39 protein-coding genes and 3 pseudogenes (1 of these 42 cut by a window edge) are annotated in these 53128 nt (G+C 72.5%); 17 read left to right on the top strand and 25 right to left on the bottom strand.

Features of this window, described 5'->3' with window-relative positions:
- Nucleotides 1-227: 227 nt before the first annotated feature.
- The 3 genes from ACIRD3_RS19040 (at nt 228) to ACIRD3_RS19030 (ending at nt 3937) form a co-directional block, all read left to right on the top strand.
- Nucleotides 228-1682: an MFS transporter gene (locus ACIRD3_RS19040; protein ID WP_402217699.1), complete on the top strand. Its 1455-nt coding sequence runs from the start codon at nt 228-230 to the stop codon at nt 1680-1682.
- Nucleotides 1679-2638: a GNAT family N-acetyltransferase gene (locus tag ACIRD3_RS19035; protein WP_402217697.1), complete on the top strand. Its 960-nt coding sequence runs from the start codon at nt 1679-1681 to the stop codon at nt 2636-2638. The genes ACIRD3_RS19040 and ACIRD3_RS19035 overlap by 4 nt, the downstream gene beginning before the upstream one ends.
- 153 nt (nt 2639-2791) lie before the next feature.
- Nucleotides 2792-3937, top strand: coding sequence for an NADH:flavin oxidoreductase (locus ACIRD3_RS19030; RefSeq protein ID WP_402217694.1), 1146 nt, complete (start codon nt 2792-2794; stop codon nt 3935-3937).
- A 121-nt stretch (nt 3938-4058) separates the two neighbouring features.
- On the opposite strand, the gene ACIRD3_RS19025 is transcribed toward ACIRD3_RS19030, so the two are convergent.
- Nucleotides 4059-4616 carry a TetR family transcriptional regulator gene (locus ACIRD3_RS19025; RefSeq protein WP_402217691.1) on the bottom strand — a complete coding sequence of 186 codons (558 nt, stop codon included), beginning with the start codon at nt 4614-4616 and terminating at the stop codon, nt 4059-4061.
- 195 nt (nt 4617-4811) lie between these two features.
- Between ACIRD3_RS19025 and ACIRD3_RS19020 the strand changes: the two genes are divergently transcribed.
- Nucleotides 4812-7598 (top strand): AAA family ATPase, encoded by a 2787-nt coding sequence (locus tag ACIRD3_RS19020; RefSeq protein ID WP_402217727.1) that lies wholly within the window; start codon nt 4812-4814, stop codon nt 7596-7598.
- Between the two features lie 49 nt (nt 7599-7647).
- On the opposite strand, the gene ACIRD3_RS19015 is transcribed toward ACIRD3_RS19020, so the two are convergent.
- Nucleotides 7648-9042 carry a family 16 glycosylhydrolase gene (locus ACIRD3_RS19015; RefSeq protein WP_402217688.1) on the bottom strand — a complete coding sequence of 465 codons (1395 nt, stop codon included), beginning with the start codon at nt 9040-9042 and terminating at the stop codon, nt 7648-7650.
- A 415-nt stretch (nt 9043-9457) separates the two neighbouring features.
- Nucleotides 9458-11116 carry a beta-1,3-glucanase family protein gene (locus ACIRD3_RS19010; protein WP_402217686.1) on the bottom strand — a complete coding sequence of 553 codons (1659 nt, stop codon included), beginning with the start codon at nt 11114-11116 and terminating at the stop codon, nt 9458-9460.
- Nucleotides 11117-11572: 456 nt separating this feature from the next.
- On the opposite strand from ACIRD3_RS19010, the gene ACIRD3_RS19005 reads away from it, so the two are divergent.
- The 4 genes from ACIRD3_RS19005 (at nt 11573) to ACIRD3_RS18990 (ending at nt 16974) form a co-directional block, all read left to right on the top strand.
- On the top strand, nt 11573-12964 hold the full coding sequence (locus ACIRD3_RS19005; RefSeq protein WP_402217683.1) for a BTAD domain-containing putative transcriptional regulator: 1392 nt from the start codon (nt 11573-11575) through the stop codon (nt 12962-12964).
- A gap of 115 nt (nt 12965-13079) precedes the next feature.
- Nucleotides 13080-13364, top strand: coding sequence for a hypothetical protein (locus ACIRD3_RS19000; RefSeq protein WP_402217681.1), 285 nt, complete (start codon nt 13080-13082; stop codon nt 13362-13364).
- 211 nt (nt 13365-13575) lie between these two features.
- Entirely contained in the window at nt 13576-16512 is a 2937-nt protein-coding gene (locus tag ACIRD3_RS18995; RefSeq protein ID WP_402217678.1) for a BTAD domain-containing putative transcriptional regulator, read from the top strand.
- A 57-nt stretch (nt 16513-16569) separates the two neighbouring features.
- Complete coding sequence (locus tag ACIRD3_RS18990) at nt 16570-16974, top strand: hypothetical protein (protein ID WP_402217675.1); 405 nt, start codon at nt 16570-16572, stop codon at nt 16972-16974.
- A gap of 147 nt (nt 16975-17121) precedes the next feature.
- On the opposite strand, the gene ACIRD3_RS18985 is transcribed toward ACIRD3_RS18990, so the two are convergent.
- Nucleotides 17122-17796: a TetR/AcrR family transcriptional regulator gene (locus ACIRD3_RS18985; protein ID WP_402217673.1), complete on the bottom strand. Its 675-nt coding sequence runs from the start codon at nt 17794-17796 to the stop codon at nt 17122-17124.
- Between the two features lie 247 nt (nt 17797-18043).
- Between ACIRD3_RS18985 and ACIRD3_RS18980 the strand changes: the two genes are divergently transcribed.
- Complete coding sequence (locus ACIRD3_RS18980; protein ID WP_402217670.1) at nt 18044-20185, top strand: MMPL family transporter; 2142 nt, start codon at nt 18044-18046, stop codon at nt 20183-20185.
- Between the two features lie 83 nt (nt 20186-20268).
- Here the strand turns inward: ACIRD3_RS18980 and ACIRD3_RS18975 are convergent.
- The 7 genes and pseudogenes from ACIRD3_RS18975 to ACIRD3_RS18945 form a co-directional block, all read right to left on the bottom strand.
- Nucleotides 20269-20394, bottom strand: a pseudogene (locus ACIRD3_RS18975) (family 1 glycosylhydrolase); the annotation flags it as partial.
- A 387-nt stretch (nt 20395-20781) separates the two neighbouring features.
- On the bottom strand, nt 20782-22950 hold the full coding sequence (locus ACIRD3_RS18970) for a DEAD/DEAH box helicase (RefSeq protein ID WP_402217668.1): 2169 nt from the start codon (nt 22948-22950) through the stop codon (nt 20782-20784).
- Nucleotides 22951-23171: 221 nt separating this feature from the next.
- Nucleotides 23172-24470 (bottom strand): hypothetical protein, encoded by a 1299-nt coding sequence (locus ACIRD3_RS18965; RefSeq protein WP_402217665.1) that lies wholly within the window; start codon nt 24468-24470, stop codon nt 23172-23174.
- Between the two features lie 110 nt (nt 24471-24580).
- Nucleotides 24581-25432 (bottom strand): hypothetical protein, encoded by an 852-nt coding sequence (locus ACIRD3_RS18960; RefSeq protein WP_402217662.1) that lies wholly within the window; start codon nt 25430-25432, stop codon nt 24581-24583.
- Nucleotides 25429-30054 (bottom strand): AAA domain-containing protein, encoded by a 4626-nt coding sequence (locus ACIRD3_RS18955; RefSeq protein WP_402217660.1) that lies wholly within the window; start codon nt 30052-30054, stop codon nt 25429-25431. Before ACIRD3_RS18955 ends, ACIRD3_RS18960 begins: the two co-directional genes overlap by 4 nt.
- A gap of 411 nt (nt 30055-30465) precedes the next feature.
- Nucleotides 30466-30882 carry a hypothetical protein gene (locus ACIRD3_RS18950; protein ID WP_402217657.1) on the bottom strand — a complete coding sequence of 139 codons (417 nt, stop codon included), beginning with the start codon at nt 30880-30882 and terminating at the stop codon, nt 30466-30468.
- 220 nt (nt 30883-31102) lie between these two features.
- Nucleotides 31103-31945: a helix-turn-helix transcriptional regulator gene (locus ACIRD3_RS18945; protein ID WP_402217655.1), complete on the bottom strand. Its 843-nt coding sequence runs from the start codon at nt 31943-31945 to the stop codon at nt 31103-31105.
- A gap of 254 nt (nt 31946-32199) precedes the next feature.
- On the opposite strand from ACIRD3_RS18945, the gene ACIRD3_RS18940 reads away from it, so the two are divergent.
- Entirely contained in the window at nt 32200-33132 is a 933-nt protein-coding gene (locus tag ACIRD3_RS18940; RefSeq protein ID WP_402217653.1) for an oxidoreductase, read from the top strand.
- A 54-nt stretch (nt 33133-33186) separates the two neighbouring features.
- On the top strand, nt 33187-34167 hold the full coding sequence (locus ACIRD3_RS18935) for an aldo/keto reductase (RefSeq protein WP_402217650.1): 981 nt from the start codon (nt 33187-33189) through the stop codon (nt 34165-34167).
- Between the two features lie 68 nt (nt 34168-34235).
- Here the strand turns inward: ACIRD3_RS18935 and ACIRD3_RS18930 are convergent, their stop codons facing one another.
- Complete coding sequence (locus ACIRD3_RS18930; protein ID WP_402217647.1) at nt 34236-35174, bottom strand: LysR family transcriptional regulator; 939 nt, start codon at nt 35172-35174, stop codon at nt 34236-34238.
- An 84-nt stretch (nt 35175-35258) separates the two neighbouring features.
- On the opposite strand from ACIRD3_RS18930, the gene ACIRD3_RS18925 reads away from it, so the two are divergent.
- Together ACIRD3_RS18925 and ACIRD3_RS18920 are read left to right on the top strand one after the other, a co-directional pair.
- Nucleotides 35259-36485 carry an amidohydrolase family protein gene (locus ACIRD3_RS18925; RefSeq protein WP_402217644.1) on the top strand — a complete coding sequence of 409 codons (1227 nt, stop codon included), beginning with the start codon at nt 35259-35261 and terminating at the stop codon, nt 36483-36485.
- A gap of 4 nt (nt 36486-36489) precedes the next feature.
- The gene (locus ACIRD3_RS18920) at nt 36490-36873 is read left to right on the top strand and encodes an amidohydrolase family protein (protein ID WP_402217642.1); all 384 of its coding nucleotides are present in this window, start codon (nt 36490-36492) and stop codon (nt 36871-36873) included.
- A 42-nt stretch (nt 36874-36915) separates the two neighbouring features.
- Here ACIRD3_RS18920 and ACIRD3_RS18915 read toward each other — a convergent pair.
- From ACIRD3_RS18915 to ACIRD3_RS18900, 4 genes and pseudogenes are all read right to left on the bottom strand, one after another.
- Nucleotides 36916-37044, bottom strand: a pseudogene (locus ACIRD3_RS18915) (ATP-dependent DNA ligase); the annotation flags it as partial.
- 20 nt (nt 37045-37064) lie between these two features.
- Nucleotides 37065-37337, bottom strand: a complete 273-nt coding sequence (locus ACIRD3_RS18910) for a hypothetical protein (RefSeq protein ID WP_402217640.1) — start codon at nt 37335-37337, stop codon at nt 37065-37067.
- 131 nt (nt 37338-37468) lie between these two features.
- Nucleotides 37469-39532 carry a hypothetical protein gene (locus ACIRD3_RS18905; protein ID WP_402217638.1) on the bottom strand — a complete coding sequence of 688 codons (2064 nt, stop codon included), beginning with the start codon at nt 39530-39532 and terminating at the stop codon, nt 37469-37471.
- Nucleotides 39529-39654 (bottom strand): hypothetical protein, encoded by a 126-nt coding sequence (locus ACIRD3_RS18900; protein ID WP_402217636.1) that lies wholly within the window; start codon nt 39652-39654, stop codon nt 39529-39531. The genes ACIRD3_RS18905 and ACIRD3_RS18900 overlap by 4 nt, the downstream gene beginning before the upstream one ends.
- Before the next feature lie 209 nt (nt 39655-39863).
- Between ACIRD3_RS18900 and ACIRD3_RS18895 the strand changes: the two genes are divergently transcribed.
- Nucleotides 39864-40064: a hypothetical protein gene (locus ACIRD3_RS18895; protein ID WP_402217634.1), complete on the top strand. Its 201-nt coding sequence runs from the start codon at nt 39864-39866 to the stop codon at nt 40062-40064.
- 406 nt (nt 40065-40470) lie between these two features.
- On the opposite strand, the gene ACIRD3_RS18890 is transcribed toward ACIRD3_RS18895, so the two are convergent.
- The 3 genes from ACIRD3_RS18890 to ACIRD3_RS18880 are packed head-to-tail and all read right to left on the bottom strand — an operon-like array spanning nt 40471 to nt 42843.
- Complete coding sequence (locus tag ACIRD3_RS18890) at nt 40471-41427, bottom strand: hypothetical protein (protein WP_402217632.1); 957 nt, start codon at nt 41425-41427, stop codon at nt 40471-40473.
- The gene (locus ACIRD3_RS18885; protein ID WP_402217630.1) at nt 41411-41953 is read right to left on the bottom strand and encodes a hypothetical protein; all 543 of its coding nucleotides are present in this window, start codon (nt 41951-41953) and stop codon (nt 41411-41413) included. Before ACIRD3_RS18885 ends, ACIRD3_RS18890 begins: the two co-directional genes overlap by 17 nt.
- Nucleotides 41950-42843 carry a site-specific integrase gene (locus ACIRD3_RS18880; RefSeq protein ID WP_402217628.1) on the bottom strand — a complete coding sequence of 298 codons (894 nt, stop codon included), beginning with the start codon at nt 42841-42843 and terminating at the stop codon, nt 41950-41952. The genes ACIRD3_RS18885 and ACIRD3_RS18880 overlap by 4 nt, the downstream gene beginning before the upstream one ends.
- Nucleotides 42844-43065: 222 nt before the next feature.
- On the opposite strand from ACIRD3_RS18880, the pseudogene ACIRD3_RS18875 reads away from it, so the two are divergent.
- A pseudogene (locus ACIRD3_RS18875) lies at nt 43066-43997 on the top strand (IS5 family transposase).
- Nucleotides 43998-44712: 715 nt separating this feature from the next.
- Here the strand turns inward: ACIRD3_RS18875 and ACIRD3_RS18870 are convergent.
- The 5 genes from ACIRD3_RS18870 to ACIRD3_RS18850 all read right to left on the bottom strand — a co-directional run bounded on the left by ACIRD3_RS18870 (nt 44713) and on the right by ACIRD3_RS18850 (nt 51174).
- Nucleotides 44713-46053 (bottom strand): GH1 family beta-glucosidase, encoded by a 1341-nt coding sequence (locus ACIRD3_RS18870; protein WP_402217626.1) that lies wholly within the window; start codon nt 46051-46053, stop codon nt 44713-44715.
- Nucleotides 46054-46240: 187 nt separating this feature from the next.
- A complete protein-coding gene (locus ACIRD3_RS18865) occupies nt 46241-46612 on the bottom strand; it encodes a hypothetical protein (protein ID WP_402217624.1) in 372 nt (123 codons plus the stop codon).
- Nucleotides 46613-46948: 336 nt separating this feature from the next.
- Nucleotides 46949-47602 carry a fasciclin domain-containing protein gene (locus ACIRD3_RS18860; RefSeq protein WP_402217622.1) on the bottom strand — a complete coding sequence of 218 codons (654 nt, stop codon included), beginning with the start codon at nt 47600-47602 and terminating at the stop codon, nt 46949-46951.
- An 89-nt stretch (nt 47603-47691) separates the two neighbouring features.
- Nucleotides 47692-49389: a molybdopterin-dependent oxidoreductase gene (locus ACIRD3_RS18855; protein ID WP_402217620.1), complete on the bottom strand. Its 1698-nt coding sequence runs from the start codon at nt 49387-49389 to the stop codon at nt 47692-47694.
- Nucleotides 49390-49680: 291 nt separating this feature from the next.
- Nucleotides 49681-51174, bottom strand: a complete 1494-nt coding sequence (locus tag ACIRD3_RS18850; RefSeq protein ID WP_402217617.1) for an SDR family oxidoreductase — start codon at nt 51172-51174, stop codon at nt 49681-49683.
- 349 nt (nt 51175-51523) lie between these two features.
- Between ACIRD3_RS18850 and ACIRD3_RS18845 the strand changes: the two genes are divergently transcribed.
- Both ACIRD3_RS18845 and ACIRD3_RS18840 read left to right on the top strand, forming a co-directional pair.
- Entirely contained in the window at nt 51524-52108 is a 585-nt protein-coding gene (locus ACIRD3_RS18845) for a sigma-70 family RNA polymerase sigma factor (protein WP_402217615.1), read from the top strand.
- A complete protein-coding gene (locus tag ACIRD3_RS18840; RefSeq protein WP_402217612.1) occupies nt 52105-52854 on the top strand; it encodes an anti-sigma factor domain-containing protein in 750 nt (249 codons plus the stop codon). The genes ACIRD3_RS18845 and ACIRD3_RS18840 overlap by 4 nt, the downstream gene beginning before the upstream one ends.
- A 195-nt stretch (nt 52855-53049) precedes the next feature.
- Here ACIRD3_RS18840 and ACIRD3_RS18835 read toward each other — a convergent pair whose 3' ends face one another.
- A protein-coding gene (locus ACIRD3_RS18835; protein ID WP_402217609.1) for an NAD(P)/FAD-dependent oxidoreductase crosses the window boundary here: on the bottom strand, nt 53050-53128 show its 3' end. It continues 1163 nt past the right edge of the window; 79 of the gene's 1242 nt are visible here — the last part of the coding sequence; the start codon falls outside the window, past its right edge; the stop codon is at nt 53050-53052.

The following is a 53128-nucleotide window of genomic DNA, read 5'->3' as shown; positions in this document are numbered from 1 at the left end:
CCGGTTTACCCCCCCCCCCCCCCCCCCCCCCCCCCCGCCCCCGCGGGGGTTCCCCCCCCGGGGGGGCCCCCCCCGCCCCCCCCCCCCCCCCCCGGGGGGGGGGGGGGGCCCCCCCCCCCCCCCCCCACCGCCCTTCCCCCCGACCATTCGCCGCCACCCCCGGACCGGAGGCCGCCGCCCGTGCCCCTGACCCCCGCCCCTCCTCCGCCGCCCCCTCCGGAGCTGCCGTGACCACCTTCCTGATCGTCTGGGCCGGCCGGCTGCTCACCGCCCTCGGCTCCGGCGTCTCCGGCTTCGCCCTCGGCCTGTGGATCTACCAGCAGACCGGCTCCGTCACCCAGTTCGCCACCGGTCTGCTGCTCGGCTTCGCCCCCGGCATGCTGGTCGCCCCCGCCGCCGGCGTCCTGGTGGACCGCCACCGCCGCCGGACCGTCCTGCTCTGCGCGGACGCGGCGGCGATGCTCGCCGCCGTGGCCCTGACCGCCGCCGAGACGACCGGCCACCTGGCCGTCTGGCAGGTGTACGCGACCACCGTCGTGGAGTCCTGCTGCGCCGCCTTCCAGTGGCCCGCGCTCGCCGCCGCCGTGACCGGCATGGTCCGGCCCGAGCAGCGCGGCCGGGCCGGTGCGATGACCCAAACCGCCCTGGCAGGCGCCCAGTTGCTCGGCCCGATGCTCGCCGCCGTCCTGCTCGGCGCGGGCGGACTGCGCGCCGTCCTGGTGACCGACGTCGTGTCCTTCGGTCTCGGGCTGCTGACCCTGCTGGTCGCCCGCTTCCCCGAGCCGACCGGCGGTACGGTCCGCTCCCGACCACCGGGGAAGGCCGACGGGACCGGTCAACGCCGGGGCTGGATGCACGAGTTGGCCGAAGGACGGCGACTGCTCACCGGCCAGCCCGGGCTGCGGCACCTGCTGCGGGTGGTCACCGTGCTGAACGGGGCCGAAGCCGCCGCCACCGCCGTGCTGCTGCCACTGGTCCTGGCCGGCACCCCGGCCGCCGAGCAGAACGCGGCGGTCGCGATGGTCAGCACCTCCGGCGGTCTCGGCCTGGCGGCCGGGAGTGTCGCCATGTCGATCTGGTCGGGGCCGCGCCGGCCCCTCGCCTGGGTCACCGCGGCCACCGTCCTCAGCGGCGCCGCCGTTCTGGCGGCGGGCCTGCACCCCCGGCCGGGCGTGCTGGCGGCGGCGGCCTTCACCTTCTTCCTCGGCCTGCCGGTGGTCTCCAGCTGCGCCCAGGTGCTCTGGCAGTCCGCCGTCGCCGCCGAGGCCCAGGGCCGGGTCTTCGCCCTGCGCCGGATGTTCACCCAGGGCGGCACCCTGCTCGGCTACCTGCTGGCCGGACCGCTCGCCTCGCAGGTCTGCGAACCGCTGGTGGCCCCCGGCGGCCCGCTCGGCTCCACCGTCGGCCGGCTGTTCGGCACCGCCCGGGACCGCGGCAGCGCCCTGCTGCTCTGCTGCACCGGCCTGTTCCTGGCGGCCGTCGGCCTGGCCGGGCGCCGCCACACCGTCACCGCCCTTCCGGACACCGCCCTGCCGGAGACCACCCTCCCGAACACCACCCGACCGGCCGCCGATCGTCCACCGACCACCCTTCCGCCCCCGGAGCCGGTCGCGTGCGATAGAACCGCAAGGACCGACCTGACCGCGATCCCCGCCAACTCGACCGACACGGAGCCACTGTGATCATCCGTCCGACCGCCACCGCCGACCTCGACCGGGTCCTCCCGCTGATCGCCCCCGATCAGTGCTCCGCCCTGACCGCCGACGCCTACCGGGCCCGGCTCGCCGACGGCGAGTACCGCACCGACTGGACCTGGATCGTCCAGGACGCCCCCGACGGCCCTCCGCTCGCCCTGGCCGTCTGGTGGGGCGACCCGGACGACGACCTGCCCTCCGCCCTCGACGGGCTGTACCTGCGCGACGCGGCGGGCTCGGCCGACGACCGCACCGAGCTGGCCTCGGCACTGCTCACCGCCGCCCACGCGGCCTACGCCGCGGCCGGGGCGGACGCCGCCCCCGACTACCACCTCATCCTCCCCGGCAACTGGCGCGAGCGCCCCGGCACGGCCGAGGCCGTGGCCTGGCGCCGGGAGGCGGCCCGGCGGTCCGGCCTGCCGGCGAGCGTGGAACGCCTGCGCTACGAGTGGACGCCCCCGGTCGGCCTCCCCGAGCCGTCCGGCCGCCTCCTCCTCACCGCCGAGCCCGACGACGAGGTCTTCGTCGACCTGTTCCGCCGGGTGCTCGTCGGCACCCTCGACGCCGACACCCGCAAGGAGGCCGAACGCCTCGGCGCCGAGGCCCAGGCCCGCGCCGACGTCGCCTTCTACCGCGACACCATGCTCGGCGACCGCTCCTGGTGGCGGGTCGCCCGCACCCCGGACGGCGAGCCGGTCGGCTTCGGCATCCCCTCCCGCAACCACGCCTTCCCCGTCGTCGGCTACCTCGGCGTCCTCCCGGAGCACCGCGGCCGCCGCTACGCCGACGACCTCCTCGCCGAGATCACCCGGATCCTCGCCGCCGAGGCCTCCCCGGAACGCATCCGCGCCGACACCGACCTCACCAACGCCCCGATGGCCGCCGCCTTCGACCGCCTCGGCTACCGCAACGACACCCGCCGCCTGGTGCTCTCCGCGCACTGACGGCCGCGGGTCGCCGGCCCCGCGCTGCCACCGGCGGGACGTGACGCGGATCACGTCGGGTTCCGCGCGGTCGGCGAAATGCGGAGGCTGCCGAGATGGTTGGCACGGGCAACCGTGTCCGCCCCGGCACACATCATCGTCCTCGAGGAACCCATGACCGTCACCGAGCCCGCCACGACCGCCGAGCCCGCCGCCTCCCGCACGGCCGGGATCCTGTCGCGCCCCGTCCGCATCAACGGGCTGACCGTGCCCAACCGCATCGTGATGGCGCCGATGACGCGCCAGTTCTCCCCCGGCGGCGTGCCCGGCGAGGACGTGCGCTCGTACTACGCCCGCCGCGCCGCCGCGGGCGTCGGCCTGATCGTCACCGAGGGGACGTACGTCGGCCACGAGTCGGCCGGCCAGAGCGACAGCATCCCGCGCTTCCACGGCGAGGAGCAGCTGGCCGGGTGGGCCAAGGTCGCCGAGGACGTCCACGCGGCGGGCGGCACCATCGTGCCGCAGCTGTGGCACATCGGCATGGTGCGCAAGCAGGGTGACCCGCCGTTCGCGGACGCCCCCGCCGTCGGCCCGTCCGGCATCCGGCTGGACGGCACCGAGGGGACGGGGCGGGCGATGACCCGGTCCGACCTCGACGCCGTCATCGGCGCGTTCGCCGAGGCCGCCGCGGCCGCCGAGCGGATCGGCTTCGACGGCGTCGAGCTGCACGGCGCCCACGGCTACCTGCTCGACCAGTTCCTGTGGGCGGGCACCAACCGCCGCACCGACGCCTACGGCGGCGACCCGGTCGCCAGGACGAAGTTCACGGCCGAGCTCGTCGCCGCGGTGCGCGCGGCCGTCTCCCCGGAGTTCCCGGTGATCTTCCGCTACTCGCAGTGGAAGTCGGAGAACTACGACGCCCGCCTCGCCGAGACCCCCGAGGAGCTGGAGGCGATCCTCACCCCGCTCGCGGAGGCCGGTGTCGACGCCTTCCACGCCTCGACCCGCCGCTACTGGATCCCCGAGTTCGACGGCTCGGACCTCAACCTGGCCGGCTGGACCAAGAAGCTCACCGGCCGCCCCGCCATCACCGTGGGCTCGGTCGGCCTCGACGGCGACTTCGTCCGCGCCTTCGCCGGCGAGGGCGCCCCGGTCCAGGGCATCGACAACCTGCTCGACCGGCTGGAGCGGGACGAGTTCGACCTGGTCGCCGTCGGCCGCGCCCTGCTCCAGGACCCGGAGTGGGCCGCCAAGGTCCTCTCCGACCGCTTCGCGGAGCTGCGCCCGTACGAGGCCGCCGCGGTCCGCACCCTGAGCTGAGCCCCCGAGGGCGTGTCCGCGCCCCCGTGACGGTCCGTCGACGCTGGACGTCGGCGGACCGTTCCGCGTTCCCGGCGGACCGGCGCGCCCGCCCGGCCGGGACAGTGAGCCTCGCGGGGGCTCACTCCGTCAGGACGGTGACGATGCGGCGGACCAGCTCGCGGCGCCGCGCCGGGTCGGCGACGCCAGCGACCGCCAGCACCTCGGGGTTGGCCGCCGGCCACAGCATCGCGAGGTGGACCAGCAGGGCGAACAGCACCTCGGGGTCGAACCGGGTGGAGACCCGGCCCTCGGCCTGCGCCTCGGCGATGGCGGCGCTGCGCTCGCGCACCGAGGCGACACCGAGCTCGTTGGGGGCGTCGCCGTACTCCAGCCGCTGCCAGGTGATGATCCGGGGCATGTCCGGGTGTTCGGCGTAGAGGTCGCTCAGGCTCGCCGCGAAGCCGGGAAGGTCGTCCACGTCGAGCGGCACGCCCACGACGATCTGCTCGACCAGCTCGTTCCAGACCGCGTCGAACAACCCGGCCTTGTTCCCGAAGTAGTGGTAGATCTGCGCCTTGTTGCTCCGCGCGGCGGCGGCGATGCGATCGACGCGGGCACCGTTCAGCCCGTGCGCGGCGAACTCGGCCCGGCCGGCCGCGAGGAGTCTCCGCTTGGTGGCCCCGGCGTCGCGCTCCACTGCACCCAACTCCTAACTAACCGGTTACTTGACAGCTTCAACCTGAGCACAGTGTAATCAACTAACCGTCCAGTTGAATACGGTTGCGGCCACACGGCCCGGGCAAGGACCGGGCGGGGACCGGCGCCGGGACGGGGATCGGGGGCAGGGAGCCGGGCGCAGGGGAGGGAACCGGGCGTGGAACCGGGCACGGTGATGGTCGGTCGGAACGGCGAGCAGACGCGGCTGGCCGACTTCGTACGGGCCCCCGACGGGCAGGCCCTGGTCCTGCGGGGCGAAGCGGGCGTCGGCAAGAGCACCCTGCTCGACCTGACCGCGCGGCTCGCCGCCGAGGACGGGCACCTGGTGGTCCGCGCCACCGGCGTCGAGGCGGAGACCGGGCTCCCCTACGCCGGACTGCACCAGCTGCTCTACCCGCTGCTCCCCGACGACGGCCCGGGACAGTCCGGCCGACAGCTGAACGCCGCCGCCCGCGCGGCCTTCGACGCCGTCTTCGGCGAGATGACCGGCCCGCCGCCGCCCGTCATGACCCTCGGCATCGCCGTGCTCAACCTGCTGTCCTGGACGGCCTCGCAGCGGCCGCTGCTGCTCGTGCTCGACGACGGCCAGTGGCTGGACGACGCCAGCGCCGACGTCTGCGGCTTCGTCGGCCGCCGACTGGCCGGCAGCCCCGGGGTCAAGCTCCTGGTGGCCGTCCGCGACGACATCGCCTCCCGGTTCGACACCACGGCGCTGCCGGAGGCAGCGGTCGGCACGCTCGCCGAGGCGGACGCCGCGCGCCTGCTGGACCGAAACCACCCCGAGCTCGACCGGCAGGTCCGCGGGCTCGTCCTGGACCAGGCCCGCGGCAACCCGCTGGCCCTGCTGGAGCTGCCCGCCCACATCACCGCCCACCTCGCGTCCCGCCCCGGTGACCGGGCGCCGCAGGACCTGCTCGGCCCGCACGGCGTCCCGCTGCCCCGGCGGATCCAGGCGATCTACGCCGCCCGCCTCGCGCGCCTCGACGACAGCGTCCGCGCGGAGCTGCTGGCCGGCGCCCTCGACGGCGCGACGGCCCGCCCCGGTGACGGCCCGGCCCCGACCACGCGGTACCGGATGCGTGACGTCGACGAGGCCGTCGCCTGCGGTCTGCTGGTCGTCGAACCGACCACCGGCGACCTCGCGTTCCGCCACCCGCTGGTCCGGTCGAGCATCGTCCAGCTGGCCACCACCGACCAACGCCGCGCCGCCCACCGCGTGTTGGCGCAGGTGCACCGGGAGCACCCGGAACGCCTCGCCACCCACCTGGCCGCCGCCACCGTCGACCCCGACGAGCGGGTGGCCGCCGTCCTGGAGGCCGCCGCCCGCTCGGCGACCCGGCGCGGCGGCGCGCGGATCGCCGTGGACTGGCTGACCCGCGCCGCGGAACTGAGCGAGAACCGGGCCGACCGGGCCAGGCGGCTCGGTGACGCGGCGTACGTCGCCGGGCAGGCGGACCGCCTCGGCCAGGCCCGCAGCCTCGCAGCGGCCGCGACGGCGCCCGGCTCGGACGAGAACCCCGCCGCCGTCCTCGCCAACGCCTACCTGGCGCTGTACCAGAACGGCGACGTGCGGGCCACGCACCGTCAGGTCGTCTCGGCGGTCGAGCGACTGCGCGACAGCGGCCCCGCCCCCGGCGACCCGGTGCTCGACCGGCTGGTGAGCCTGCTGCTCGCCGTCAGCCAGTACGCCGGGAGCCGCACCGCGTGGCAGCGCACCCACGAGGTCCTCACCTCCCTCGGCGACCTCGGCACCGAACGGGCGTGGCTGTACGGCAGCACCTGGAGCGACGTGGTGCGGCACGGCGCCGGCTGGTCCGAGCCGGTGGAGCGGGCCGCGGCGGGCCTGGAGGCCCAGGACCCGTGGGACGTCACGCGGCTGGCCGTGTCGGCCTACCACCTCGACGTGCTGAGCCCGCTGCGCCCGTACCTGGAGCGGGTCGTGGACCGTGAACTGGACACCGGTGCGATGTCCAGCGGCATCGTCATGCTGCACCTGATCATGCTCGACCAGATGGCGATCGGGCAGTGGGAGGCCGCCGAGCGCACCGGACACCGCACGCTCGCCCTGGCCACCGAACGCGGCCACGCGCTGTTCGCGCACCAGACGCGGGCCTACCTGGCCCAACTCGCCGCCGTGCGCGGCCGGGCGGAGGAGGCCCGCGACCTGCAGGCCACGGTCGACGCCTGGGCCCGCCCGCGCGGCCTCGGGTTCCTCACCCAGATCGCCGACGCCGTCGGCGCCACCGCCGCGCTGAGCGCCGGCGACTACGAGACCGCGTTCCTCTACGCGATCGGCATCACGGCACCGGGCGCCTTCCGGCCCTACGCCTACCAGGCCTCCCGCACCCTGCTCGACCTGGTCGAGGCGGCCCTGCACACCGGACGCGCCGAACAGGCCCGCGCCCACGCCCTGGCCGCTCGGGACACCGGCCTCCCCGACCTCTCCCCGCGCCTGGCCCTGGTCACCTACGGGGCCCTCGCCCTGACGGCGGACGACGAGGACGAGGCGGCGGACCTGTTCGCCCGCGCCCAGTCCCACCCCGCCGCCGACCGCTTCCCCTTCGAGCTGGCCCGGATCCGGCTGGCGCACGGGATCCGGCTACGCCGCGTCCGGGGCGGCGCGGCGGCCCGGGCCGTCCTCACCCGGGCCGCCGAGACCCTCGACCGCCTCGGCGCCACGGCCTGGGCCGAACGCGCCCACGCCGAACTGCGGGCCGCCGGTGTCACGCCCCACCCCCAGGCCCCCGCTCCCGCCGCCGACCCGCTGACCTGGCAGGAACGCCGGGTCGCGGAACTGGCCGCCGGCGGCCTGACGAACAAGGAGATCGGCGAGCAGATGCGGCTGTCCCCCCGTACGGTCAGCGCGCACCTCTACCGCGCCTTCCCCAAGCTCGGCATCACCACCCGCGCGGCGCTGCGCGACGCCCTCACCCGCCTCGGCCGGCACTCCGCCGCGCCCTGACCGGGCCCCGGTCGGGGGCGATCAGGGCGCGGTCGGGGCGCGGTCGGGCTCAGTGCTGCCAGACCCGCACGTAGTCGACCTGCATGTCCGCCGGGGCGACGGCCGGGTACTTGGAGTCGATGGCGTTGTCGAGGATCAGGTACATCGGCGCCGAGGTGATGCCGGTGGTGATCTGACCGACCTTCACCCCGTCGTAGTAGTAGGTGACCGAGCCCGGCGCCCATTCCGCGCCGTAGGTGTGCCATCCGCTGAAGTCACCGTGCGCGCACCCGCCGGGGCCGCCGGCGTCGGAGTGGAAGTGGTAGCAGGCGTCGCCGCCCAGCCCCTCCATCACGTCCAGCTCGCCGTCGGTCGGCCAGTTCTGGCCGTCCGCCCAGAACGCCGGCCAGTTGGCCACCTGCGTGCCGGACGCCGGCACGTAGATCCGGGCCTCGAAGGCGCCGTAGGCGAACTGGGCCTTGCCGTTGGTGTTGATCAGACCCGAGGTGTACGGGTAGGTCTTGCCGTTCACGGTGGCCGGCTTCTGGACCGCCGTCAGGTGCAGGCTGCCGCCGCTCACCGAGACCTGGGACGGGGAGTACGCGGCGGCCTCCTGGGAGTTCACCGGCTGGGTCGTGCAGGTGCTGCAGCCGAACCAGTTGGGGTTCCACTTGGCGGCGTCGAGCGAGCTCCCGTTGAACTCGTCCGCGAAGACCGGGCGCCAGGAGCCCGCGATGCCCAGCGGCCCGGCGGCGGCGCCGGTCGGCGTGGCGGTCGCGGTGGGGGTCGCGGTCGGCGGCGTGGCGGTCGCGGTGGCGGTCGGCGAGGGCGTAGGAGTCCCCGTCGCGGTCGCGCTCGGCGACGGCGTGGCGGTCCCCGTGGCGGTCGGCGACGGCGTGGCGGTCCGCGTGGCCGTGGCGGCCGGCGAGGGCGAGGCGGTGGCCGTCGCGGTCGGGGACGCGGACGCCGGGGCCGACGGGGTCGACGCCGGGGCCGACGGGGTTCCCGAGGCACCAGAGACACCCGAGGCACCGGAGGTGAAGGTGCCGACCGGGCTCAGGTTGTGCCAGCGGTTGGCGATCTCGTACGCAACGAAGTACGTGTACGTGCCCGCCGGGAAGGTGCGGCTCTGCGGCGTGAAGGTGAGCTGCGAGGAGGTCAGCGTCGCGGGGATCGCGCCGCGGAAGTCCTCGTGGGCGCCGCCGGCCGAGCGCACCGCGATGGTCAGTGCCTGGACCGTGGTCTGGCGGGTGGCGTGCAGCTTGGCGGTGGCCGTGACCGGGGTGCCGGCGCCGATCCCGGTCGGCGTGATCGCGATCGAGTCGACCACGACCGGCTCGGTCGGGGCGGACGGCAGGGCCCAGGCGGCCGCGCCGGTTCCGGTGGCGGCCAGCGCGATGCCGAGGGAGAGGAGACGGCGTCCGCGGGTGGGCGCGCCGCGGCGGTGCTTCGAATGCTTGGCCATGCGGGGGAGGACCCTTTCGTTCCCCCCTCGGCTGTGGACTCGCAGCAGACTGGACGAGGGAACCGTCCGCACGCAAGCTCGATGCCGCGCCCGGACCGGCGCCGCCGATCACGGACCCGGCCAAGTTCCCCTGGTCAGCCCGGCTTTCGGGCCTCCGCCGGCGGCCCGTGTGACGTGCCGCACAGCCGCCCGCCCGGCGGCGCCCGCGCGGCTGGAGTTCCGGCCCCAGCCGGTCCCCGAAGAAGGCCGGCATGTCGGCGGACAGGCCCGTCCGCCGTGGGGCCGACCGGGCGCCGTGGCCGGCGCCGCGTTTCGAGGCGGTGGAGCGCCCCCGGTCCCCGCCAACCCCCTCCCCCGCCACGCCCACCCCCGCGACCGAGTCGCACCGGGCGGACGAGGGGGGCGAAGACGATCTCTAGGCGAAGGTGAACCAGTTGAGGTTGACGAAGTCCGCGGCCTGGCCGCTGGCGAAGGTGAGGTACACGGTGTGCGTGCCGGTGGTCCGGGCGATGTCGGCGGGGACCGTCCGCCAGCTCTGCCAGCCGCCGGTGCCGGCGACCGCGAAGCTGCCGACCGGTGGCGCGGTCACGCTGTCCAGCCGCACCTGGACCAGCCCGCTGACCCCGGGCGCGGCGCCGGAGGCGGCCCGGGCCAGGAAGCGGGTCGCGCCGGAGCCGCCGAAGTCCACGCCCGGGTAGCAGAGCCAGTCGCCGTTCGCGATCCAGCCGACGTCCTGGCCACCGCCGGTGTCCCCGCAGCTCTCCGTGGCGGTCCCGGACTGCGAGCCGTAGGACTCGGCCTGGATGGTGCCGAACGCGCTCGTCCCGCCGCCGGGGTGCGGCGAGGGACCGGGGTCGACCGGGCCGCGGGCGCCTCCGACGGAGACGGACAGCAGCGCCGGGCTCGCCGACTGCACCCTGCCCTCGAAGTCCACCCCGGCCGGGTGGACGTCGTCGTACGGGAACGCGTAGCCGAGGTGGTCGGGGTTGGTCGCGTGCAGGATGCGGGCGTAGTGGTTGGTGCGCGCGGCGGTGTAGAAGGCGGCCGGGTTCTCGCCGTCCGGCTGGCGCGGATCGTCCAGCAGGGTGGTGCGGTTGAGCGCGGCGGCCAGCCGCGCGCTCAGGTTGCCCATCAGGTCGTTGCCGGTGGTGAACGGCGCCGAGCTGCAGTTGAAGACCGCGGCCGTGGAGGGCTTGGCGAAGCCGCCGACACCGGGGAAGGTGAGCACGCCGTCGACGACCCGGCCGGTGACGGTTCCCCAGCCGGCCTGGGTGTCGACCACCAGGTCGGTGCTCCGGTACTTCTGCCACACGGCGGCGAGGTAGTCGTCGAGATAGCCCTTGAACAGCGACGGTTCGGCACTGATCGCCGTGTTGGGGCTGAGGATCCGCAGGGTCCGGCCGGCGGAGTCCGGAACGATCAGCCGGGCCCAGTCACCGCCGTCGGCGGCGGCCTGCGTGCGCAGCGCGTTCGCGACGGACTCCAGGCCGCCGACGGGGAGGCCGCCGACGCTCTGCCGCCCGTCACCGGCGGTCAGGTCGAACGCGATCGGGACGGCGGCGAAGTCGACGTAGCTGATGTTGGCGTACAACTGGTCCGGCCCGTAGGTGAATTCGCAGAATCCGTAGGAGGTGCCGATGTTGGGGTCACTCGGGTTGCTCACCGAGGGCAGCGCGATGCCCGGGCCCGGGTTGATCAGGAAGACCAGCTCGCGGCCGATCGAGAAGTAGATCCGCCCGCTGGAGAGGTACGGCAGCCGGATCCGTCGCGGGGTGCCGCCGGCCGGCCCCAGGGCGATGGCGCAGTCGGCGCCGAGCGGCGCACCCGGCCCGGCCGGGGAGGGCGGGTGGTAGAGCGTGCTGCCGTCGGAGCGCAGGAAGGCCCAACTGCCGCCCTGAGCCGGGTCCAGCCCGAGGACGTAGGCGTAAACCGGCTGGGACGCCACGGTGTTGACCAGATCGACGTCGAGCCGCTGGGGCGTGGTGCTGCCCTCCGCGGTCCGCGACAGGGCGAACACGGCGGGCGCGGTCAGCGCCGCGGCGCAGGCTCCGAGCATGGTCCGGCGAGTGATCACAAGGACTCCGGAGACGGTGGGGGGCGGTCGGCGGCGCGGACTGCACCGCCCGCCCCACCGTCCCGCGCAGCCGCGGACACGTCAACACCTGAATCCATAAGCGCCCCTTAAGCCTGGATCGGTTGATTTCCTGAACGATCACGCCGGCGGACGGCCCTCGGGGTGGAGTTCCGGACGCGGCCGTCCTTCATGTCGACGGTTCGCCCACGGAGTCGAGAGGGTCGACCGACCCGGCTACTTCGTGTACCGCCTGTGTGGAGTCGCCGCATTCAGCGGCCGGTGGCGGGATATCGACCGGCCCCCTTGTCGGCGTGCACCGCCTCCGTAGCATGGCCGAATGTCGAATTCGATCGCATAGGGAGGATCCCACTGGAGCTGCACTTCAGCACGCTCGGATCGCTCAGGGCGCGGCGCGGCGACCGGGAGCTGAGGCTGAACCGGGCCCGGGACCGCGCGGTGCTCGCCGTCCTGCTCGCGAACGCGGGGCGGCCGGTGCCCGTGGCGGAGATCATCGACGGCGTCTGGGGCGAGGAGGCGGACGGGGCGCCGGACCGGTCCAGGGGCCTGCCGGCCACCATGTACCGACTGCGCAGCGCCCTGGCCGGCGCGGACGACACCGTCGAGGGCGGCGGCGTCGAGGGCGGCGGCGTCGAGGGCGGCAAGGTCCTGCGGCACGTCGGCAAGGCGTATCGGCTGGAGGCGGATCCGGCCAACATCGACCGCGCGGTGTTCCTCGCCGAGATCGCCGCCGCCACCGCCGCCCGTCGCAACCGGCAGCCCGAGCGGGCCCACGCCCTGCTCACAGCGGCGCTCGGCCGCTGGTCCGGGCCGGTGGCCCTGGACGGCGTGCCGGGCCCCTTCGCCGAGCACGACCGCCGGATGCTGGCCGGGCGCCGGGAGGACGCCTGGCTGGCCCGGCTCGAACTCGACGTCGAACTCGGACTGCCGCTCCCGGCGGAACCCGGCCCGGACCAGGCCACCGCCGTCCCCCACGCGCTCGCGCTGGCCCGGGCCGGCCGCACCGAGCAGGCGCTGGCCCTGCTCGCCGGCACCGCCCGCGGCGGTGAGGCGGCGGCACTGGCCGCACGCCTCCGCGGGCGGCCCGCGGACCTGGCGGGCTGGACCCCCTGGGCCTCCCGGACGGCCCCCCGGCCGGTTCGTCGGCCCTTCCAACTCCCTCCGGACGTCGCCGACTTCACCGGCCGCGCGGCCCTGCTGACGGAGCTCGCCGACGCCCTGGCCGCACCGGGACCGCGGTGGGTCACCGTCACCGGGCCGCCCGGCTACGGCAAGAGCACGCTCGCCCTCCACGCAGCGCACCTGCTGGCCCCCGGCCACCCCGACGGCCAGCTCTACGCCGACCTGGGCGGGAAGGCACCGGGCACGGCTCCGGCCGCCGTCCTGGCCGCCTTCGTGCGAGCCCTGGGCGTCGAGGAGCACGCCGTCCCGACGGGCGTCGCCGACCTGCGGGCGCTCTACCTCCGGCTGCTCGCCGGACGGCGGGTCCTGGTGTTGCTGGACGGCGCCGTCGATGCCCCACAGGTCCGCCCGCTGCTGCCGGCCGAGCCGGGGAGCGCGGCCATCGTCACCGCCGGCCGCCCGCTGCCCGGTGGACACACCGTCACCGTCGGCCGGATGACGCCGGACGAGGGGATCGAGCTGCTGTCCCGTGCCCTGGGCACCGGACGCCTGGTCCGGGAACCGGACGCGGCGCGTGCCCTGGTCGCCGCGTGCGACCATCAGCCCCGCGCCCTGCGGCTGGCCGTGAGCCGTTTGGTGGGCCGTCCCGCCTGGCCGGTCTCCGCCCTCCTTTCGCAGCCGCGCGAAAGGGCGTCCGTCTGCGAATAAACGCGCGCGTCAACGCCTCGTCAACCGGCCCATCGCACAATCCCGTCGGTAGCCGTGATCTCCATCCGGTCGGCAAGCCGCTCGGAATCCCCGGCGATGGAAAGAGGACGAACTGATGAGTGGGACCGCCATGTGCATCCATCGAGTCGCGGCCGGCATCGCCGAGCGCGGTGAGGCGCCTCCGATGGTGCAGGGCGACAGCCGTCCGGTCGCCCACGCGGCTCCGGACGGCGACCGCTCCGCCCGGTACGCGACCCGGGTGTCCAGCCCGGCCGGCCACGGGACCGAGGCGGTCAGGCGCACCGCCGGTCGGCTCCCCGGCAGGATCACCGGCAGGATCGCCGGCCCGGGCTCCACCGAGAGCCCCCACGTCGTCCGGCCGGTACCGGAGAACCGCTGAGCCCCGCGCGCCGTGCCCCCGGCACCCCCGCGCCCGGCCCTCCGCCCCGGCCTCCGGCCCCCGGAGGCGAGTCCGCGGCGGATCCCCACGCGCCACCGCCACCCATCAGCCCCGGCGCGCCGTCCGGCCCGGGGACCGACGAGCCGTCGGGAGAGCCGTCATCGCCACCGAGCCCGCACCCACCACCGAACGCCCACCCACCAGCACACCCTTGAGCACACCCGCCGGCACACCCGCCCCCACCACCTCCGAGCTGCGCTTCCACCTGCTCGGCCCACTCACCGCCCGGGCCGGCGACCACCGCCTCGACCTGGGCCGCAGCCAACAGCAGGCCTTCCTCGCCATGCTGCTCGCCCACCCGGGCCGGCCACTGACCGCCGCCCGCCTCGCCGAGGGCGTCTTCGACGAGGACAACCCCCCGACGCGCCCCAAGTCCGTCCTGGCCACGCACGCCTACCGGCTGCGTCGCGTGTTGCGCGACCACCACGCCGAACACCTCCTGGTCACCGTCGACGGCGGCTACCGCCTCGACGTCCCCGCCACGTCGCTGGACTCCTTCGTCTTCGACCGCCTCGTCGCGCAGGCGGAGGACCTCTCCGCCGACCGGCCGCGGGCCCGCGACCTGTTGACCCGGGCGCTGGCCCTGTTCGAGGGCGAGCCGCTCGCCGGACTGCCCGGCGGCCATGCCGTCGAGCTGCGCCGCCACCTGGTCGAACGCCGGGTGGCGGCACTGGAGGCGAAGCTCGCCCTCGACGTCGAGCTGGGGGACAACCCGTCCTGCCTGGTCGAGCTCGACCAGGCCGTGTTCGCCCATCCGTTCCGCGAGCGCTTCCGCGCCCTGCTGATGCTGGAGTACCACGTGGCGGACCGCCCCGCCGAGGCGCGGGCCGTCTACGCCGACGCCCGGCGCGACTACCGCGCCGAGGGGCTGGACTGCCGGGAGCTCGACGCGCTGCACGCGCGGATCCAGCGCGCCGATCCCACCCTCGGCACGGCGACCCGCCCCGTGAGCGGCAACTCGCCCGCACCGGAACAACTTCCCACCCCGCTGGCCGACTTCACCGGCCGACTGAGCGCCGTCGCGGAGCTGACCGCCCTGCTCACCCGGCCCCACCCGCGCTCCGTGGCCATCTCGGCGATCAACGGAATCGGAGGCTCCGGGAAGACCAGTCTGGCCGTGCACGTCGCCCACGCCCTGCGCACGCGGTTCCCCGACGGCCGGCTGCACCTGGACCTGCGCGGCACCCAGGCCGACCCGCTCGACCCGGCCGAGGCACTCGGCATGCTGCTGGCCTCGCTCGGCGTCGCGGACCGGGAGATCCCGGCGGACCCCGCCGAACGTGCCGCGCTCTACCGCACCACCGTGGCCGGCCGTCGCCTCCTGGTGCTGCTCGACGACGCGGCCTCCGCCGAGCAGGCCGCCCCGCTGCTGCCCGGTGCCCGGACCTGCGCGGTCCTGGTCACCAGCCGGGTCTGGCTGACCCGTCTTCAGGGCGCCCACCACCTCCACCTCGACCCGATGGAGCCGGCCGAGGCGCTGGACCTGCTCGCCACGGTCGCCGGCCGCGCCCGGACCGAGGCCGAGCCCGGGGCCGCCACCGCGATCGTCACGGCCGGCGGCCTGCTGCCGTTGGCCGTACGGGTGGCCGGTTGCCGGCTGGCCGCCGACCCTGCGCAGTCCCTGACCGACCTGGCCTCCGCCCTGACCGACGAGCAGACCCGACTCGCCGAACTCGCCCACCAGCACACCGCGGTGGAGCCGGTCCTGGCGCTCTCCTATGCCCGGCTCGACGGCGAACAGGCCCGCGCCCTGAGGCTGCTCGCCCTTCCGGACACGGCCGTGCTCGGTCTGGGCCCGGCCGCAGCGCTGCTCGACCGCGCCCCGGAGCGCACCCGCGGGCTCCTGGAGTCCCTGGTCGACCTGAACCTGCTGACCTCACCGGCCACCGACCGGTACGGGCTCCACGATCTGCTGCGGGTCTTCGCCCGTCGGCGCAGCGCCGACGAGGACGACCCCGCGGAGGTCTCGGCCGGGTACGCCCGGCTGCTCGCCTTCTGCCTGGCCACCGCCCGTAACGCCGAGGCGACCGCCCACCGCGTCGAGCACACCCGTCGCAGCCTGATCACGGCGGAGACCGCCGCGCCCGGCAGGACCTTCGACACGGTGGAGGACGCCTCCGCCTGGCTGCACGAGCAGACCGAACTCCACCAGGCCGTGATCCGCCGGGCCTGCCAGGACCCGGCCCTGCCGCTCGCCCAGGCCGCCGATCTGACCGACAAGATGGGCTCGATCCTGTTCGGTCGCGCTTACACGACCACGGTCGGCGACCTGGCGGCCCGGGTCGCCCGAGCCGCGTCGGACCGCGGCGAACGGGACGCCGAGGCGCTCGCCCGCTCGGTCCGCGGCAGCATGCTCTGGCACGTCGGTTCCTACGCGGCGGCGGGCGAGGAGCTCCGCCGTTGCCTGCCGCTGTGCGCGGGGGCGGCGCTGCGCCGCCTGCGCGCCAACGTCCTCCAGTTGCTCGGGGCGAACGCGCGGGTGCTGTGCGACTTCGGGGCGGCGATCGGTCCGCTCGAGGAGGCGTCGTCGCTGTTCCACCATCTCGACGACGAGACCGCCGAGGGCCTCGCACTCGGCGAGCTCGGCTACAACCACGCCAGGTGCGGCCACCTCGCCCGGGCCCGGGCGGCCGGCGAGCGGTGTGCCGAACTGACCGGCGGCGAGGTGTCCATCTCCTCGGCCGTCGGCAGCTACTACCTCGCCCGGATCCTCCACCTCTGCGGCGACCTCGCACGGGCTCTGGAACGGGCGGAGTCCGCCCTGGCCCGATTCCGTTCCTTCGGCCTGCCCGCCTTCCGAGCCGCGACCGGCGGCCTGATCGCCCGGATCCACCTCACGGCCGGACGGCCGACGGCCGCCCTCCGGGCCGCCGAGGAGGCGCTTCCGCAGGCCCACTGCGTCGGCGGGATGGTGGAGGGCACCGTGCTCCGCACCCTCGGCCAGGCCCTCGCCGTCCTGGGCCACCGCGGTCGGGCCCGTGTCTGCCTCGGGCAGGCGCACGAGCTCTTCCGGCGGCTGGGCCTCGACGCCGACGCGGCCGAGACCGAGCACCTGCTCGGCGTGCTCATCGAATGTCCATCGTCATGACCGAGCCTCATGCCGTGGCCCGGTCAACCGGACCGGGCCGACAGGAAGGGAATGCACATGTCCGTCAAGGGAATCCGCCGGGTCGTCCTGGGCCTGGCCACCACCGCGCTCGCCGGCGGGATCGCACTGACCGGTGCCGGGACGGCGTCGGCGTCGAGCGGCGGCGGCTGCGCCGGCCCGGGTTGGAAGCAGACCTGCATCAGCGCCGGCGGCGGCCAGGTGTCGGCGCAGGTGAACACCGACTTCGCCAGCAACAACTGCACCGAGCAGATCATCATCTGGGACTACACCACCGGCAGCCAGGCGCTCTCCACCTCGTTCCCCTGCCGCTCCGGCCAGTACTCCTACACCTACAGCCTCACCAACCCGACCCCCGGCCACGACTACAAGGCCGAGGTCCGCCTTTACTGGCAGCCCGGCAGCGGCTACGACTACCAGCTCAGCCCCGACCTCTGGTACTGAGCCACCCGGGCCTGAGAGGACACGGCCCTTCGCCCCCGGCGGGCCCTGAGCCCGCACCGCGTCCCGCTCCCGGCACCCACGGGGGCGGGACGCGGACGGTGCGGTCCTCGCCGCCCGGGGCGTCGCGGTCCGCCGTCCGGGCCTTGGTCAGCCCTGGTCCCCGGCCGGCGACAGCCCCGCGGTGCGCGCGGCGACGCCCGCCTGGACGGCGAAGAGGCGGTCCCGCGCGTCCTGGTCGAGCCCGTGGAAGTGGCCGTGCGCCTCAAGGGTGACGAAGCCGTGCACGGTGGCCCAGGCCAGCATCAGGGCCTCCCCCGCGTCGGGCACCAGCGGGCTGCCGAGCCGGCCGCGTTCGGCCGTGTCGGCGACCAGTTCGACCATGTGCTCCATCGCCCGCCGGCCGGCCACCACGGTCGGTCCGTCCGGTGGGGCCGCGTACCCGGGCACGGGGGAGCCGAAGATGAGGGCGAAGCGCTCCGGATTCCGCTGCGCCCAGGTGCGGTAGCCGGTGCAGGTGGCCACGAAGCGCCCGTCCAGGTCGTCCCGCGGCACGGTCCCGCGGGTCGCCGTCAACGCGTCCGACAGGCTGTCGTACGAGTCGGCGACCAGGGCGGTGAGCAGTTCGTCCCGGTCGGCGAAGTAGCGGTACAGCGCGGGCGGGGTCATCCCCATGCTGCGGGCGATGTCGGTGAAGCGGAGGTTCGCGGCGCCGCGCTCGACGATCAGGCCCAGGGCCGCGTGCTTGATCTCCTCCACGGTGTCGGCGCGCAGCCGCTCCCGGCGGCTCCGTCCCCCGCTCTCTCCGGTCGATCCACCCGTCATCCCATCTCCATCGGCTCGCTGCGCCAGCACCGCGTTGACAATCCGTACTCGTCGAGGGAAACGTTACGCAACATAAGACGCGTTATGAAGCGTAACGCTTTGCCGGGGGACGGGGCCCCCGACGACGTACGGAGGACCACATGTCCCAGGGACTGCCCTTGGACCGGCGGACAACCGCCGGGGAGAGCGGGCCGCACAGGCCCGGCCCCGAATAGCCGGTTGGAGCTTCCGGAACCGGGGTCGCACGGTGCTGCTCTGGCTGCTCGCCGCCGGCGCGGCCTTCGGCCTCTCGGCCGGCCTCGGCGCCAAGTACAGCGCCGACTACTCCGCGCCCGGCTCGGACTCCAAGCAGGCCCAGCAGCTGCTCGCACGGGACTTCCCCGGGCTGGGCGGTGAATCGATCAGCCTGGTGCTGACCTCCGACGACGGCGTGACCGAGCCCGCCACCCGCGACCGGGTCAGGGACCTGCTCGCCCGGATGGCCGAGGTGCCGCACGTCAGCGGCATCGACGACCCGTACGGCCCGCGCGGAAAGGTGTCGGCCGACGGCCGCACCGCCCTCGGGCAGATCCACCTGGACGTCTCCGCCGCCCCCGACATGCCGAAGGCGGACACCCAGCAGCTGCTCGACCTCGCCCGCCCCGTGGACGACGGTCTGCGCGTCCACCTCGGCGGCATGTCGGTCCAGCAGGCCGAGCAGGGCGCGATCGGCTCGGAGGCCATCGGCATCGCGGCCGCCGCCGTGATCCTGGTGATCACCTTCGGCTCGGTCGTGGCCGCCGGCCTGCCGATGCTCACCGCGCTCGGCGGGCTCGCGGTCAGCAGCGCCCTGCTGCCGGTCCTCGCCGCGGTCATGCCGGTCCCGGACTGGTCGACCTCGCTGGCCGCGATGCTGGGCATCGGCGTGGGCATCGACTACGCGCTGCTGCTGGTCACCCGGTTCCGCGAGTGGCGCGCCGAGGGGCTCGAACCCGAGGCCGCCACGGTCGCCGCGCTGGACACCGCGGGCCGCGCGGTCGTGGTCGCCGGAATGACCGTGGTGGTCAGCATGCTCGGGCTGTTCGCGATGGGCCTGTCGTTCATGCGCGGCGCCGCGGTCTCGGCGATCCTCTCCGTGCTCGTCGTGATCGCCGCGTCCGCCACCCTCTTCCCCGCCCTGCTCGGCTACCTCGGCCGGCACATCGAGCGCCTCCGGCTGCCCCTGCCCCAGCGCCGCGCCGCCCGGGGCGAGAGCCCGGTGGGCGCCGGCTGGCTGCGCTGGAGCAGGCTCGTCGAGCGGCACCGCGTCCTCGGCGCCGTCACCGGGGTCGTCGTCCTGCTGGCGCTCGCGGCGCCGTTCCTCGGCGTGCGCTTCGGCTTCCCCGACGCGGGCAACGACCCCGCCGGGCGCTCCAACCGGCTCGCGTACGACACGGTGGCCACCGGCTTCGGAGCGGGCAGCAACGGACCGCTGGTCCTGGTCGCCGAGTTGGCGCCGGGCACCCCCGCCGAGGCGACCGCCTCGCTGCCCGCCGCGCTGAAGGCGGTGCCCGGTGTCACGGCGGTGACCCCTCCGGTGCCCGGCTCCGACGGCCGCTCGCTGCTGCTCACCGTCGTCCCGGACAGCGGTCCGCAGTCCAGCGCCACCAAGACCCTGGTCCGCGACCTCCGCGACCACGTCGTCCCCGCCGCGGTCGGCCCCGGCGTCCGGGTGCACGTCGGCGGGGCGACCGCTGCCGCGATCGACAGCACCGACAACATCGCCCGCCGCATCCCGCTGCTGGTCGGCGGCGTGGTCACGGTGTCGATGCTCCTGCTCCTGGTGGCCTTCCGCAGCCTCGCCGTCGCCCTCAAGGCGGCCGTGATGAACCTGCTCTCCGTCGGCGCCGCGTACGGCGTGGTCGCCCTCGTCCTCGAAGGCGGCACCGCCGGCCGGTTGATCGGGATCGACAGCCCCACCCCGCTGCCCGCCTTCGTCCCGGTGCTGACCTTCGCCGTCCTCTTCGGCCTCTCGATGGACTACGAGGTCTTCCTGGTGAGCCGGATGCGTGAGGCCTGGCTGCGCACCGGCGACAACGCGGAGTCCATCGTCAGCGGACTGGCGGGCACCGCGCGGGTGATCACCGCGGCGGCGGCCATCATGGTCGCCGTGTTCGCGGCCTTCGTCCCGTCACCCGACCTGCCGATCAAGGTCATCGGCGTCGGCATGGGCTCGGCCATCCTGATCGACGCCACGCTGGTCCGCCTGCTGCTGGTACCGGCCGTGATGCACCTGCTCGGCCGCGGCAACTGGTGGCTGCCCACCTGGCTGGACCGCCGCCTGCCCCACCTCCACGTCGAAGGACACACCGAGTCCTACCAGCCGGAGCCCGCCCCCGAGGCGCCCCGCTCCCCGGCCGTGGTCGGCTAGCCGCACCACCGGACCGCGGGCGCCCACGACGCCCGCGGTCCGCCGTCCGCCGTCACGGACCCGACCGAGCCCCGCGGCCCTGACTACGCGTGCCGCGCCCGCTGCGCGGCGATCAGGTCGCGGTACCACGCGTACGAGGCCCTCGGGGTGCGCCGCTGCGTCGCGAAGTCGACGTGGACGAGGCCGAAGCGCTGGTGGTAGCCCTCGGCCCGTCGGACAGCCTGTCACTGTACAAATCGGCCGACCGTTGCTGTTGGCGTCACACGAACTCTCCGCGCGCCCCGTTCCCGTTCGGTGCTTCGCCGGAAACTTGATGTATCCGTCGTGCGCGTGGAGGAAGGTTCACCTGGTACCGGAAGCCCATCGAGTGCAGCGCCCGACGGAGGGCGATTTCGTGAGCCGTGTCCACGCTGCGCTGCGCCAGCATCACCCGACGGACGTTGTCATCCCTCGGCGGCGGAACGTCCGTCCGATCGCCCCTGTCTCCCATGCCTCGATCAACCTCGGTCGAGGTGCAGTGGTCACCCTCTCGGAGACGGCGATGACATCGATCGTCGCGCCGTACCTCACAACGGCCTCCGTGCCGGCCCCGGAGCTCAGTCAAGTGGCAGAGCGGCCAGGCGGAGCTGTTCCTCCTCCACGATCCGAACGGCCAATGATTGCTCCGAAACGTCCACGGCCTCCGGCGTCGACTCCGCCACCTCGCTTCGCCGCGCATACTCGTCGAAGAGTCGATCCTTCGCCCGCAGGATCTCCAGCATCCGCTGGTCAACGCTGTCGGTGACGAGCAACCGGTGCACCTGGACGCGCCGGACCTGGCCCATGCGTTGGGCCCGGCCCACGGCCTGACTCTCCATCGTGGGCTTCACCTGCGGCTCGCACAGGATGACGACCGAGGCCGCCTGGATGTTCAGCCCCACACCTCCGGCCTGGATCTGGCTCAGCAGCACAGCGTGGCCCGGTACCGCGGCGAACTGGTCCACCACGTCCTGGCGCCGAACCGCCGGAAGACTGCCGTCGATCGGACCGAATGCCCTTTGGCCCAGTGACTCCCGGACAACCGCCAGAACGTCACGGAAGAACGAGAACACGACGACCTTCCGCCCGTTGTCGGCAGCCTCCTCGATGATCTCCCGCAGTCGCTGCAGCTTCGCCGACCGCTCAGGGTTCGCGTACGCGGCACGGCGCATGGCCATGAAGTTTCCGGCGGCGACGGCGGCCCGATAGGCCGCGAAGTCGGCCGGCGTGAACTCCTCCCACTCATCGACGTGAACGACATCAGGAAGCTCGGTGAGGACATCCTGCTGGTTACGGCGGAGGTAGGCCGGAGCCACCGCCTTCCGAAACGCCTTCGGACCGGCGGCGGCCGAGCCGTTGTGGATCTGAGCCAGCAGTTCGGGCTGGAGGTAGTGCACAAGGTTGCGGAACTCCTCGACCCGGTTCTCCATCGGAGTGCCGGTGAGGAAGAGCACCCTCTCCACACGGTCGGTCCACGCGGCTACCGCCTGGGAGCGCTGTGCCTTGTGGTTCTTGACGTAATGGGCCTCGTCTACCACGACCATTCCCACGGCTTGCTCCGGAGGGACCTCCAGCTGGCGGAGGCCGTCGAACGTCACCACCGCGACACCACCGTCACGTAGCCACTCGGCACGTGAGAGTTCCCGGTCCTGGCCGTGAAACCGGTAGGCGCGCAGGGTGCTTCGAGACTCGATCTCCCGGGTCCAGTTGATGAGGACGCTCGCCGGACAGACTACGAGGAAGTGTGTGCTCCCCTGCGCCCGGAGGTGCGCCATCGCCGCGATCGCCTGAACGGTCTTCCCCAGGCCCATCTCGTCGCCGATGATCACCCGCTTCTGCCTGAGTGCAAAGCGGACTCCGAAGGCCTGGTAGCCGCGGAGCGAGACCTTGCCCTGCGTGTCGTCCAACGGCTCGGCACGGACCCGGTCGGACAAATCATCGGGTAGGAAGCCTTCGGAGGCGCTGACCTCAGTCGGAGCGAGGCCGGCGACCTCGCCAAGGATGCTGTAGAACTCGGCCGAGTGGTGCTCGAAGTCCGTCCACGCCTCGACCTCGGAGGCTGGCGGGCGCAGGAGGTCCGCAGAGGTCTGGGCGAAGAGCATCGATGTCGCCTGCGCCTCCAACTCCGCGATCAGATCCGTGAGCTGATCAATCGCCGCGAGGGCTGCCTGCTTTCTCTGCCGTCCGGCGAACAGGGCGCGAATGGCTCCTCTAGCCGACTGAGCAGTGGAGATGAGGCCAGCGACCTCACCGACGACACGCTGCGCGATCTCATTAGCGCGGGCAGCCTCTGGCCCGGCGACGACCAGCCGGTGAAGCGCGATGACCAGGGTCGTGCTCATCGCGTCCTGGTGATCGACGTCGAGCCGGACCGCCACGGTCTGCGTGGCCGCCTCGGCGATCCGGCGGGCGGCAGCAATGGTCTGGGCAGCAGTCTGCGCACCGATTCCCGGAATCAGCTGGAGCGAGTACGCCGAGGCACCCACGATCTGCTGCACGGTCCTGAGTCCCGCAGACTCCAACGCGCCGACCCTGAGTCGCCCCTCGGTCACATCTCTGAGCCGGGCCACGGGGATGGTTGCCAGTTCGTCGCGAACCAGCCGGTCCCTCAGGGCGGCTGCGGCCTGGGTCACCCGTGAAACAGCACTCCGGTGATCTTCGGTGACCGCGAGAGCGGCCGTGTGGAGTCGCTCGGCATCCGCAAGAACAGCCCGGGGCTTCCGAACGGTCCGCTGCTTATCCCCCACCCACGGCTCCCTACCCCGGCTCGACCGTCCAGCGTTTCTCCAGACCTCCACATGATTCCACCCGGACCCCGTCCCTGGCCGCCGCGATCGTCTTCGCGCGGAATCGGAGCCAGCACCGCAGTTCCGCTCCCGCGTCGTGCGAGTTCCCAGGCGCGTGACGGCTCCGGAGGAGGTCGGAACCTCCCCCGGAGCCGCCGAACCCCTTGCTCGTCGACCAAGCGTCAGCCCAGGACACGGATGGCCAGCACCGAACCGTCCCGGTTCAATGAGACCGGCCCGTTCCATTTGGCGTCCCACTGCTCGTCGGGCCACTCCTCGCGGAGGGCGTGGGCCGCCTGCCGGTACTCCTCGACCCGGCCGGCCGCAAGGCCCTTGAAGAGATCCTTCGCGATCCCGGAGAACGCCTCCACTCGCGTGCCGTTCAGCCGGAAGACATGATCCGTGCCCACGAACTCGACGCCGTGCACGGAGTACGCGATGTCCTGAACGATACCCGTGCCCGCGTGCGTGTACTGCTCGAAGTGACGCTTCCCCTGGCGCTTCGACAAGTACCGCGCGGTGGGCTCACCCCCTCCGGTGAAGGCCATCAGGCCAGCCGCGTCCGCGTGCGCGAGGACGCGGCGGAACCATCCGTAGTCCTCGGGCCGAACGTGGTAGCCGGACACCAGCCGCGGCTCCCGACCGGTCCCCCACGCGAGGTCGATTCCGGGTACGACGGCACGGTCGTCCGGCGGGCCGTCCAGATCGGCCTCACCAGCGCCGCCGGGGAGGAGCAACGTCCCATCTCCGCTCGCCTCCAGCATGTGGAGCGTGATGGGCTCCTTGCCCGGGATCTCCGTGCCGAACACCAGGGCCGGCGTCTCGTCCGGCCCTCCGATGTGGACGGCCTCGACGTGCACGGCCGCAGTGGACAGCTGGGCATGCACCTGCGCGGGCTTCCCGTGCGTCCCCTTGCAGGCGACGAGCACGACCTTCGAGGGCGCGCCGGGCTTCCACACCTCCAGGAAGAAGTGCGGGCGCTTGAGCGCCCGGTGCGTCGAGTCCTCCTTCCCCGTCAGCATCCACCCCGCGCGAAGGGCAATCTCGGCGTCGATGACCGACACCGAGTGGTCCGGGTAGCGCCGCCCGAGCACCTCCTGGGCCACGGCCAGGGCGAACCCGATCCCCAGCTCACCCGACTGGACGGCCTTGTAGTGACGGATCGGGTTGCGGCCCTCATCGGAGAGGGTCATGAAGCTCCCGTGGTTGCCGTTCAGTGCCTGGCAGTACTTGAGGCTCGCCCAGTGTTCGGCCAGACCCCGGCCAGCACCCTGCCGGGCCAGGACGTTCGCCCTGCCGAGAGTGTGCAGCAGCTTCCACGGCGTGAGCTCGATCGACTGCCCGCGGTCCCCCACGGGCACGGCGTGCAGCCCCGGCTTCCGACGCAGCAGTTCCTGGCTGTTCCCACGCCGTTCCTTGTCATCCGCGTCGGCCACCGCGGCGACGCTCCCGGCCAGGCCGGAGGTCGAGTGGATCGCCACGTTCCACGACTGGACGAGGTCCCTCAGTACGGCAGCTGCGTGCTTCCCCATCATCTCTCCCCTGATCAGGTGCGGATCGCGTCATTGCTGTCGGCCGGTCCCCGGTGGGGCTACTTGGCACGGTCGGGGTGCGTCTCGGCGAGGTCGTTGAGCGCGGCGTTGACCACCTGCCAGCAGATGCCCAGGGTGTCGCGGTCCGGCCGGTGGTTCTGACGGGCCTCGGCATTGGGGTGGACGAAGTTCCGGTACCTGCGCAGTTCGTGGCTGAACTTCTCGGCGTCCGCGCCGATCCACCCGGCCCGGTGGCAGGCCTTGATCAACCTGTCCAGGTTGATGCTGTCCTCCGTGTCCCGCCCGAGGAGGGACGCGTCCCGCTCCACGACCGTCCGGAGGAGTACGCCCTCCATCAGGGAACCGAGCATGATGATCGCCGCGACGTGGGCTCCGTTGGCGTAGCAGGTCCGGGCCTCGTCCAAGCGCCACTGGAGGAGCTCGGCCATAGCCTCGTCCGCGATGAGGTCCGTCATCACGACCTTGAGCTCGGAGGCCCCGTAGTACGTCGGGTGGGCCAGCGCCGGATCACACGGAACCAGCCTGGCGGCGCCGCCTGGGTTCTCCAGCCGGTAGCCCTCGTGGATGAGGAAGGCGTTGACCGTCGCCACCACCTCGCCGAGCAGTTCGGGCTCGTCGAGGTACTCACGAGGGTCGGCGAGCCGGAGCAGCACCTTCTCGATCTCCCCCGGCTGGTTGCGCCGTTCCATGAGCAGCTCGATCGACCACTCCCTGCGGTACTGACCGTCGTACTCGGGCACCTCCTGCCAGCCGGCCCGCTTGAGGAAACCCGCGATCTCGAAGCCGCGCCGGTAGTAGAGGTCGTCGTCACCCGCGACGACGCGGGCGAGCTCCTGCAGGGTGTTCTCGTCCAGGGTGAGACCGTACTGCCGGGTCTGGGACTGGGTCATGCCGCTCCTTCAGCCGATTCGGTGTTCAGGCCGGGGGCGGATCCCGCAGGAATTCCGTCCCCGGTGTCGGGGCTCCTTGTCCCATCCGGCTCGTGCTCTTCTGTCCCCTCATCGGGGAGCTCGTCACCAGCCGGTAGATCGAGCGCTGTCCACGGCCGCGCGTCCTCCGGCGGAACGGTCGGCCGGGAGTAGTCGGCCGGGTGGATGCCCTGCCGGTCAAGCTCCTGCCACAGTCCGGCCAGGGCTTCGTCCGGGTCGAACCTGAACTCGCTCTCGCGGACGCGCCAGAACCTCCATCCGACCCGCTGGAGTTCACGGTCACGCTGCTGGTCGTGCCGGAGCTGGTCGAGGGTCGAGTGGTAGTAGTCGCCGTCGCACTCCACGCCGAGGCGGCCTCGTGCGCCGACCACCACGAGGTCGATGCGCTTGCTGCCAGCCGGGTACTGCGGCACGACGTGGAACCCGCGCTGCTTCAGCCGCAAGTAGACCTGCTGCTCGAAGAGGGAGTCGAAGGGAACTCGCCGGACTTCGGGCAGTACCGGACCGATGTCGTCGGTCTCGGCCAGCGCCGCGGGCGGGTTCTGCATATAGCTGAGCAGGTTCAGCCGCAGGTCGCCGGGCTTGAGCTGGTCCGGCGGTACGGAGTAGAAGAGTCGCATCTGGTCCTGGGCTCGACTGGCCGCCACGTTGTAAGCCTGCTGTTCGCTGCGCAGACCGCCCGAGATGCGTCGGACCCGGTCTACGACCATCGACAGGAAGATGACGTGCCGCTCGTCGCCCTGGAACTGGGCCGGTGTGCCCACCCGGATACGGTGGCGTTCCCGAACCGGGGCGGGAAGGCGCTGCTCGATCAGCCGCTCCAGCAACTTGACCTGGCCGAACGTGCCTTGGAGCACGATGACTCCCATGGTCTTGTTCTCGTAGGTCGGATCCGCGGTCAGATCGGCGAGGCAGTCCACGATCGCCTCGGCCTCCTTGGGGTTCCGGATCCGACTGTCGCGTCCCTCGGTGACCCCCCCTTCGACGTAGTGCGTCAGCAGCGGGTCGAGCCGCTCACCGCCGTACTGCCGAAGTGGGATGAGGCCCGGCGGTGTGTAGAAGGTCTCAGAGGACCAGCCGATGATCTCGGGCATGCAGCGGAAGTGCTCCTGAAGGCGGATCGTCGACGGGAAGAGCGCCGACAGCAGCTGGTACAGGTTGGAGTGCGGCATGTACAGCTGGCGCAGGTGCGCCGGCACTTCCGGAAGGTGGGCGGTCAGGCGGTCCTGGATCTGCTGGGTGCGTCCGAACCCGGTGACCGGGGGCGTGCACTGCTTGTCGTCGCCGACCACGATGATCCGCGGTGCGAGCCAGAGGAGGAAGAGCGCGTCCATGCCGGCCTGACTGGCCTCGTCGACGATCACCACGTCGAACGCGTCCTGCCTGGGCCGGATCATCTCCGCCACCCGTGCGATGGGCATAACCCAGGCTGGAACCGCCCCCTGCGCGATATCCATCGCGCTGCGGGCGGCCGCCTTGAAATGGGACGCGTTCTTGCCCTTGCCTTTGCCGTACGAAGCCATGTGTGTGCGGTAGGCCTGCAGCGCCGAGCGCTGCTCCGGGGTCATGCGGACGAGACAGTGCAACCTGCCCTGCGCGGCGGCCAGGTCCCCCGTGAGCTCCTCCAGCTTCGCCTCGTGCTCGGTCAGCTCGCCGTCGAGCCGCTGTTCCCGGCCGGGCGCGCGCTCGTCGTCGATGAACTCGCACGCCCTCGCCCACGCCCAGGCCTCGCGGAGCCGTCCGAGCCGTTCGTCCCAGGCCGGATCATCGGCCTCGACTTCGAGCCGACCCGCGAGCGCGGGCGACGCGCCCCGAAGACCTTCGAGCAACTCCGCACAGCGCCTCCGCCGCTGGTCCCGCCGCTGCGCCGCTGCGAGGGCTTCGAGCTCCTTCGCGTACCGGTCGACGTCGCGGTCCTGCAGGGCCTGGGCCATGGCGAGCGCCTCGACCGGCGGAGCCGCACCGTCGCCCTCACCACGCAGGAGTCCCTCCCACCGGACCAGTCGCGCCGACGCCTCCTCGGCACGCTGCCGACCTGCCAACGCCGACGCGGCCTCGGCGAAGTCCTGCCACTCCTGTGGTCGGGTCAAGTCGAGGTAGATGCCGTGGCGTACGAGGACCTCGTCGATCTGCTCGCGAACCCGGCCGAACGCATCGACCTCGGCCAGCTGCCGGTACCGCTCGCGCAGCGCAGCCAGTCGCACCTCCAGTGATCCCTCCTCGAGAGGTGCTCCCACCTGTTCCCAGCGAGTGGCGACGGCTGCCAGTGCCGCATGGGCCTGCAGGTGCGCGAGGACGGCGCCCAGATCGTCCGTGGAGGCCGGCGCGATCCCGTCCACCTGACAGGTGCCGAGAAGTTCGTCGGCCTCCCGCTGAGCCCTCGACGCGAAGCGCGTACGCAGCTGGCGCCCCCCAGCGAGGTACTTCATCAAGGCCGGGATCGTGGCCGCCATGCGACGGGCACGATCCGGCGTCAGGGAGTCCGGAAGGACCACCGTCCGCAGACCGACCCGTTCGAGGCCATCGGTCACGTCGGACAGGACACCCGCAACATCCCCGACACGCTGCCAGAGATCAGGATTACGTCGGGCGAGCCGATCCGCCAGGGCACGTGGGACCCAGTTCTCGGCCCCCCATCGCATGGCCTCCCACGGGACGCTGAGCCGGTGCAGCCTGCTTCGACCGGAGCGCAGCAGCTCCGTCAGCTCGTCGGTCCTGGAGGTTTCGAGCCCGGCCAGTAGGTTTCGCACCTCTACCGCAGCGGGAGAGAGCCCGCTGACACTCAGCTGACCCGCCGCGACGGCCCCCGCAACCTGGCCGGGCGTCGGTAGCGTCTCGGCCGACGGGTACACCCCGGACTCCGCCCACTGCCCGGCGCCGCCATCCCTCAAGAGTGCGAGCAGCTCATCCGCTTGGGCGGGCGACAGCGGGGGCGTGGCAGGCGCCTGGTCGGGCAGCCTCCCGATCCAATTCAGCCGCACCGCCTCGTCCTTCACCTTCTGCACGATCGCGGCCAGCGTTCCCGAGTAGCCCGGTGCGACCTCCGGGTGTTGGTAGACCTCCGCTTCCCGCAACGAGAGCACCTGCTCGGTCAGCAGCTTGATCCGGCTGCGCACCTCGTACCGTCGCTGAGTCAGGCGGTTGATCTCGTCCCGCAGCTGGCCGGTGTCACCCATCGCCACCTGGTCGCTCAACGCGTTGATGGTACGTTCGAGCTCGTTCGCACCGTCCTGGCTAGTGCTGCTGAGCAGGAGGACGCACAAGTCCCGCACGGCCGGGGGCAGCTTGTCCCGGAGGACCGTCAAGGCCTGATCCCTCGCGCTGGTGACGAGAACCCTCTGGCCCTGGGCCAGGAGCGCGGAGACCAGATTGGCGATCGTGTGGGTCTTGCCGGTCCCTGGCGGGCCCTGCACCACCACGCCCGTGTCGCGCTGAAGCCGTTGGAGGACGGATCGCTGCTGGGCGTTGGTCTTGCCGGGAAACAGAGGCTCGTCGCCGAAGAGAGCCGGAGCCTGCCTCCCACCCCAGTTCTGCCGCTCTTCGGAGTTCAGCGACATCACCAACTGTGCGAGCCCGAGAGGGGCCTGACGTTCGGACACCACGCTCTCAGCGATGCGGTCGTAGAAACTCAGCACCGCGTTTCGGTCCCTCGGCCGCATCAGGAGGGCCGGCGCGTACGTCAGCCTCGCACCCGCCTCCGGCCCAGCCGGAGGGCGCCAGTTGCTGCTGAACGCCACCGGACGGGGAAGCACCAGGTCCAGCCACTGAGAGAGGCACTCCAGCGCATCCTCGCCCAGCAGGTGGAGAGGCCTCGCGGAGAGCTCCTCGTCGAACGCCGCGGAACGCTCCGGCACCCATCCGTCGTCCGTATCGAGGAAGTCACGGTCCTCGAGGCGCACTGCCCCGTTGCCGGTGAGGCGCACGGTGATCCGCGCGGTCCGCCGGTCCACCTGGGTCTCCACCCGCCGTGAGAGCACGTGCCGGTGAATCGCCCCGCCATTCGGTTCACTCCACGACAACAGGCCCACTGCAAGAACGAGTTCGTACTGGTCGTCCTGCTGTGCCATCTTCTGGTGCCAGTGGTAAATCTTCTCGTAGAGCTCCCGATGCAACCGCTCGGCCCGTTCACGTTCGGCCCACAGGCGCCAGCGCGCGAGCCACGGTCCGTACGCCCGCAGGACCTCCTCGGCGTCCTTCCTCGCAACGGTGGCCTCGCTGTCCTGCCAGCAGTTGTCATCACCCGCCTCCGGAACCCAGGTCCGGTACGGGCCCTCCTCCGAGAGCGGTGGATCGTCGGCATCCGCGTCCTGACACAGCCGCTCGTCGACCCACCCTTCCAGCACGGGCGGAAGTTCCGGTGCCGCAGTCTGCGGGACGTGGTCCAGGACCAGCAACGGACGGTCGTGGTCGGACGGCCTGGGCACCTTCGCCGGCAGGTCGGCCAGCCATAGCGGATTCCAGGAACGTGTGTCCCGGAGCCGCTGATGACTGCTCTGCACGACCTCGCGCAGGAAACCGACCAGCGCAGCGGTCTGGCCGATGACATCCGGATCGCCCGCATGGCGTCGTGGAACGCTCACCATTCTCCCCTCAGTCGGTGACGAACGTTCCAGGGTGAGGGCGGACACCGAGCTCGGAGGAGGGTCATGGGAAGATGGCCGGAAACACACTCGGCAATGACCGGCACACAGTGGGTCATGGGCAACTGGTGGGCCCCGGTCGCGATTCATCATCGAACCCAGTGCCATGCACCGAACGGACGACCTGGAGCGGCGGACGTCCGTTCCGGCGACAGAGACCCCCGCCCTCTCGGGAGCAGCGCGGCGTGTGGTGGGCCCGCGACCGGTGCCCGATCGTGGACATGGTCCAGGAGTGAGTTGACGTCACTTGCTGCAGCAGGGAGAGTGTCGATGCGCAGCGGCAGATAGCCGTTCGGTATGAAGGACTAGGTCCTGTCCGGCCGATCACCATCGCGATGCGTCAATGGGGCGAGATCAGGGCGCGAAGTACCAGCAGTACAGATCGAGGTGCTTCTCCTCACGACTGCTGGCCAGGGCTGACACGCGTTCGAGGAGGTCCACCGCGCTGTCCCGCGAGATCTCATCGTCCGGTTCGGAGGCGGCCGCGGCCCACGTAAGAGCTGTAGCTCGGAGCCGGTCTCTTGCCGCAGCGGCCAGAGCCGTGCACAGCGCCTCCGGGACAGCAAAGACGGTGAACCCGTCATTGGCCATGGGCACCACGTCTCGGAGTGGGCTCTCGGTGCCCGTCAGCTGAGCTTCCCACGTCAGAACCGCGTCATCTGGGCAGATGTCGTCACACGGTACCGCCAGGAAGTCGTGACGATAGCGGGGGCCCACCCGGCGGGCGGACTCATCGTCCCCTGCAAGGAAGAACTCACCAATGCGCACCATCCGTCCTTCTCCAGACTGCAGCATGTCTCAGAGACATCAGGGCACGTCGCCGCCTGGCGCTGGGGACGTGACTGACCTCTGACGTCCAGCCCGACGTGACGTTGCAGCGATAGCTGGCCACTTTGACCGCCGGTTGGCCAGTGACGTGGTGCGAGCGGTCCACCGGGGGGTGCAGGCTCTGCCCGCCGTGCGTTGAGTGGGCTGGGTGGGGCGGGTGGTGTCAGGTGGTGAAGGTCTGGTGGCCGAGGACGCGGAGGAACTCCAGGCGTTCGGCGGCGTCGGTGCCGGGCTGGGGTCTATAGAGGAAGAGGCGGTTGCCGGTGGTGGGGCTGAGGACGACGTCGCATTGCAGATCGAGGCGGCCGACGTGCGCGTGGAGGAGGGTCTTGCGGGCGGAGCGGACGGTGGCGACCTCGCCCAGTTCCCAGATCGTGGAGAACTCCTTGCTGCGTTCGAGCAGGTCGTTGACGAGTTGCTCGCCTGCCGGGTGGGGGCCGTGGCGGAAGACGGCGGCGCGTAGGTCCGCCACGATGACGCGGCCGAGCGCCTCGTGGTCTTCATCGGGATAGAGCCGGCGGCCTTCGGGGTGGGTGAACCAGAGCCAGGCGCCGTTGCCTTCCCGGCCCGGGCGGTTGGCCAGCGGCCCCAGGAGGGCGACGGCTGCGGCGTTCTGCACGATCACCGTGCCGAGCTCGTCGACAATCTGCGCGGGGGTGTCGGTGAGGGCGTCGACGATGTGCATCAGCCCGGGGTCGGCGTAGCCGTCGGTGGCGTGGTGCTGTGGGGGCTGGTAGCCGGCGACGGCGTAGAGGTGGTCGCGTTCGTCGGTGGACAGGCGCAGGGCTCGGGCAAGTGAGCCGATCAGAGCTTCGGAGGGGTTGACTCCGCGCGCCTGTTCGAGGCGTTCGTAGTAGTCGGTGGAGATGTTCGCCAGCATGGCCACTTCCTCACGGCGCAGGCCGGGGGTGCGGCGCCGTCCGCCGGGGATGAGGCCGACGTCGGCGGGGCGCAGGGCCTCGCGGCGGGCCCGCAGGAAGCGGCCCAGCTCTCTGTGGTCGGTCATGATCGGTGCTCCCTGGCGGTACGGCGGGCGCTGCGGAGCGGGTCGGGGCGGTCTCGCAGGCGTTGACAGGACCAGCATGGTTCCTCAGCACCCGGTTATCCACGCACTGCCAGACCGGTGATGAACACACCGTGGATAGCTCCTCTCGCCTGCCGCAGGCTGAAGACAGCCGCCGGGAGATCTCCTCTCGGGCCGGCGTTTTCGCACGTAGACGGCGTTTGCTGCCGTCGAGCACTGCTGAGGAGCCTCATCCCATGGCCAAGTGGACCAGCGCCCGCATCCCCGACCAGAAGGGCCGCACGGCCGTCGTGACCGGGGCCAACAGCGGCCTGGGGTTCGAGACGGCCCGCGAGTTGGCCCGTCACGGGGCCCACGTCGTGATGACCGCCCGTGACCGTACCCGCGGTGACGCCGCCGTGGCGCGGCTCGTGGCCGAGCAGCCGAGGGCGAGCGTCGAGCTGCGCCTGCTGGACCTGTCCGACCTGGACTCGGTGGCCGCCTTCGCACAGAAGCTGCTGGACGACGGCCTGCCGGTGGACGTCCTGGTGAACAACGCGGGCGTCATGTGGCCCCCGCACCGGCTCACACGGCAGGGCTACGAGCTGCAGTTCGCCACCAACCACCTCGGCCACTTCGCACTCACCGGCCTCCTTCTGGACCGGTTGGAGACGTCCGCCGCCCAGGGCCGTGACGCCCGCGTGGTGACGGTCAGCTCCGTCGAGCACCGCGGCGGCACCATCTTCTTCGACGACCTGCACGGCGAACGCGACTACGCCCCGCGCGCCTACTACTCCCAGTCCAAGCTCGCCAACACCCTGTTCGGCCTGGAACTCGACCGGCGCCTGCGTGCGGCGGGATCAACCGTGGCCAGCGTCCTGGCGCATCCGGGCTATGCCAGTACCAACCTGCAGTCCAGCGGCCCGACCGGCTTCCTGCGGTTCTTCTTCTCCAAGATCGCCAATCCGCTGATGGCCCAGCCCGTCGAGAAGGGAGCCTGGAACCAGCTCTACGCGGCCACCGCCCCCGGTCTGAAGGGCGGCCAGTTCATCGGCCCGGACGGCCTGGGCGAGTACCGGGGCCACCCCACCGTCGTCCGGCCGGACAAGGCTGCCCAGGACCTGGGGGTCGCCCGACGCCTGTGGTCGGTCTCGGAGCAGCTCACCCGGGTTCGGTACCCCTTCCACTGACCACCGGTGGGCGCTACCGCGCCCATCGACGATGACATCCGAAAGGCGAAACAGATGACCACGGACAAGCGAGTCCTCGGCCGCCAGGGCCTGATCACCTCGGCCCTGGGGCTGGGCACGATGGGGATGACGATGTTCTACGGCCCCAGCGACCGTGAAGAGAACATCGCCACCATCCGCCGCGCACACGACCTCGGGGTGACCCTGTTCGACACCGCCGAGGTCTACGGCGGTGGCACCGGATCGAACGAGCTGCTGCTCGGTGAGGCCGTCAAGGGCTTCCGCGACGAGGTGGTGCTGGCCACCAAGTTCGGCTACGACCTCGCCAACCCCGGCGGTCTCAACAGCCGGCCGGACAACATCCGCAAGGTCGCCGACAACAGCCTGCGCTACCTCGGCACCGATCACATCGACGTCCTCTACCAGCACCGCGTCGACCCGGACGTGCCGATCGAGGAGGTCGCCGGGACGGTGAAGGAGCTGATCGAGGCGGGCAAGGTCCGCTACTTGGGTCTGTCCGAGGCCGGACCCGAGACCATCCGCCGCGCCCACGCCGTGCAGCCGGTCTCGGTCCTGCAGACCGAGTACTCCGTCTTCGAGCGGCACGTCGAGGACACCGTCCTGCCGGTCGTGCGTGAGCTCGGGATCGGGTTCGTGCCCTATGCCCCGCTGGGACGCGGCTTCCTCACCGGAGCGATGAAGCCGGCCGACCAGTACAGCACGGACGACTGGCGCCGACTCGACCCGCGCTGGCAGGGCGAGAACTTCCACGCCAACGCCCAAGCCGTCGCAGCCCTCACCGAGCTTGCCTCGTCCAAGGGCATCACCACCGCCCAGCTCGCCCTTGCCTGGCTGCTCGCGCAGGGCGACGACATCGTGCCCATCCCCGGCACGCGCAGCCCCGAGCGCCTGGCGGAGAACCTCGGCGCCACCGGCGTCACGCTCACCGGCCACGACCTCGCCCGGATCAAGGAGATCCTGCCGAACGGCGCCTTCGGCGACCGCTACGCAGCCCCCTTCATGCCCAAGGGTTGACACCAGCCGTGGCCTGACAGCCGCGGCCGGGCGCCGCGTCCACGCGCGGCGCCCGGCGTCCGGGGGCTTCAGCCGGCTGGCCTGCCGAACAGGGGCTCTTCCGCTTCGAGCCGGCGGGCACTTTCGTGGATGAGGGTGCGGAACCAGCGGTGGCCGGTGTCATGGGTGTGGACAGGGTCCCACCACAGGGCCTCGTTGATCGGCCCGGCGTCGAAGGGGCAAGGGAGCACGCGCAGGGTCGGCGGGAGGGGTCCGGCGGTGGTCAGACGTCGCTGGATGACGGCGACGCGGTCGGTGCCGGCGACGTACAGGGGCAGGGCCAGGAAGCTGTCGGTGACGGCTTCAGGCTTGAGCTGGAGGCCGCTTTCGGCGAGGCGGTGCAGCATGAAGCGGGAGTCGCGCGGCTCGAACTGCCCCAGCACCCACCGCAGTCCACCAATGTTGTCCGCACCGGGCACGGCGCGGGTGAGTGGGTGGTGCTGGTCGGCGATGACGACCCATTCGTCGGCGAAGAGCGCCAGGCTCGGCAGTCCGCTCACGCCGCTGTCCCGGGGCGCGATCAGCCCGTCCACCGCGCAGGCGCCCGCTTCCCTATACATGGCTTCTGGGGTGCCGAACTGGCGGAACCGCAGCCGGGCATGCGGTGCCCGCTCCTGGAAGGCAGTCAGGAGCCGCGGGCCGAGGACGGCCATGGCGTAGTCGGAGACGTGGAGGGTGAACTCCCGCTCGGTGGTGGCGGGGTCGAAGTGGGCCTTGGTGCTGAAGAGCCGGTCGGAGAGCTGCAGGACGCTGCCGGTCTGCTCCTGCAGCTGTTGCGCGAGCGGGGTGAGGCGGTAGCGGTTGCCCTCGCGTACGAGCAGGTCATCCCCGAAATGTCGGCGCAGGCGCGCCAGCATGGCGCTGGCCGCCGGCTGGCTGACGCCGATCCGCTCGGCCGCGCGGCTGACGTGCCGTTCTTCGAGCAGTGCCTGCAGGGCGACGAGCAGGTTGAGATCAGGACGAGCCACCCTCGAAGGTTATCAACCTGGGTGATAAATCCATATGGATCATTGATTTCCTTTATGACTGATCCGGCAGGAAGACTCGGTGGCATGAACCAGTACGAACCGAGCCTCGCGCTCACCAACGCCCTGCTGATCGACGGCACCGGCGGACCCGTGATCGACGGAGCGACCGTCGTCGTCTCCGGCAGCCGGATCGCCGCCGCCGGGACCGACGTACTGGTCTCTCCCCACGCGAGGGTGGTCGACCTGGCGGGCAAGGCGCTCCTCCCGGGGCTGATCGACGCCCATGTCCACCTGGGGGGACTGGGCTTCCGCAGCACGCCGCCGTTCGGCGGCCGGGCCGCCACCGACGACTACGCCGCCGCCCGCGAGGGCGCCTTGCGGTACGGGGTCACCACCCAGCGCAGCCTTGGCGACTTCCTCCACGACAGCATCGCCGTGCGGGACGGCATCGAGAGCGGCACCCTGGCCGGGGCGCGCGTCGTGACCAGCGGGCCGAGCTTCCAGGTCGAGGGCGGCCACCCCAACGCCACCGTCTGGGGCAGCGAGCCGGCAGCCGTACGGGAAGGCGCCCGCATGCCGAAGTCCGCCGAAGAAGCGGAGCGCATGGTCGGGGAGCTCGCCGCCACGGGCGTCGACCTCGTCAAGATCATCATCTCGAACAACGCGATATTCGGCCCGGCCCGGCCCGAGCTGAAGATGCCCTGGCACCTCACCGACGCCATCGTCGATGCCGCCCACGCCCACGGGCTTCGGGTCGCCGCCCACACCGAGACCGTCGAGGACGCCAGGGCCGCGGTCGAGCGCGGCGTCGACGACATCGAGCACCTGGTGCTGCGCGCGCAGGAACCGCAGGACGAGGCCGCTGCCGAGGAGCTGTTCGCCCTCATGGCCGACCGCGGCACCTACCTCGTGCCCACCATGGTGGCCCACCAGTTCGAGGCGAGCGCGGACGGCGACGCCCGCACCCTGCGCTACGGCAACCACCTCATCCGCCGCGCGTACGAGGCCGGCGTGCGGCTCGGGGTCGGCTCGGACGCGCACTCCCCGGGGCTGCACGGCTGGAAGCTGCGCGATGAGCTGGTGATGATGGTCCACGACCAGGGCATCCCGGCCCCGGCGGCGCTGTCCATGGCGACGAGGACCAATGCCGAGCTGCTCGGCATCGCCGACCGCCTGGGCACCGTCGAGCCGGGCAAGTTCGCCGACCTGCTGATCGTCTCCGGCAATCCGGCTCAGGACATCACGGCCATCGGCCACATCCACCAGGTGATCCGCGACGGCCGGGTCGTCTTCAAGGGCGCGGGGGCGTGAGCGCGTGACGAAGATCGACGTCCATCACCACTTCCTGCCCGACTTCTACCGCCAGGCACTGATCGACAACGGGCACTCGCGCCCCGACGGCATCTGGGGCATCCCCGACTGGGACGAGACCTCCGCCCTTCGGATGCTCGACGAAGCCGGGATCACCAAGGCGTACCTGTCCGTCTCTTCGCCCGGAGTCCACTTCGGCGACGCGGCCGCGGCCCGCGCTCTGGCCCGGCGGGTCAACGAGGAGGCCGCGCGGCTCGCGCGCGCCCACCCGGGCCGGTTCGCCTTCTTCGCCTCGACGCCCCTGCCCGACATCCACGGAGCCCTGACGGAGATCGCGTACGCCTTCGACGAGTTCGGCGCCGACGGCGTGCTCTTCGAGACCAACTGAGGCGGCCTGCCGGATCTCGGGGAAGGCACCGGTCAGGTCGGCGCCACGGCGCGAGCGCAACACCACCACATCGCCATCGTGGGTTTCGAGTTGGCATCGGTAGCCGTCCCATTTCGGTTCGGCCGCGTGCCGCGCGGGCAACTCGGGGTCGCTCACGGCCGCGGTCAGCATCGGCTCCGGCAAGGACCATCTCACCACCGAGTCGTCCCCGGCCGGATGGGGACGATGGTGGCGGAGCGTGCGGCCATCTGCTCCCGCAGGGCGGCGTTCTCGGTCAGCAGCGTCGCGATCACGGTGGCCGCCGCGTCGACCTGGCCCTGGAGCGCGCGGCGCTCCTCGGCGCCCATACGCACTCTGCGCCGCAGATCGGTGACCTCCTCGTCCCGGCGGCGCTGGTGAACGGCTGCCGGGCTGCTGCTCGCGCGGGCATCCCACTCGGCGAGGACGGCGGTGGCCCGGTTCATCGTGGCCCTGCTGACGGCGGCCTCGCGTCAGAGGTTGTTCTTCGTCAGGTTGCCGTCGGTGCGCTCGGGCCGGCCCGCGAAGAGCCGCTCCATCGCCTCTCGCAGGGCATGCTCGGTCCGGTGGGTGACGGTCACCGCTCTGTCCTCCTGATCACGACGTCGACCTCGTGGAGCTGGGCGTCCAGGTGGGCCCGCCGCCCTGGGGCGATGCCGGGGGCGTCGCGCAGACGGGTAAGGGAGGCGTGCTCGGCCTTCCAGATCGGCAGGTGTTCCGGGGCGATGACGCTGTTGGCGCACCGGGAGGGCTGGCAGCGGTCGATCAGCGGGCCGCGGTGACCGTCGGGGACGATGGCGTCCTCGATGCACTTGGCGCCGGTGGGGTCGTCGTCGTTCATGGTGCAGTGGTTCAGCTTGCCGAAGCGCACCGAGATCCGGGTGCGGCGCAGGAGGTCGTGTTCGACGCGGGCGTCGCCGCGCTGGGCGGCCGCGGTGGAGCGGAGCTGGTCGGCCTGGTGGCGCACGGCCGCGAAGGCCTGGCGCATGCGGTCGGCGCCGGGGCCGTAGCCGATGGTCTCGCCCCGGGTGTCGGCGTCGAAGAGGTCTTTGAGGCGTTGGAAGCGGCGTTCGGCGATCGCGTGGGTGAGGTGGCGGGCCCACTTGGGGTCGTGGTCCATGTAGGCCTGGGTGGTGCGGTTGGCCAGGGCCCGGGCGGCGACGTGCTTGAGCTGCATGCCGACCGCGATCTCGGATCCGGGGTGGTCCCGGGTGAGCATGGCCATGGTCCGGCGGAACATGTGCGGGGTGACGTGTTCGTCCGGGATCTCGGGCAGGCCGGTGATGTGCCGGAGTTCGTTGACGTGCAGGCGGAAGCGCGTGGGGACGTGGCCGCTGAGGAAGCCTTCGGTCTCGTGGCGAGGCGAGCCGAAGGCGAGGTGCCGGTGCCGGGACAGCTGGGAGGCGACGTCGATGGCCTGGGCGACCGGTTCGGTGATCCACCAGTGCTTGACCGGCAGGTCCGGGTCGAGCTTCTCCTTGACTGACTTCACCGCCGGGCTGCCGAAGTGCTCGACCACCGCGCCCCTGGTGATCTCCCGGATCTCGCAGTCGCGCATCATCGACAGCGCGGCAGTGAACAGGTAGCACGCGTCCCGCAGGGCGACGGCCTCCCAGCGCAGGGTGCGGGGTGTGAGGCCCTGGTGCCACGGGCCGGTGCCGCCGCCTGGCCGGTGGACGATGGCCGTCTCGGCCAGGAGGCCGAATTGGGTACGGCCGGCGGCGACGAGTCTCTCGACCGCCGCCCTGCGGGCCCTGCCCGGCGCGCTGCCGGGCGAGAACGCGTGAGCCCGGCGCACGGAGAGGCCGGCCATGTAGCCGAGCAGGCTCCAGTAGACGGAACCGTCGGGATGCAGCGGGACCCGGCTGGCGGGATCGGCCAGCCAGGCGTGGATGAGCCGGTCGGCCTCCTCCATCGGCACCGGGCGGGCCTGGTCCCGCAGGCGCCGCCACAGCGCGGAGGCCCGCAGGATGTCCGGCGCGAACACGTCGATGTAGGTCCAGGCCGCCTTCACCAGCGGGAACCATGTCTCGGGGCTGATCACCGGGGTGCGCAACGGGACGACAACGGGGACCTTCGCCACGGCGTTGGGGCTCTTGCCGGGCCAGGGGTCGCGCGGGAGCCCTCCGCAGGCCAGCGCGCCGCGCAGCCGGTGCAGGGCCTTGATGACGTGGATGTGGCCGAGCACGCTCAGGGCGTCGCCGCTGTCGCAGCGGTGGTCGACGTAGTCCTGGAAGTCCTGGTCGGCCCACTGGGCGGGATGCTGCGGAAGGGCGCGGTCGGCGGCGAACACGGCGAGGGCCCGCAGGTGGCCGATGCGCCCGACGACGGTCAGCGGCGAGTGCGGGGTGGGCTTGAGGTGGATGCGGCGTTCCAGCAGGTTCGGGTGCCGGGGGTTGAACCAGATCATGGCCAGCTCCCGGGCCAGCAGGTTCCACTCACCGTCCAGGCCCCGCAGCAGCACCCGCATCGCGGCCCCGGGACGGTTCGGGGCCTTGCGCAGGACGCCGTTGAAGTCCCAGCAGGCGCGGTCGCCGAAGCGCGGCGAGACGGCACCGGGCAGCAGCGGGTTCGACTGGATGACCGGCTCGTCGTCCCGGAAGATCGACAGGCCGTCGGGCAGGGGCAGGATCGTGGTCACGCGTCGAACTCCACGTGGGCGGCCAGCGGCAGCTGCAGGACCAGGTCCTGTTCGGCGATCTGCTGACGGGCGAGCGCGATCTCCGCGTCGGTGCGGGCCCCGATCGCCTCGGCGACGTTCACCCGGCTCTGGCCCCACAGCGCGTGGAAGTGAGGCGGAGACAGGCGCAGGCGCAGGCGCAGGCGTTCCAGGTGGTCGGTGAACAGCAGCAGCTGGGGCAGGTTGGAGGGCAGGACGAAGGCGTTGCGGCACTCCAGGCAGCGCGACCGGGCAGAGCTGGCCGGGGCGGCCGTAGGGGGAGTCGAGCGGGTTCCTGCAGCTGGAGACGCCCATGTCGAGCTGGCCGGCCCGTAGCTCCTCGACCTGCTCGACCGTCAGACCCAGCGCCTCGGCCGCCCCGTCCTGGCTGAGGGACTTCTCCGCCTTCGGCGAGAGTACGACCGGTCCGTCCAGGGCCTGGCGCAGCCAGTGCTTCTGGGCGGAGGTGATGACGTTGCCGGCGATCACCCGCAGGGTGGTGCCGTGCGCGTAGTGCCGGCGAAAGGTCTCCACCGAGTGGTCGTCGGCGATGTCGCTGACTCGGCCCTTGAACGCGATGGCCTTCTCGACCTTCGTCGACTTCCTCAGGCGCCGGATGTCCGGCGTGCCGTCGACCGTGATGCCGTGCTGGTCGAGCCAGTCGCTGAACGAGGCGCCGCGTCGGCGGTTCATACGGGAGACGAACAGCGTCCGGCCGTGCGTGGAAGCCCGCAGGAAGAGCGGGACCGGGGCGATCGCAGCCCGCTCGGCGAGCGGGCGGTTCAGCTCCAGCATCAACAGGGCGATCCGTCCGGCGTCCATCCGCACCGCGCCGGGGTGCAGCACGGGCTCCGGCGGGGCGGGCGCCGTGCTGAACGCCTGGCGTGTGCGGGCGTGGGCCCGGTTCTTCCCGACGTCGATCAGGACACTGCGGGTCCGAACTCGACGTCGTCCTCGGTCAGGTTGATGACCTCGTCGGGGGCGCGGCCGGTGGCGGCCATGAGCGCGATCCGGAACGGCTGGAGGTCGGGCGGGGTGAGGAACAGCTGACGGATCAGGTAACGGCAGACGCTCGTGATGCCCGCGCTCGCGGGGAAGCCCGCCCCCAGGACCGGGTCACGCAGCGAGGCCGGCATCTTCTGCCAGCGTGGTAGACGCGCGCTGATCTGCTCGACCGACCAGGCGTCGTTGACGACGGCCCACAACAGGTTCGGGATGCTCGTCCAGCCGCCGTCGGCCGGATCGGCGCCGGTGGCCGCGAGCGCCCGACCGGCCCTGATCCGGGCGGCGATCGCCAGGCAGTCCGCCCAGGCCGCGTTCACCATCTTCTTCTTGTCGGCGCGGGTGAACTCGTCCAGTTCCTGGTCCTGGCCCCGGCGGATCCCGAGGTCGCCGGCGACCCAGCCGTGCAGCCTGGGCGCGACCGGACGGCCCGGGTGCTGCATGCGGCGGCCCACCAGGATCCGGACCCGCCCGGCCAGCCAGGCCGGAATCCGCGATCCGGTCGTGTGCCGGGCGGGCAGCAGGCGGATCCACTCGGTCACCGCGTGGTGTAGGTTCGGGTCCTCGTGGGCCAGCGACGCGGCGTGGGCGGTCGGCAGCGTCTCGTCGACGTGCCGGCAGAAGTCCACGATCGCCTGCCGGTAGTGCCGGCACGTACCGGCGCTGTGCCCGGCCGCGGCCGCCAGCTCCACCCACTCGTCCGCCAGCTCGGCGGCCAGTCCCGAACAGCGGAACCAGCCCGGATCGACGGTCGCCGAGGCCGGCTGCCTGTTCGACTCCAGCGCCGTGACCACCCTGGGGCCGATCCGGGCCGGCTCCGGGGTCCGGCTCCTGGGAACCTTGTCGATCTCGGTGTACTCACCCCTGCGCGGCATGCGCGTACTCCTCCAGGCCAAGGACGTGACGGGCGATCGTGATGTAGGAGGCGCCGCCGGCCGCGGTCCACTCGCGGAAGGCGTCGTCGACCTCCCGCATCGGGTCCTTCAGATAGCGGACGTACCGGTAGGTGGTGGCCGGCGTCGCGTGGCCGAGCCGGTGCTGAACGATCAGCAGCGGGTTGCCGGTCATGTGGTCCAGCAGCGTGGCCATCGGCAGCTGCTGGTCGGCGGCGTCGTTCAGGGCCTGCCGGGTGAGGAAGATCAGCAGCCGTAGCGCGAAGGTGTGCCGCCAGTCGTGGAAGACCCAGCAGCGGCGCGGCATCACCGGCGCCCGCTCGTGCCCGGCCCAGGCCTTCATCCGCTCCCAGGCCTGCCAGCGGACCCGGTCCCACCCGGAGGGGGTGAGCATCAGAGCGCCCCGGCCGACAAACAGCGCCAGCGGGTCCAGGCCTCCGCCGGTCTCCCGCACGGTGATCCGCCGCAGGTCCGGCGGCATGTCCTTGACCGTGCGCACGACGGTCACGCCGTCGAGCACCCCGCGGACCCGGGCGCCGTCCGCCTCCTGCGGCGCCGCAGACTCCGCTGGGCGGCGGCCACGATCTCCGGCCGCTCGATCATCAGGTAGGGGCCGAGGAGCTCCATCGCCCCGGCCGGGACGTACACCGAGCGCGGACGCCGGCCCTTCGCGCACCGCGCCAAGTCGACATCCCAGGTCACCGGACGGCGGCCCGACTCCAGGCCGAGTTCGGGCAGCAGCAGCGTCGACCACTCCTGGATCCGCATGCCGGTCATCAGGGCCAGTTCACAGGCCGCGCGGTTGCGGTGCGGCCGGCAGCCCCGGAACGAGGCGTCCAGCCCGGCGTCCGGCCCAAGGCCCCCGAACCCGACGTCCCGGCAGAAGAGATACTGCTCCAGCTCCATGTGCCGGACCCGGACGTCCTGCGCGATCCCACTGTCCAGCGACATGCTGCCCCGCACCGGCCGCCAGGGCTTCGAGGCCACGTAGCCGACGTCGACCAGGTAGTCGTAGAGCCGTCCGATCGCCGCCGAGTCCCGGTCCCAGGTCGAGTCCCCGACAGTGTGCAGGCCCTCCGTGCGGCGCCAGGACTCGAAATCCCTGATGTCGTACTCGGTCGCGGTCCGCAGGTCCTCCTGCCGCTTGAGCAGGAAGTTGATCAACAGGAGGACGGTGTGCGCATAGGCCTTCATGGACTTCGGGTCCATGCGCTCCATGGCGAGCGTCCGGAACCACGACGACACCGGCTCCACCGGGCGCATCGACCGGTCCAGCAGGATCGGTGTCCCTGAATCAACTCGGCGGCGGTCGAACAGCTCCCGTACGCGCTCGTGCCCGAGCCCCGCGACGTCCCCTACCTTCAGGGCCCTTCGCTGGTCGGCGAAGAAGAGGTACAACCGGCCTCCGAGTGTTCACCCCCACCCAGATGACCAGCAGCTTCACGGACTAACGCCGCATCAGCAAGCAACCCGCATGAGACACATTTTCGTGTCTGGAGAACCGCCGATCTTTGCATCACCCAGGCCCACGAACTCCGTCGAGCGACTGCTATCGGAAGGGCCCTGGGGCGTTTCCGGGTGGCCGTGTGACCATCACCGGTCGTGGCCGTTGGTCCGGGCATGGGGCGGGGTGATCTGACGGATGCCGAGTGGGAACGGCTGCGACACTTCCTGCCGGCCAGCAACGGGCGTTGCGGTCGGTGGCGGGACCATCGGCAGGTGATCGACGGGATCTTGCATCGGGTTCGGACCGGTGTGCACTGGCGTGACCTGCCCGAGCGATTCGGGCCGTGGAAGACGGTCTACGAGCGCCACCGACGGTGGTCGGCCGACGGGACCTGGGACCGCCTGCTCCAGCGGGTCCAGGCGGAAGCGGACGCCGCTGGCGACATCGACTGGGACATCTCCGTCGACTCCACCATCGTGCGGGCACACCAGCACGCGGCCGGAGCCCGCACCGATCTGCCACCAGCCCTGGCCTCAAAGGGGGGTGGGTCAGCAGAGCACCAGGACGAGACACTGTGGAAGAGCCTCGTCGCCCGCCTGGAGGAGGCGGTGCGGGCGGCGAGGGCTTAGGCCGGTCGCGCGGAGGGTTCACCACCAAGGTCCACCTGAGTGCGGATGGCCGTTGCCGCCCGCTGTCCCTGGTTGTCACCCCTGGCCAGCGGGCGGACTGCACCCAGTTCGAGGCTGTGCTGGAGAAGATCCGCGTCCCCCGGACCGGAGCTGGCCGGCCTCGAATGAAGCCGACAAGCGTGGCCTGCGACAAGGCATACAGCAACGGGCCGTGTCGTGACTATCTGCGTAGGCGCGGCATTCGGCACACCATCCCGGAGAAGACCGACAACCAGGCTACCCGTCTGCGCAGGGGATCGCGCGGCGGGCGGCCGCCAGCCTTCAACGAGGAGCGGTAAAACAAGCGCAACACCATCGAACGGGCCATCAACAGACTCAAGCAGGCCCGAGCGGTCGCAACCCGATACGACAAACGCGGCTACATCTACCTCGGCACCATCACCGCAGCAACCTCGGTCATCTGGCTCCGGACGTGATCGACCGGACAAGCTCTAGCCAGTCATCCCTGGCCGGTTGCATGAGGATGACCCGGGCGGCAGCGCAGAGCAGAGTGGTTCCAGTGCTGCCGCTGGCTGATCGCACCCGGTCGGCGATCCGTCGAAGGGCCTCCGCAAGTCGGCAGCAGGCCTTCCGGCAAACTGCAGACATCTCAGGATCTCCACGGCGACGCCTCGGAAGCCCTTCCTCCGGCCGGCCAGAACCTCGACATATTCGGTGAAGCGTAGGAGGCCTTGGGGGTGCGGACCTGGGCGTCGAAGTCGACGCATTACGCAGTAGGCCGGACCAGGAAGACTTGGTCGACGCGCTGGCCCCGACGGCTGGCCCGGCAAAGGCGCTGCACGACGACGGATTCCCACCGGCTCGCTGACCTCTCGGCCGCTAACGAGAGGCCGGCGGGCCTTTGCCCGGTGCCCGCTACCGCGCGTGCGTGGCCCGGGTGGCCCATCGGGCTACTGCAAGGAGCCTCCTGGCACCGAGACCCTTCCGGCTGGACACGCGAGGTGAGGTCCTGAACTCGCAAGGCATCCCTGCGCAACGGCCCGCAGCTGAACTATTGGGGACGGGCTACGGACTCGTCGAACACCCTGTCCTCTGCCTGAGTCCGAGGCTCAGCTGCTGCGGGCCGAGCCGTCCGAATGGCCTCTCGGCTGTTGCCGGGCGGCCATCCACTCCGCAGCGACCCGCAGCCAACTACTCTGAGGGATAGACGCGGTGGGTGGCAATCAGGTCGCGGTACCAGGCGTACGAGGCCCTCGGGGTGCGCCGCTGCGTCGCGAAGTCGACGTGGACGAGGCCGAAGCGCTGGTGGTACCCCTCGGCCCATTCGAAGTTGTCGAGGAGGGACCAGGTGTAGTAGCCGCGGACGTCGACGCCCTCGGCGGCGGCGCGGGCGAGGGCGTCGAGGTGGGCGGCGAGGTAGTCGATGCGGGGCTGGTCGGGGTCGGTGGACTCGGTGACGGAGCAGCCGTTCTCGGTGATGGTGAGGGGTGGGAGGGCCTTGCCGTAGGTGTCGCGGAGGCCGAGGAGGAGCCGGTGGAGGGCGTCGGGGACGACGGGCCAGCCGAAGGCGGTGTGGGGGACGTCGGGGATGTCGACGAGGTCGAAGGGGAGGGCCGGGTCGGTGGGGGCGGCGACGCGGGTGGGGTTGTAGAAGTTGACGCCGAGGCCGTCGAGGCCGGGGGTGTGGATGAGGTCGAGGTCGTCGTCCCGCACGGCACCGTAGATGTCGTCGGGGACGCCGAGGGCGGAGAGGTCGGGGTAGTGGCCGAGAAGGACGGGGTCGGTGAACAGCCGGTTGTGCAGGGCGTCGTAGGCGGCGACGGCAGCTGCGTCGGCGGGTGAGGGCGAGGCCGGCTCGACCGGGGTGAGGTTGTTGGAGAGCATCACCTCCAGGCCGCGTTCGTGGAGCAGCGAGGCGGCCAACCCGTGGGCGAGGAGCTGGTGGTGGGCGGCCGGGAGGGCCTCGAACATCAGGGCGCGGCCGGGGGCGTGGGTGCCCAGGGCGTAGCCGAACACGGTGTGGACGAAGGGCTCGTTGAGGGTGATCCAGGCGGGAACGCGGTCGCCCAGGCGGTCGGCCACGACCGTCGCGTACTCGGCGAAGCGGTACGCGGTGTCGCGGTTGAGCCAGCCGCCCTCGTCCTCCAGCGCCTGCGGGAGGTCCCAGTGGAAGAGGGTGGGCAGCGGGGTGATGCCCGCCTCCAGCAAGCCGTCCACCAGGCGGTCGTAGAAGGCGAGGCCGGCGGGGTTGAGCGCCCCCGTGCCGGTGGGGAGCACGCGGGGCCAGGCGATCGAGAAGCGGTACCCGTCCAGGCCGAGCCCGCGCATCAGCTCGATGTCCTCGGCGAAGCGGTGGTAGTGGTCGCAGGCCTCCTCCCCCGTGTGCCCGTCCCGGACGGCGCCGGGGCGCGCGCAGAACGTGTCCCAGACGGACGGCCCGCGGCCGTCCTCCGCCACCGCCCCCTCGATCTGGTAGGCAGCGGTGGCGACACCCCAGCGGAACCCCGTCGGCAGGTCGAAACGGTCCGGCATGACAGCCTCCTGACGAGAATATGAGGAGTCCTCATGTTATCGGCGCCATGCCGGAACACCAGAGGGCCGCCGGCTGCCGGCGCGAGATCGCCGAGCGCCTGCCGGATCCCTCGTTCCACGCCTTCCAGGGACTTCGCCGGGCCTCCGTCCCCCTGACGGGCCGTCGTCCGAGCTCATGCTCGATCTGCTAGTCCGACTCGGCGTTCCCCTCCGCGGCGGCCTGCTCCTCGGCGGCGACGGCCTGCTCGTCCTCGACAGCCCGGCGCACCTTCGCGGAGTCCCCCGAGGCGAGGCCGTCCTTGATGTCCCGCTGGTCCGCGGCGATCCGGCGCTCGGTGTCGCGCTCCGCGGCGGTGTCCGGATCGGCCTCCCGCAGACGCTCCTCCGCCTGCTCGATCTGCCGGGCCAGATCGTCGTCCCCCGCGGCGGCCGGCTGGGCGTCGGCCACGGCGTACCGGGCCGTCAGGTCGCCGGCCAGGGCGGGCGTGGCCCACAGGGCCACAGCCGCGAAAGTCGACGCAGCGGCCACGGACAGCCTGGCGACGAGCATGCCGGTCATACGAGGTCTCCTTCGTTCGGGACGCGATGATCACGTCGCTCGCCCCCATCACGACCTGCGGCCGTCCGCGGTTCGACGACCGGATAGGACGAACATCACGTCGCCTCGGGTGAACCGAACAGCGCACGGCCCCGCACACGCTCCCACGCACCGCGCGTGGCTCTGCACCTACCTGACCAGCAGATGCAGTGAGGACGGTGACGCCGGCGGCCAGGCTTCATCAGCTGGTCCTCGGTCCTCTCCCCTGGGCTCGTGCCTGCTTCGGCTCGGAGTCTGGGAGGACCGCCGACGGCCCGAGGGGGGCGGGCCGTCGGCGGGGTGTTGCGGGGGGGCGGGTCAGGAGGCGGGCATCAGGACGGTGTCGACGATGTAGACGGTGGCGTTGGCGGTCTGCACGTTGCCGCACAGCACCTTCGCGTCGGTGTTGACGGTGAAGTCGGGCGTGGTGCCGGTGACGGTGAGGTTGTCGGTCTCCAGGGTCTTGTGGGCGCCGGTGAGCGCGGCCGGCGCGAGGCGCTGCGGGACGACGTGGTAGGTGAGGATCTTGGTGAGCTTGTCCTTGTCGGCGAGGACGGCGTCCAGGGTGGCCTTGGGGATCTTGTTGAAGGCGTCGTTGGTGGGCGCGAAGACGGTGACGTTCTGCGCGGAGTTGAGGGTGTCGACCAGGCCCGCCTGCTTGACCGCGGTCACCAGGGTGGACAGCAGGGGGTTGTTGGAGGCGGCGGTGGCGACCGGGTCCTTGGCCATGCCCGCGAAGGAGCCGGCGCCGTCCTTGGGCACGGCCGCGCAGGCCGTGCCGAACGGCTGGTCACCGCTCGTCGCCGCGCCGGAAGGCGTCGCGGTGCCGGTGGCCGCGGCCGGGGCGGCGGGGGCCTTGGACTCGGCCGACGTCGAGGAACCGCTGCTGCTGCAGGCTCCCAGGCTGACGGCGAGTGCGGTGGCGGTGAGCAGGGCGGCGACGGTGTTGCGGCGGCGGAGGGTGAGGGACATGGGACGGATCTCCTTGTGCGGTGGTGACGGCCCGCCCGGCGGGCGGACCGCGCCGGGCGCTGTGCCCGGCGGCGAGGGTGGATGGGGGCTCAGGTGACGGTGACGACGGTGCTGTGCCAGCCGGTGGCGCCCGCCGGGTAGGGGGCGGCGCGGTTCTCGGTCTGGACGGCGCCGGCGGCGTCGGTGGCGCGGACCTCGATGCGGTGGGTCCCGGGGGTGGCCCCGGCCCAGGTGTGGGTCCACTGCCGCCACAGGTCCGGTCCGCCGTCCGCGGCGAGCACGGCCTGCTGCCAGGGGCCGCCGTCGACGCGGACCTCGACGGCGGCGATGCCGCGGTGGGTCGCCCACGCGGTCCCGGCCACGGTCACGTCCCCGGCGGGCACCCGCGCGAACGGGGCGGGCACGTCGATCCGCGAGGCGGTGCGCACCGTGCCGGTGCGGTCCCAGCCCCGCCGGACCCAGTACGGGTCGTACCCGGCGAACGTCGTGACGTCCAGGTCGACGAGCCACTTGGTGGCGGAGGTGTAGCCGTGGAAACCGGGGACGACGCTGCGGCACGGGAAGCCGTGCGCGACGGGCAGGGCCTCGCCGTTCATCGCGACCGCCAGCAACGCCCGACGCCCGTCGAGGACGGATTCGAGCGGAGTGCCGATGGTCATGCCGTCCTGGGAGCGGCCGACGAGCTGGTCCGCAGCGGGACGGACGCCGGCGCGGCGCAGCAGGGCCGGAAGGGAGACGCCGAGCCAGCGGGTGGTGCCGACGTAGGGGCCGCCGACCTCGTTGGACACGCAGGTCAGCGTGTGGTCGAGCTCTTCCAGGGGTTCGCGCAGCAGGTCGTCGAAAGTGAGGAGCAGGGGGTGGTCGACCAGGCCGCGGATGCGGAGCGTCCAGCGCCTCGGGTCGATGCGGGGAAGGGTGAGCGCGGTGTCCACGCGGTAGAAGTCCGCGTTCGGGGTGACGAACGGCGACAGGCCGGGCACGTTCGGGTGGACCGCTGCGGGCAGTGGCGGCAGCGGCCGGGCGGCCGGGGGGATCCGCACCGCGGCCCGGGCGGCGCCGATGTCGTAGCGGGCGTCGGACAGCGCGCGGCCGCCGAAGCCGGCGAAGGCTCCGAGGGCGATCGCCCCACCGGTGGCGGCCAGGACGGCGCGCCGGCTGGAGCCCGGCGCCTCGTCGGCATGGTCCTCGTCCGCATGGTCCTCGTCGGCATGGTCCTCTTGGGCGTCTTCCTCGTGGGCGTGTTCCTCGTCTTCCCGGTCCTGCTCCGGTTCCTGACCGGGCGCGCCCGGAACCGTCGCCCGGTCGGTGGCGCGCAGCATGCGGGCCAGAGCGAGGACGGTGACGGCCCCCACCAGACCGGCGGCCAGGGCGGGCGCGACGTCCGCGGCACCCGCTGCGGGCCGGAAGAGGGCGGCCCAGGCGCCGATGAGGCCGAAGGCGGCGAAGACGGCCGCGCCGTACCCGGGGCGGCGGGCGGCCAGCAGGCCCGCGAGCGCGGCGAGCAGGGCCATCGTCAGGTAGATCCCGCCCAGCAGCACCGGCTTGTCGTCCGTGCCGAAGGTGCGGACGGCGTACTCCTTGAGCGGAGTCGGCGTCAGGTCGATGGCCGCTGAGCCGACCGCGATGACCGGCGCGCTGTCGGGTCCGGTGAAGGCGGCGACCAGTTCACCGGCACCGACCGCGACCGCCGCCGCGGCCCATCCGGTGGCGGTGGCCGTGCCGGCCCGAAGAATCCGCTCCAGGAGAGGGCCGGGCCGCTGCGGCAGCTGGTCTGCGTCGTTGGTCACACCCCGTATTCGGGATACGTCCGGCCCCGGATGGGTGGAAGTTTCGGCGGACGTGTCGACCCGCTCGAGCGGCGGCTCCCGAGGGCCGTGGCGCATCCGGCAGGGGCGTCGTCAGCCCGCACGGTGACGGCGAGACGTGTCCGGCGGTCGCGAGGCAGGTTCGCGGAACGGGGTGCCCCACACCGGCGGTCCGGGGTCCCGGTCGCGCAGTGGGTGCCGGGCCGCGGTCACGGCCGTGTCCGGCCGAAAGGCCGCCACGGGCGGGCGCGGGCGACCGAAGGGCCGGGCCGTTCAGTCGGCGCGCAGGGCACGTTCGGTGATGTTCCGGGCCATGCCCCCGAACACCACGGTGTGGAAGGGTGCGACGGCCCACCAGTAGGCGTGCCCGGCCAGGCCGTGCGGGTGGAACAGGGCGCGCTGCCGGTAGCAGGCTCCGCGCCGGCCGTCCGGTGTGACGGAGAGTTCGAGCCAGGCCAGGCCGGGCAGGCGCATCTCGGCACGCAGCCGGAGCAGCCGGCCGGGCTCGATCTCCTCGACGCGCCAGAAGTCGAGGGAGTCGCCGACCCGGAGACGGGCGGGGTCGCGGCGTCCCCGGCGCAGGCCCACGCCTCCGACGAGGCGGTCGAGCCAGCCGCGCAGGGCCCAGGCCAGCGGGAACGAGTACCAGCCGTTGTCGCCGCCGATGCCTTCGATCACCCGCCAGACGGCGGCCGGTGAGGCGGGCACGGTGCGTTGCCGGACGTCCTGGTAGAGGCTGCCGCCCGACCAGTCGGGGTCCGTGGGCAGCGGGTCGCTCGGGGCGCCGGGCAGGGAGGCGGAGGACCAGCGGGTGGCGACGTCGGCGTCCTTGATCCGGCGCAGGGCGAGGGTCACGGCTTGGTCGAAGCCGGTGAGTCCGTTCGCCGGGTCGGGGATCCACCCGGCGATGTCGTGCTCGCCGCAGACGACTTCGTGGCGCAGGGACTCGACGAGGGGGCGGGCGATGGAGTTCGGCACCGGGGTCACCAGGCCGACCCAGTGGCTGGAGAGCCCGGGGGTGAGGACCGGTACGGGGACGATGACGCGGCGGTGCAGTCCGGCCTGACGGGCGTAGTGCTGCATCATCTGCCGGTAGGTGAGGATGTCGGGGCCGCCGATGTCGAAGGGGCGGTTCACCTGGGGCGGCAGGCCGGCGGCGTCGGCGAGGTAGCGCAGGACGTCGCGGACGGCGATCGGCTGGATCCGGGTCGACACCCAGCGGGGGGTGACCATCGCGGGCAGGCGTTCGGTGAGGTACCGGAGCATCTCGAAGGAGGCACTGCCCGAGCCGATGATGACGGCGGCGCGCAGTTCGGCGGTCGGCACACCGCTGGAGCGCAGGAGGCGGCCGACCTCGGCGCGGGACCGCAGGTGGGGGGAGAGCTCGGCCTCGTCGACTCCGTCGGGGACGAGACCGCCCAGGTAGACGATCCGGGAGACGCCTGCGGCCGCTGCCGCGGCCCCGAAGGCCCGCGCGGCGTCCCGGTCGGTGGCCTCGAAGGAGGGACCCGTGCCGAGGGAGTGGACGAGGTAGTAGGCGACGTCGATCCCGTCGAACGCCCCGGCCAGGGTCGCGGGACGGCTCACGTCGCCCACGGCGACGTCGACGTCGGCCCGCCACGGCTGGTCCCGCAGTCGCCGGGGGTTGCGCACCAGGCAGCGCACGGAGTGCCCGCGAGCAAGCAGCTCGGGCACCAGGCGCCCGCCGATGTAGCCGGTCGCGCCGGTCACCAGACAGCGCTTCGGGTCGGTTCGCAACGTACTCATCTCGGCTCCTCGTCGCGCCAAGCCGTGCTGCTCCGTCCCTCGCCGAGGCTCCTGCCGGTGGCCGGAACAGCGGGATGCGGCCGGACCAGCGAGATGCGGCCGGAACAGCGGGACATGGCCGGAACAGCCAGATCAGGATCGCGCACAGCGTTCGGAGCCCGCGACCGGACGGATTGGCGCGGATGCCGGCCAATCCGCGTGTTCGGGTGCTCCGAAGGGAGGGTGTGATGTCCCAGCCGTCCGTCCGGCCGAGGCCGGGCTGCGGTGCTGCCACGACTACGGGGAGGCCCTCGATGTGTGCCGTCCGACGACCGGGCTGCTCGCCCGCCGGCTGCGAACGAGCGGGCGGATGAGCGCCGTCGTCCACCTGGCCGGCCCCGGGCGGCCGAGCCCGGATCTCAAGGAGCTCCTGGCCCGGGTGACGCGTGGCGACCAGGAGGCGTTCTCGGCGCTCTACGACGCGGTGGCCGGCCCGGTCCTGGGACTGGTGCGGCGGGTCCTGCGTGATCCGGCGCAGTCCGAGGAGGTCGTCCAGGAGGTCATGCTGGAGGTGTGGCGCACCGCCGCCCGCTACCGGGCCGAGCGCGGCGAGGTGATGCCGTGGGTGCTGACCATCGCCCACCGCCGCGCGGTGGACCGGGTGCGCTCCGCCCAGGCCGCGGCCGACCGTGACCAGCGCGTCGCGGAGGCCTCCCACACGCCGGCGTTCGACGAGGTCGCCGAACAGGTGGAGGGCAGGCTGGAACGCGAGCAGGTCCGCCGGTGCATGCGCATGCTCACCGAGCTGCAGCGGGAGGCATTGACACTCGCGTACTACCGCGGTTACACCTACCCCCAGGTCGCCGAGGTCCTCGGCGCACCGCTGGGCACGATCAAGACCCGCATGCGCGACGGACTCATCCGGTTGCGCGACTGCCTGGGGGTGGGAGCATGAGCACCGCCGACCTGCACACCCTGACCGGCGCCTACGCCGCACACGCACTCGACCCCGCCGAAAGCGCCGAGTTCGAACGCCACCTCGCCTCCTGCCCGGCCTGCGCCCTGGAGGTCACCGAGTTCGCCGCGACCCTGGCCCGGCTCGGGGCCGCGCAGGCCGTCGTGCCGCCCGAGGCCCTCAAAGCCCGGGTGATGGCCGCGCTGCCCGGCGTGCGCCAGGAAGGGCCGCGGATCGCCCCCGCACCGGGTCGGGGATCGCGGTCCGGACGGGGGGCGGGCGGATGGACGAAGTTCGCCCTGGCCGCGTGCCTGGCGATCGCCGCAGGTGCCGGCGGCATCGCCGTGCAGCAGCACCAGGACGCCGACCGGGCTCGCGCCCGGGCGGCCTCGGTGCAGTCACAGGCGGACCGGCTGGCGGTCCTGCTGACGGCACCCGACGCGCGCACGGCCACCGGCACCGCGGCGAGCGGGACCGGTGTGGGGACGGTGGTGTGGTCCCGCGACCGCGGCCAGGCCGCTTTCCTCGCCTCGGGCATGCCCGCCCCGGCCGCGGGGACCACGTACCAGCTGTGGTTCGACGACTCCGGGTCGATGCGATCCGCAGGACTGCTCCCGAGCGGGGAGGGCGGGGTGCTGCTGTCCGGGCCGCTGGACGGGGCGACGGGGGTGGGCGTGACCCTGGAGCCCGCCGGGGGCTCCGAGCACCCGAGCTCGGCTCCGGTCATGCTCCTGTCGTTCACCTGAGAACCGGTGGCGTTCCGGCCGGCCCCCGACGGCCGGAACGCCACCGCCCTGCTGCGGGATCCGCGGCACCCCCATGCGCTGTCGCCGGTCCTGCGCACCGGATCGCGGTCCGCCGGGGAGCCGGGGAGCCGGGGCGGCCGGGCACCGGGGCTGCCGGGCATCGGAGCACCGGCCGCTCATCCCCATGAGCGGGCGTCACCGTCCCGGCCCGGCCAGGTCGGCCAGCACCTCCCGGGCCGCCCGGGCGCCCGAGGCGAGCGCCCCCTGCACCGAG

This window comes from Kitasatospora sp. NPDC093550 (assembly GCF_044764985.1).
Taxonomy (GTDB): Bacteria; Actinomycetota; Actinomycetes; order Streptomycetales; family Streptomycetaceae; genus Kitasatospora.
The sequence above is the reverse complement of the archived record's forward strand: the minus strand, read 5'-3'. Positions and strand labels throughout refer to the sequence as shown.

Bases quoted from the DNA above. Each gene is read 5' to 3' on its own strand.
- ACIRD3_RS18870 (WP_402217626.1), bottom strand. From the start codon at position 46,053: ATGCCGGACCGTTTCGACCTGCCGACGGGGTTCCGCTGGGGTGTCGCC.
- ACIRD3_RS18910 (WP_402217640.1), bottom strand. From the start codon at position 37,337: ATGAACCGGGCCACCGCCGTCCTCGCCGAGTGGGATGCCCGCGCGAGC.
- ACIRD3_RS18850 (WP_402217617.1), bottom strand. From the start codon at position 51,174: ATGAGTACGTTGCGAACCGACCCGAAGCGCTGTCTGGTGACCGGCGCG.
- ACIRD3_RS18890 (WP_402217632.1), bottom strand. From the start codon at position 41,427: ATGCCGCGCAGGGGTGAGTACACCGAGATCGACAAGGTTCCCAGGAGC.
- ACIRD3_RS18845 (WP_402217615.1), top strand. From the start codon at position 51,524: ATGAGCGCCGTCGTCCACCTGGCCGGCCCCGGGCGGCCGAGCCCGGAT.
- ACIRD3_RS18940 (WP_402217653.1), top strand. From the start codon at position 32,200: ATGGCCAAGTGGACCAGCGCCCGCATCCCCGACCAGAAGGGCCGCACG.
- ACIRD3_RS19000 (WP_402217681.1), top strand. From the start codon at position 13,080: ATGAGTGGGACCGCCATGTGCATCCATCGAGTCGCGGCCGGCATCGCC.
- ACIRD3_RS18925 (WP_402217644.1), top strand. From the start codon at position 35,259: ATGAACCAGTACGAACCGAGCCTCGCGCTCACCAACGCCCTGCTGATC.
- ACIRD3_RS18945 (WP_402217655.1), bottom strand. From the start codon at position 31,945: ATGACCGACCACAGAGAGCTGGGCCGCTTCCTGCGGGCCCGCCGCGAG.
- ACIRD3_RS18935 (WP_402217650.1), top strand. From the start codon at position 33,187: ATGACCACGGACAAGCGAGTCCTCGGCCGCCAGGGCCTGATCACCTCG.
- ACIRD3_RS19015 (WP_402217688.1), bottom strand. From the start codon at position 9,042: ATGGCCAAGCATTCGAAGCACCGCCGCGGCGCGCCCACCCGCGGACGC.
- ACIRD3_RS19020 (WP_402217727.1), top strand. From the start codon at position 4,812: ATGGTCGGTCGGAACGGCGAGCAGACGCGGCTGGCCGACTTCGTACGG.
- ACIRD3_RS18985 (WP_402217673.1), bottom strand. From the start codon at position 17,796: ATGACGGGTGGATCGACCGGAGAGAGCGGGGGACGGAGCCGCCGGGAG.
- ACIRD3_RS18840 (WP_402217612.1), top strand. From the start codon at position 52,105: ATGAGCACCGCCGACCTGCACACCCTGACCGGCGCCTACGCCGCACAC.
- ACIRD3_RS18990 (WP_402217675.1), top strand. From the start codon at position 16,570: ATGTCCGTCAAGGGAATCCGCCGGGTCGTCCTGGGCCTGGCCACCACC.
- ACIRD3_RS18960 (WP_402217662.1), bottom strand. From the start codon at position 25,432: ATGACCCAGTCCCAGACCCGGCAGTACGGTCTCACCCTGGACGAGAAC.
- ACIRD3_RS18950 (WP_402217657.1), bottom strand. From the start codon at position 30,882: ATGGTGCGCATTGGTGAGTTCTTCCTTGCAGGGGACGATGAGTCCGCC.
- ACIRD3_RS18865 (WP_402217624.1), bottom strand. From the start codon at position 46,612: ATGACCGGCATGCTCGTCGCCAGGCTGTCCGTGGCCGCTGCGTCGACT.
- ACIRD3_RS18860 (WP_402217622.1), bottom strand. From the start codon at position 47,602: ATGTCCCTCACCCTCCGCCGCCGCAACACCGTCGCCGCCCTGCTCACC.
- ACIRD3_RS18955 (WP_402217660.1), bottom strand. From the start codon at position 30,054: ATGGTGAGCGTTCCACGACGCCATGCGGGCGATCCGGATGTCATCGGC.
- ACIRD3_RS19030 (WP_402217694.1), top strand. From the start codon at position 2,792: ATGACCGTCACCGAGCCCGCCACGACCGCCGAGCCCGCCGCCTCCCGC.
- ACIRD3_RS18895 (WP_402217634.1), top strand. From the start codon at position 39,864: ATGTCGAGCTGGCCGGCCCGTAGCTCCTCGACCTGCTCGACCGTCAGA.